Origin of the sequence: Pseudomonas sp. ML2-2023-6, assembly GCF_037055265.1 — a bacterium.
GTDB lineage: Bacteria > Pseudomonadota > Gammaproteobacteria > Pseudomonadales > Pseudomonadaceae > Aquipseudomonas > Aquipseudomonas kulmbachensis.
Genome location: NZ_CP146347.1, coordinates 2,817,130 through 2,874,800, shown reverse-complemented (window position 1 = coordinate 2,874,800; position 57,671 = coordinate 2,817,130). Strand labels below are relative to the sequence as shown.

The following is a 57,671-nucleotide window of genomic DNA, read 5'->3' as shown; positions in this document are numbered from 1 at the left end:
TTGGGGCGTTTGTCCAGCAATCGCTTCCTGCGCAGCTTTACCGGCGCCTACGTGTACTTCTTCCGCGGCTCGCCGCTGCTGGCACAACTGTTTTTGCTGTATTACGGCCTCGGCTCGTTCAAGGGCTTCTGGCAAGACGTGGGCTTGTGGTGGTTTTTCCGTGATGCCTGGTTCTGCACCCTGCTGGCCTTCACCCTCAATACCGCGGCCTATCAGGCCGAAATCCTGCGCGGCAGCATCCTTTCCGTGGCCCAGGGCCAGCGTGAAGCTTGCAAGGCGCTGAACCTGTCGCGCTGGACGGCCTTTCGCAAGATCATCCTGCCGCAATCGCTGCTGGTGGCTATCGGCCCGCTGGGCAATGAACTGATCCTGATGATCAAGGCCAGCGCCATCGCCTCGCTGGTGACCATTTACGACCTGATGGGCGTGACCAAGATGGCGTTCTCGCGCAGCTTCGATTTCCAGATCTACCTGTGGGCTGCCGTGCTGTACCTGCTGATCGTGGAAATCGTACGACGCAGCCTGAAGCTGATCGAAGGCCGCCTCGGCCGCCATTTGCAGTAAGCCCATTGTTCGGGCTGCGAACACGGCCCCCGATTTAAGGATTTGTTTATGCACTGCGACATCATCGTTCTGGGAGCCGGCATCGTCGGCGTCAGTACCGCGTTGCAACTCCAGGCCCACGGGCGCAACGTCGTGCTGCTCGACCGCGCCCAGCCGGGCAGCGGCACCAGTCACGGCAATGCCGGGCTGATCGAGCGCGCCAGCGTTATCCCCTATTCGTTCCCGCGTGAAATCTCGCGCCTGCTGCGCTATGGCCTCAATCAGCAATCAGATGTGCGCTACAGCCTCAAGCATCTGCCAAAGGCCGGGCCGTGGTTGTTGAAATACTGGCAGCAGTCCGGCCCCAAGGAACTGGCCAAAGCCACCCGGGCCATGCTGCCGTTGATTGAAAAGTGCGTCAGCGAGCACGACCTGCTGGCCGAGCCTGCGGGCGTCACTTCGCTGATTGACGACAGTGGCTGGATCGAGGTCTACCGCACCCAGGCCGACTTCGACAAAGCCCAGCGCGACGCCGCGTCCCTGAGCGAGTTCAAGCTCAACTATCGGGTGCTCGGTGAGCAGCAAGTCCACGCCCTGGAGCCGGGCCTGCACACCGATGTGATCGGCGGCATTCACTGGCTCGACCCCAAGACCGTCAGTGACCCGGGCGGCCTGACCCGCGGCTATGCCGAGCTGTTTATCAAGCGCGGCGGCACCTTTGTCACCGGCGACGCCGCCAGCCTGCGGGCAACCGCCGGGCAATGGCAGGTCGAAAGCCAGAAAGGGCTGATTGTCGGTAACGAAGTGGTGATCGCCCTTGGACCGCAAGCACGGGAGATTTTCGAACCGCTGGGCTATCGCATTCCGCTGGCGATCAAGCGCGGCTACCACATGCATTACGCCGCCAAGGATGGCCATACCATGCACCATCCGATTCTCGATTCGGTGGGTGGTTATGTCTTGGCGCCGATGGTTGGCGGTATTCGTCTGACCACCGGGATCGAATTTGCTGACAGCGATGACCCAATCAATGAAATCCAGCTGCGCCGTTGCGAAGCACGCGCCCAGCGCTTGTACCCGCTGGGTGAGCGTCTCGATGACGAGCCTTGGCTTGGACGCCGCCCGTGCCTGCCGGACATGTGCCCGGTGATTGGCCCAGGCAGTCGCCACAAGGGCCTGTGGTTCAACTTTGGGCATGCTCACCACGGTCTGACCCTGGGCCCCGTCAGCGGGCGCCTGCTGGCCGAAATGATGACCGGCGAAAAACCTTTCACCGACCCTGCGCCCTACAGCGCCGAGCGCTTTCACTGACACCTGGAGACACAACATGCACGCACAATCTGCTTACGTTCACTCTGTGTCACCCGTAACCGACACGCGCAAGGTGGTGGTGGATATTGCTGGGCTGAACAAGTACTACAGCGCCTTTCACGTACTCAAAGGCATCGACCTGAAAGTGCGTGAAGGTGAACGCATCGTGCTGTGCGGCCCTTCCGGCTCAGGCAAATCGACGCTGATCCGCTGTATCAACCGCCTGGAAATCGCCGAGCAGGGTCGCATCCTGATCAACGACACTGACCTGTCACTGCCAACTCGCGAAGCCGCTAAAGTGCGCAGCGAAATTGGAATGGTGTTTCAGCATTTCAACCTGTTCCCGCATATGAGCGTGATCGACAACTGCATCCTGGCGCCGATGTCGGTGCGCGGCCTGTCACGCAAAAAGGCGATTGAACTGGCGCAACATTTTCTAACCAAGGTCGGGATTGCCAGCCAAGCCGACAAGTACCCGAGCCAACTGTCCGGCGGGCAGCAGCAACGCGTGGCCATCGCCCGTGCGCTGTGCATGGAACCGAAAATCATGCTGTTTGATGAGCCGACCTCGGCGTTGGACCCGGAAATGGTCAGCGAAGTGCTGGACGTGATGGTCAACCTGGCGGGCAGTGGCATGACCATGCTCTGCGTAACCCACGAAATGGGCTTCGCCCGCCAGGTGGCCGAGCGGGTGCTGTTCCTTGATGGCGGGATGGTGATCGAGGACTCGCCACCGGAACAGTTCTTCAACGCCCCAAAAAGCCCGCGAGCCAAGGCGTTTTTAGCGCAGATCGTGCATTAAAAGCCCACTTTGTGTGGGCTGCAAAGGCAAATGCAGACCTGCGAAACGCCACGAATCAGCCCCCTCTCCCTCCGGGAGAGGGTTGGGGTGAGAGTTAAAGTTGCGCCGCCAGTCTCGACCCTTGATTAATCGCACGCTTGGCATCCAGCTCCGCTGCCACATCCGCACCACCGATCAAATGCACGCTCTGCCCCGCCGCGACCAGGCCATCGTGCAGCTCGCGCAACGGGTCTTGCCCGGCGCAAATCACGATATTGTCCACCGGCAACAATTGCGGCTCGCCTTCACCAATGCGGATATGCAACCCGGCATCATCAATGCTCAGGTAGTCCACGCTATTGAGCATCTGCACTTGCTTGTTTTTCAGGCCCGCGCGATGAATCCAGCCAGTGGTTTTGCCCAGACCGTCACCAACCTTGGTTTTTTTGCGTTGCAGCAGGAACACCTGACGCGCCGGGGCATGCACCTCGGGCTTGATCCCGGCAACACCGCCGCGGGCTTCAAGCGCGGTGTCGATGCCCCACTCTTTCCAGAACGCGTCCCGGTCCTGGCTGGTGGAAACGCCCTGATGCACAAGGAACTCGGATACATCAAAACCAATCCCGCCCGCACCAATCACTGCCACCTTGGCACCTACCGGCTTGCGCTCCAGGATCACGTCCAGGTAGCTCAGCACCTTGGGATTGTCGATGCCCGGAATCGCCGGGGTACGCGGTGCGATACCAGTAGCCAGGATGATTTCGTCAAAGCCGCCATCCACCAGCTGCTGCACATCCACCCGGGTATTGAGGCACAGCTCGACACCGGTGGTTTGCAGCTTGCGCTTGAAGTAACGCAGGGTTTCAAAGAACTCTTCCTTGCCCGGTACGCGCTTGGCCACGTTGAACTGACCGCCAATCTCGCTGGCCGAGTCAAACAGCGTCACCGCATGCCCGCGCTCGGCCGCTACGGTAGCGGCTGACAACCCGGCAGGGCCAGCACCGACCACGGCGATTTTTTTCACCGCAATGGTCGGCAGGTAGTTAAGTTCCGTTTCGTGGCAGGCACGAGGGTTGACCAGACAGCTGGTCAGCTTGCCGCCGAAGGTGTGGTCCAGGCAGGCCTGGTTGCAGCCGATGCAGGTATTGATCTCATCACTGCGCCCGGCCGCTGCCTTGTTGACGAACTCCGGGTCGGCCAGAAACGGACGGGCCATGGACACCATGTCCGCATCGCCTTCGGCCAGGATCTGCTCGGCAATTTCCGGAGTATTAATACGGTTGGTGGTGATCAACGGCACATTGACCGAGCCACGCAGCTTGGCCGTCACCTTGCTGAACGCGCCGCGCGGCACCTTGGTGGCAATGGTCGGGATGCGTGCTTCGTGCCAGCCAATCCCGGTGTTGATCAGGGTCGCACCGGCCGACTCGACGGCCTTGGCCAGTTGCACCACTTCTTCCCAGATACTGCCGCCGGCTACCAGATCGAGCATCGACAGGCGATAAATGATGATGAAGTTCGGACCTGCGGCTTCACGCACGCGGCGCACGATTTCCACGGGCAGGCGCATGCGATTTTCGTAACTACCACCCCAGCGATCAGTGCGCTGGTTGGTGTGCGCAGCGAGAAACTGGTTAATCAGATAGCCTTCGGAACCCATGATCTCGACACCGTCATAACCGGCGCTCTGGGCCAGTTTGGCGCAGGTCACGAAGTCGCTGATTTGTTTCTCGATGCCCTCTTCATCCAGCTCCTTGGGCGTGAACGGGTTGATCGGTGCCTGAATCGCACTCGGTGCCACCTGGCGCGGGCTGTAGGCATAACGCCCGGCGTGGAGGATCTGCAGGCAAATCTTGCCCCCGGCATCGTGCACCGCCCGAGTCACGACCACATGCTTTTCTGCTTCTTCGACCGTGCTCAGCTTGGCCGCGCCGCTGTACACCCCCCCTTCATCGTTGGGCGCAATGCCGCCGGTCACGATCAGGCCGACACCGCCTCTGGCACGCTCGGCAAAGTAGGCGGCCATACGCTCAAAACCACCGGGCTTTTCTTCAAGACCGGTGTGCATCGAGCCCATCAGGCTGCGGTTGCGCAAGGTGGTAAAGCCCAGATCCAGCGGGGCGAGTAAATGCGGGTAGTGAGTGGCGGTCATCAGAAAGCTCCACAACGGGCTAAATCACGGGACGCGGGATGCTCTGCGGCTCCCGTCGTTGATGTGAGGCACAGTAAAGACTCAGCAGACCCCACTCAATGACCCAAACTAACAAATTATTAACCCAAATGCGCAGCACCCCTTGGCAAGCCTGCAGGCGCCGCCTACCCTAGACGTCGAATTCCGCTGAAAGCTGTCTGTTCTATTTCTATGCGCAAACTAATTGGCTGCACCTTACTGATCGCTCTTGTCGCCGCAATCGGCGGCTATGCCTACTGGACCACGCAACGGGATGTTGGCCATTACCTTTCTGACCTGCGCATCGAGCTGGCCATTAACGAGGGCGTCAATAATGACCGTGGCAACCTGCTGGGTATCGAACCCGACCTGTCCCCCCGCGACTATCAGAGCCTGGAGCTGGTCCATCTAAAGCTGGCGGCTTACCTCAATACCGCCCGCGATGCAGGCTTGCTCAACGCTAAAACCGTGGTGGTATTACCGGAACACATCGGTTCCTGGCTGATGTTTCGCGGCGAGAAAAACCAGCTGTATCAAGCTGAAAACCTGAACCAAGCGATGCAATGGCTGGCCATGAGCAATCCCTTGGCCTTTGCCAATGCCTGGCTGCGTGCCGACGGTGAAAGCCGGGTCAACGATGCGCACTTGCGCATGAAAGCCGACAGCATGGCGGCTGACTACCAGACGCTGTTCGGCGGCCTGGCCAAAGAGTTCGGCGTGACTTTGGTGGCCGGTAGCATTGCGCTGCCTGCACCGCGTATCGAGAACGGCAAGCTGCTGCCCGGCACTGGCCCGCTGTACAACAGCAGTGTTGTGTTTGATAGAGACGGTGCAGCGCTGGGCACTCCCCAACGCCAGTTGTTGCCGACCTATGAAGAGCAAAGCTATATCCAGCCGAGCCCCGACCATGAGCTGAACGTGGTGGATACCCCGGCCGGGCGCCTGGGCATCCTGATCGGCAGCGACAGCTGGTACCCCGAGAACTACCGCACACTGAACGAGAAAGGTGTGCAACTGATTGCCGTACCCGCGTTTATCGTAGGCAAAACCACTTGGGATAAACCTTGGGGTGGCTACAAAAGCGTATCGACGCCCAGCGAAATCAGCCTCAAGCCCGGCGAAGTCACCGAGGGCGATGCCTGGCACCGCCTGACTCTGATCAGCAGCCTGCCCATCAGCACCGCCGAAGCGGGCGTGACCGTGTTTTTACGCGGCAAGTTCTGGGACAAGCACAGCACCGGCCTGGGCTTTATCAGCCGCAATGGCCAGACCAGCCCGGATCAGCCCGGCACTGGCGCCCGCCTGCTGAACCTCTGGCTATAGAGCGATGAAACCGCTGCCAATGCGCTTGGGGGATCTTTCGGTCGGGTTTGTTCAATCGCTGGCCGACGCCGTTCGCAGTTGTGGTCAAGACCCTGCGCCCTTGCTCGAACAGTTCGGGCTTGACCCGGCCCGACTGGCCCAGCCACTGGCGCGCTTGTCGATCCCGCGCTACATGCGCCTGGGGCACGCGGCGATTACCCTGACTGGCGACCCGGCGTTAGGCTTGCGCATGGGCCAGCTCAGCCGCTTGAGCCAGGTCGGGCTGGCCGGTGTCACCGCGGCCCAGGCACCCACGGTGCGGGAGGCGGCACGCACCCTGATTCGCTTTGAGCCCCTTTACGGCTCCAACTACCGCGGCCAGTCAAGCCTGCACGAAGACGCCCAAGGCGCTTGGCTGCGTTTTTACTCCATCAGTCCGTACAACGCCTATAACCGCTTTGTGGTGGACTCGATCATTTGCGGCTGGTTGCAACACCTGTCATCGGTCGCGGCCAGGCCTTTGAGCTGCGAACAGATCGACATTGAATTCAGCGAGCCGGAGTACGCACATCGTTACAGCGTGCTCTGCAGCCCGGCGATCCACTTTCGGGCCGAGACCAACCAGTTGCGGCTGAACCATGCCACCCTCGACCTGCGCAACCCGCAGCACTGCCCGAGCACCTGGGCCTACTTGCTGCAATTGTGCGAACGCGAACTGGAACAACTGACCCGCACCCGCAGCCTGCGTGAGCGCATCACACAACTGCTGGGACCGTTGCTCAATGGCGGCCGGGAGCCCGACCTGGAAGAAGTGGCGGCACGCCTCAAGCTGCCAACCTGGACCCTGCGCCGCAAGCTTGCCGAGGAAGGTACGCAGTTTCGCGCCATTCTCAATGACACGCGGCGCGACCTCGCCATGACCTATATCCGTGACACGGAATTGGCCTTCGGTGAAATCGCTTATTTGTTGGGGTTTGCCTCAGCCGAGGCGTTTCAAAGGGCTTTCAAGCGCTGGAACGCGCAGACGCCGGGTGAATACCGGCGGCGTCAGCGCCAATCGGCATGAAGCGGTGCCGGGCTCAAAGCTCGGTCGCGTCGTCAGCCGGGTCCAGCGGGTCAAGTTCAAAAGCCTGATACTCAAGCAGCTCTTCCTGATAGTCGTCCATTGCAGCATCCCTTTTCAGTCTGTTTGTTTAATTACTGCCTGAGCATAAAGTGCCCACGTGAAGGAAAAATGACACCTTCGCGGGCCCTGTCACAACTCATTTATAAACGTAGCAGAGCTTTTGAGATTTACTGCACATTTATTGGCCGGTAGAAGGCTCTACGGCGGCAGGCGCAGGGGTAGACGCAGGCTCGGCCGCGGGCGTTACCGGCTTGGCCGGCTCAGGCAGCTCGGCTGCCGGCTTGACCTCCGGGGTAACCGTCACTGGCGCTGGCGCAGGCACAACCGGAGCCACAGGCGTCACAGGCGTCACAGCTGGAGCTGGAGCTGGAGCTGGCAGCACAGGCTCACTCACAGGCGCCACTACTGGCACTGACGGAGTGGCTGGCTCTGCAGCAGGAGCAGGCGCTGCTGTTTCGGCCTTGGCGGGCGCAGGCTCGGGCACTCCCAGTTCAGGCTTGGGCTTTTCAGGAACATGCGGTGCTTTTTCCACTTCCTTGGGCTTGGGCAGGAACACTTCAACCAGGCCAAAAAAGCGGTCATAGAACTGAGGTGAAGACACGGTCTCGCTGGCGACTTTAACCATTGAGTCATCCGTGGAGCCAATCGGCATCGACACCGACCCCAGCACGCCGACTCCCAGGCTGGCCGAGTTGTTGACCTTTTTCAGCGCATAACGATCCTGCAGCGCGTTGGCAAACATGGTGGCGTGATGCTGCGAACCACCATCGTCGGCGCACACCACGTTAAAGCTGATCTCCAGGTGGCTTTCGCCGGTTTGCTGGAAACTCTTGTGGCCGCTGATAATTTTCGGGTCGCTGCTGGTGATGATGTAACCCTGACTCAACAAGGCACGGCGTGCCGCCTCACAAGAAGCTTTGTCGGTCACCGGGTAGTTACGCGAAAACGTCCCTGAGTCATCAAAGCTTTCATGCTCATAGATTGCAGTTTTCTTCGTTGAACAACCTGCGAGTCCAGCCAGCACGAGGGCGACTACCACGGCACGCACGGGGAATGACATAAGCATTAAAGATCCTGAAGAGAACGGTACGGGCCGTATTGTGCATCAGTTCACGACAAGCGCGCAGTTTGATTGCGTGAGTTGTGGCTACAGGTTGTTACAAAAAACCCGGACACAAAAAAAGCGACCCGAAGGTCGCTTTCTTTGCAGCTTCAGAGAGTTCAAGGGCTCTGAAGCAAATATGGCGCAGCGGACGGGACTCGAACCCGCGACCCCCGGCGTGACAGGCCGGTATTCTAACCGACTGAACTACCGCTGCGTATCGCTCGGACTTGCGTCCGTTTGAAACTTTTAAAACCTGTGACTGAAGAGCTTCGGTGCTTTTCAATCGCAAACCAGGCGAACCTGATTTGTACAAATATGGCGCAGCGGACGGGACTCGAACCCGCGACCCCCGGCGTGACAGGCCGGTATTCTAACCGACTGAACTACCGCTGCGCGTCGGTGGTAGCTCCTTTCGGAACGACCTTTCTCTTGCGAGAATCTCAAGAAGTGGTGGGTGATGACGGGATCGAACCGCCGACCCTCTGCTTGTAAGGCAGATGCTCTCCCAGCTGAGCTAATCACCCTTTGCTTCGTTGAGGCCGCGAAATTTACGCATCTATCGAAGCTAAGTCAAGGACAAGATTGAGTTTTTTTTCAAAAAACGCAAAAATAGTGGCCAGCCCGCAACAAGGCTTACGCGCCGTAGATCATCTTTTTGCTCATACCACCATCAACCACAAACTCTTGACCCGTCACAAACCCGGCGTTACGTGACAGCAGCCAGGCAACCATCGCTGCAACGTCCTCCACGCCCCCTACCCGACCTGCCGGGTGCTGGTCGTGATCGGCGTCTGTCAGCGGCTCTGCACGCACCACAGAGGGGTCTCGGGCGTCAATCCAGCCCGGACTTACCGCGTTGACCCGAATCTGCGGCCCAAGGCTGATAGCCAGCGCATGGGTCAGCGCCAGCACTCCGCCCTTGCTCGCCACGTAAGCCTCGGTATCAGGCTCCGACTGGTGGGCACGGGTGGAGGCCAGATTGACGATCGAACCCGCATGCGCACGCAAGTACGGCGCGCAATGCTTGGCCAGCAACATCGGCCCGGTGAGATTAACCGCCAGCACGCGATTCCAGTGCTCCAGATCGAGGCTTTCCAGGGTCATGTTGTGCGGATCCGCAATCGCGGCGTTGCACACCAGCCCGTCCAGCCGTCCAAACTGACCCAGGATTTGCGCGACACACTGAATCACATCGGCTTCAACCGACACATCCATGGTCAAAAACCAGGCGCTTTCGCCCAGCGCCTTGGCCACTTTGGAGCCCCGGGCACGGTCAATATCGGTCAGAACCACTTGCCAGCCTTCAGTGACCAGCCAGGCGGCAATCCCCAGGCCAATGCCCCGTGCAGCGCCTGTTACCAGCGCTACACGGCCATTGGTAGTGGCCGGTGTTTCGAGCATGCGGTCGATCACAGCGCAGCCAGGCCTCGCGACAGGTCAGCTTGCAGGTCGCCGACATCTTCCAGGCCTACCGCGATGCGGATCAGGCTGTCACGAATACCCGCCGCCTCGCGCTCTTGCGGTGCGAGTCGACCATGGGAAGTGGTCGCCGGGTGGGTAATCGTGGTTTTGCTGTCACCCAGGTTGGCGGTGATCGAAATCAGGCGGGTGGCGTCGATAAAGCGCCAGGCACCCTCTTTGCCGCCCTTGACCTCAAAGCTGACCACTGCGCCAAAGCCGCGCTGCTGGCGCTGGGCCAACTCATACTGCGGATGACTCTTGAGGCCTGCGTAGTGCACTTTTTCTACCCCATCCTGATGCTCCAGCCACTCGGCCAGTGCCTGGGCACTCGCACAGTGGGCGCGCATGCGCAGATTCAGGGTCTCCAGACCCTTGAGGAAGATCCAGGCATTGAACGGGCTCAGGGTCGGCCCGGCAGTACGCAGGAAGCCGACGATTTCTTTCATCAACTCGCCACGACCGGCAACCACACCGCCCATGCAACGACCCTGGCCGTCGATAAATTTGGTGGCCGAATGCACCACGATGTCTGCGCCCAATTTCAGCGGCTGCTGCAAGGCAGGTGTACAGAAGCAGTTGTCGACGACCAGCAGCGCGCCCTTGGCGTGTGCTATCTCGGCCAGAGCGGCGATGTCCACCAACTCGGCCAGCGGGTTGGACGGCGACTCGACAAACAGCAGCTTGGTATTGGGCTTGATTGCAGCGTCCCAGCCAGCCAGTTCGGCCAACGGCACGTAGTCAACCTGTACGCCAAAGCGCTTGAAGTACTTCTCGAACAGACTGATGGTCGAACCGAATACGCTGCGCGACACCAGGATATGGTCTCCGGCACTGCACAGGCTCATGACCACCGACAAAATCGCCGCCATGCCGGTAGCGGTTGCCACGGCCTGCTCGGCACCTTCAAGGGCGGCAATGCGCTCTTCGAAGGCGCGCACGGTGGGGTTGGTGTAACGCGAGTAAACGTTGCCCGGCACTTCACCCGAGAACCGCGCTGCCGCGTCAGCCGCCGTGCGGAACACGTAGCTGGAGGTCAGGAACATTGCATCACCGTGCTCGCCTTCTGGCGTACGGTGCTGGCCAGCACGCACAGCCAAGGTGTCGAACGCTACGCCCTCAAGGTCGCTGTCCAGCCGACCCGCATCCCAATCCTGACTCATGCTGCCCACTCCTTGCGTTGTATTGATTGCTTTGTATTGGTTACTTTTTACTGGAAAAATGCAAACCGGCCCATCAGGGCCGGCTTGGTAAACACTTAGTTGTTGTAGATACCGATGGTGGCACCCACACCTTGCGAAATCACCTTGGAGGCGTCGTTGCGCGCACGCTCGATACGTTCCAGGTATTTGTCGTCGATGTCGCCGGTGACGTACTTGCCATCAAATACTGCACAGTCGAATGCGTCAATCTTGATCTTGCCGCCACCGACCGCTTCGATCAGGTCAGGCAGGTCCTGATAGATCAACCAGTCGGCACCGATCAGCTCGGCCACTTCCTGGGTGCTGCGATTGTGTGCGATCAGCTCATGCGCGCTTGGCATGTCGATGCCATAGACGTTCGGATAGCGAACAGCCGGGGCCGCCGAGCAGAAGTACACATTCTTGGCACCAGCTTCGCGGGCCATCTGAATGATCTGCTTGCACGTAGTACCGCGCACGATCGAGTCGTCCACCAGCATCACGTTCTTGCCTCGGAACTCAAGCTCAATGGCGTTGAGCTTCTGGCGCACGGATTTTTTACGTGCAGCCTGGCCTGGCATGATGAAGGTACGACCGATGTAACGGTTCTTGACGAAGCCTTCGCGGAACTTGACGCCCAAGTGGTTAGCCAGTTCCAAGGCAGCGCAACGGCTGGTGTCCGGAATCGGGATAACCACGTCGATGTCGTGATCCGGACGCTCGCGCAGGATCTTCTCGGCGAGCTTCTCGCCCATGCGCAGACGTGCCTTGTACACCGAAACACCGTCGATGATCGAATCCGGGCGCGCCAGATACACGTGCTCGAAGATGCACGGGGTCAGTTGCGGGTTTACCGCGCACTGACGGGTGTGCAGCTTGCCGTCTTCAGTGATGTACACCGCTTCGCCCGGCGCGAGATCGCGAATCAGGGTAAAGCCCAGGACATCCAGCGAAACGCTTTCGGAGGCGATCATGTACTCGACGCCTTCGTCGGTGTGACGCTGACCGAAGACAATCGGGCGAATGCCGTTCGGATCGCGGAAACCGACGATGCCGTAACCGGTGATCATCGCAACCACGGCGTAACCGCCACGGCAACGGTTGTGCACGTCAGTTACCGCTGCGAACACGTCCTCTTCGGTCGGCTGCAATTTGCCGCGCCGAGCCAGCTCATGGGCGAAAACGTTGAGCAAAACTTCAGAATCGGAATTGGTGTTGACGTGACGCAAGTCAGATTCGTAAATCTCCTTGGCCAGCTGTTCAACGTTGGTCAGGTTGCCGTTATGCGCCAAGGTGATGCCATAGGGCGAGTTGACATAAAACGGCTGAGCTTCAGCTGAAGTCGAGCTGCCAGCGGTTGGGTAGCGCACGTGACCAATGCCCACGTTGCCGACCAGACGCTGCATGTGACGCTGATGAAACACGTCACGAACCAGCCCGTTGTCCTTGCGCAAAAATAACCGGCCATTATGGCTGGTCACAATACCGGCAGCATCCTGGCCGCGGTGCTGGAGGACGGTTAGCGCGTCATACAGCGCCTGATTGACGTTCGACTTACCGACGATACCGACGATGCCACACATGCGACGCAACCCCTACTTAATGGATCTGAACTGAACACCACTCACTTGGGCTGGATAGCCGGCAAGAGATGCTCCTTGAACGGAATGTCAGCGGGTACGCTGATTCCGCTGGCCAGCCACTGACTGCTCCACCCCAGAATGAGGTTCTTGGACCAGTCGGCAACCAATAGAAATTGTGGCACGAGCCGTGACTCTTGCCACCATGAGTCTTGCTGTACCGGCCCCAGGCTTAAAAGCCCGACCGCCACAACCACCAGCAATGCACCACGCGCACCGCCGAAGACCATGCCGAGAAAACGATCGGTCCCGGATAACCCGGTGACGCGAATCAGTTCGCCGATAAGAAAATTGATCATTGCGCCTACCAGCAAGGTGGCGACAAACATGATGGTGCACCCGACGATGACGCGGGCGGAAGGCGTTTCGATGTATCCGGAGAGATATTGAGACAGTGAACCGCCGAACATCCAGGCTACGACCCCAGCAATGATCCAGGTGCACAGCGACAATGCTTCTTTGACGAAGCCGCGCTTCAAACTGATCAAAGCGGAGATGGCGATAATTGCAACGATCGCCCAGTCAACCCAGGTAAATGGCACAGTTCAGCCTACGGACAGATAAGGCGGCGCATTTTAGCAGAGCGCCGCCGCTCAGGTAAGGCGATTTATCCACGCCAGAGCAACAGATTGAACCTTTTTGCGCGATCAATCACGTTCCGGCTGGAAGCGCACCACAAAACCCTTGAGATTCTGCTGCTTGCCGAGCAAATCACGCAGACGGTCGGCCTCTGCACGCTCGAGCAACGGCCCGACAAAAACCCGATTCATTCCGCCAGAGGATCGCACGTATGCGTTATATCCTTGATTGCGAAGCGTTTTTTGCAAGTTATCAGCGCTTGCCCGATTGGACAGGCTGACCAATTGAACCGACCAACTGATAGGCAAACCGTTGGGATCAACACGCTTTTGCGTGGTATCCAGCTTGGCCGGTGCCTGCGCGACCGACTGCGCCGGAGTGACGACCGGCGGTTTTGGCGCAACCACTACAGGTTTGGCCACGACCGGTGCAACCGGCGCAGGCGCCTGCTGCTGGGCAACCGGCTGCTCGACCGCAGCCGGCTCTTGCGCAATAACCTGCGGCTCAGGCACTGCAACCGGCTCGACCTGAACTTGCGGCATCACTGGCATTTGAGGCGCACTTGGCGCATCAACCTGGATCTGACGCTGCTCGTCCTGGCGCGAGAACAGCATCGGCAGAAAAATCACGGCCAACGCCACCAATACCAGGGCGCCCACCATCCGCTGCTTGAATACCTTATCCAGCAAAGCCATTTGCAGCCTCCTCCGTGGCACGTCGCTCCAACCACTCGAGCGCTTCAGCGACACAATAAAATGATCCGAACAGCAAAATTTCGTCTTCGGGGGTAGCTCGTTCGCACTGCGCTTCGAGCGCAGCTGCAACACTGGCATAGGCCGAAACCGAAGCACCAAGATTTTGCAGCGCAGCCTGAACATCAGCTACCGGCCGTGTACGCCCGGAATGCAAAGGCGCAACCGCCCAATGTTCAACCGACGAGGTGAGCTGTGACACTACGCCATCGAGGTCCTTGTCTGCCAGCAAACCGAACACCGCCAAGCGCTTGCCAACCACCGGACGCTGCGCCAAACGCCGCTCAAGGTATTGGGCAGCATGCGGGTTGTGCCCCACATCCAGCAGCAGATTCAGGGTTTTGCCTTGCCAGTTGAACTGGCGACGATCCAGACGACCGGTGATACGAGTACCTGCCAGCACACTGATGATACGCGCAGGCTGCCAAGGCAAATCGGTCAACGCATAGGCCTGCACGGCCAATGCTGCGTTTTCCATGGGCAAATCCAGCAACGGGATGTCCCGCAGCTCTACAACCTGGCCCTTGGCATCAAGGCCACGCCAATGCCAGGCCGTGTCGGTGGTAGCCAGGTCAAAGTCACGACCGCGCAAAAACAGCGGGCAACCCAGCTCCTTGGCCTTGTCGAGCAACGTGTGCGGAGGGTTCAGATCGCCACAAAGGGCAGGCTTGCCCGCACGGAAGATCCCGGCCTTTTCATAGGCTACGGATTCGCGGGTATTACCCAGGTACTCGACATGATCGACACCGATGCTGGTCACCAGCGCCAGGTCGGCATCCACCAGATTGACCGCATCCAGACGTCCGCCAAGGCCAACTTCCAGTACAACGGCATCCAGCTGGGCACGCTCAAACAGCCAGAAGGCAGCCAGCGTACCCATTTCAAAATAAGTCAGGGAAGTCTCGCCCCGCCCTGCTTCCAAAGCCACAAAGGCTTCGCAGAGCTGTTCATCAGAGACTTCAGCACCATCAATTTGTACGCGCTCGTTATAGCGCAGCAGATGGGGCGAATTGTAAACGCCCACCTTGAGCCCTTGCGCCTGCAGCAACGCTGCCACAAACGCACAGGTCGAGCCCTTGCCATTGGTGCCCGTAACCGTCACCACCCGAGGCGCAGGCTTTTGCAGCCCCATGCGGTTCGTTACCTCGCGTGCGCGATCCAACCCCATATCAATGGCAGATGGATGCAGCTGTTCAAGATAGGCGAGCCACTCGCCAAGGGTGCGCTGGGTCATATGTTTGCAGGAGCCGGCGGCACAACGATCGCTTCAACAGGCGCAGCCACAAACACCGGCGTCGGCAGACCCATCATTTGTGCCAACAAGTTGCCCAGACGCGGACGCAGCTCCTGACGCGCAACGATCAAGTCGATTGCACCGTGCTCCAACAGGAACTCGCTGCGCTGGAAGCCTTCTGGCAGTTTTTCGCGAACGGTCTGCTCGATAACACGCGGGCCAGCAAAGCCGATCAGCGCTTTGGGCTCAGCCACGATCACATCACCCAGCATTGCCAGGCTGGCCGAAACGCCGCCATAGACCGGATCGGTCAGTACCGAGATAAACGGAATGCCTTCTTCACGCAGACGCGCCAGTACCGCAGAGGTCTTGGCCATTTGCATCAGGGAGATCAGGGCTTCCTGCATCCGCGCACCGCCGGAGGCAGCGAAGCAAATCATCGGGCAGCGGTTTTCCAGTGCGTAGTTGGCAGCACGAACAAAACGCTCGCCAACGATGGCACCCATCGAGCCACCCATAAAGGAGAACTCAAATGCCGACACTACAACCGGCATGCCCAGCAACGTACCGCTCATGGAGATCAGCGCGTCTTTTTCGCCAGTCTGCTTTTGTGCGCCGACCAGACGATCCTTGTACTTTTTGCTGTCACGGAACTTGAGACGGTCTACCGGCTCCAGGTCTGCACCCAGCTCGGAACGGCCGTCAGTATCCAGGAAGATATTGATGCGGGCGCGGGCGCCGATGCGCATGTGGTGATTGCACTTGGGGCAAACATCCAGGGTTTTTTCCAGCTCCGGACGATAAAGTACAGCGTCGCAAGACGGGCATTTGTGCCACAGGCCTTCAGGTACCGAGCTCTTTTTGACCTCGGAACGCATGATCGAAGGAATCAGCTTGTCTACCAACCAGTTGCTCATGCTTTTTTTCTCCAGTACCGGTGGCCTGAACCGTTGAGTCCAGACCCCGTGTATGCCCTTGAGCTAAATTCAATAGGTGTGTGGCGATGATTGCGCAGGCGGCGGTCAGCACACGGCAAACCAGCCAAACCTCGCAACCCTCAGCCGTCCCGACAACACGCCCCAGAGCGGCTGCCACTTTAATTTCTGCCCGTCAAACCTGCGGGCCAACTTGCTTTTTACGACGCTTTTTATAGCGGTATTGATGGACGGCGGCAGACTGCCAGCCGTCACATCGGCATCAATTTGTTGTGCGGACTGCCCGCATAAAGGCACGAATCTTGTCGTGATCCTTGATGCCCTTGCCCTTTTCTACCCCGCCACTCACATCCACGGCATAGGGTCGAACCCGGGCAATGGCGTCTGCGACGTTCTCGACAGTCAAGCCACCGGCCAAAATAATCGGTTTGCTCAAATCCTGTGGAATCAAAGACCAGTCAAATGCCTGACCAGTTCCACCGGGTACGCCTTCAACATAGGCATCGAGCAAAATACCACTGGCCCCTGCATACGCTTTGCAGGCACCGGCGATGTCATCCCCGGCCTTCACGCGCAATGCCTTGATATAAGGACGGTGATAACCCTGACACTGCTCCGGGGTTTCATCGCCGTGAAACTGCAATAAATCCAGCGGTACGGCATCGAGTGTTTCGTTCAGCTCACAAGCGCTGGCATTGACGAACAGCCCGACCGTGGTCACAAAAGGTGGCAGCGCCGCAATGATCGCTCGCGCTTGCAATGCCGTGACGGCGCGTGGGCTTTTTGCGTAAAACACAAAGCCGATAGCGTCGGCACCGGCTTCGACCGCAGCCAGTGCATCTTCTATGCGGGTAATACCGCAGATCTTGCTGCGAACAACGGACATCTCGATAACACCCCGAACGCGAAAGTCCCGGATGGTAACAAATGCTTATCCGGGCGTCAGCCGTCCAGTTCGGTAAAACCAGTCAAGAAATGAGGCCCAATGTAACGTTCCGGCAACTGGAACTCATCGCGATATTCAACTTGCACCAGATACAAACCATAAGGATGCGCCGTCACACCACCAGAGCGGCGGGTACGGCTCTCCAATACTTCCTTGATCCACTCCACTGGCCGCTCACCCGTCCCGATGGTCATCAGCACCCCGGCGATGTTGCGCACCATGTGATGCAAAAATGCGCTGGCACGAATATCCAGCACGATCATCCGACCGTGACGGGTCACCCGAAGATGGTGCATTTCCTTGATTGGGGACTTGGCCTGGCATTGACCCGCACGAAAGGCGCTGAAGTCATGCACACCCAGCAAGTACTGGGCAGCCTCGGCCATGCGCTCGACATCCAGCGGACGGTGGTTCCAGGTGATTTCCTGATTCAGGTGCGCAGGCCGGATCTGATCGTTATAGATCACATAGCGGTAGCGACGGGCGATAGCCTTGAAGCGCGCATGAAAGTCTGCAGGCATGACTTTGGCCCAGCTGACGCTGATGTCGTGGGGCAAGTTGATGTTGGCGCCCATCACCCAGGCTTTTAAGGAGCGGTCAGCCTGAGTGTCGAAGTGCACGACTTGTCCGCAGGCATGCACACCGGCATCCGTACGCCCGGCGCACATCAATGAAACCGGCGAGGCAGCGACTTTTGACAAGGCATTTTCCAGGGTTTCCTGGACGGTCAGCACACCATTGGCCTGACGCTGCCAGCCGCTATAGCGCGAGCCTTTGTATTCCACGCCGAGCGCGATTCGGAAAAAACCTTCCTCAGCCATTTCAGCGGCTGGGTTATCTATATTTGCCAAGGACTTACAGCCTGCTCATAAACGCAAAGGCAGCCATTATAAGGCCCACCCGGCAAGACGCCATGAAACATTTCACGGCGGGGCACGCAAAACCGCGTAGCAGCTGCCGAAGGAACGAGGCTGCGTTCGAGTGCGAAGCGCTCGTAAATCCTGAATGCACGATCTTCCTGTAAGGCCGGGCATTCAGATTTTACGGCGACTTCGTCGCCGGACGCAGCCTCGTTCCTACGGCAGCTGCTACAAGTGCTGCATCAGGTCAACCGCGACAGCATTTCCAGCGCTTCAGCCTGCTGCTGGGCATTACCCTCCTCCATGACTTCGGTCAGGATATCCCGCGCGCCTTCGTCATCGCCCATGTCGATATAGGCCTGTGCCAGATCCAGCTTGGTGGCTGTTTCATCGGCACCCGACAGGAAGTCGAATTCAGGCTCATCATCGGCAAAAGGCTCAGCCAGCGACGGCTGCTCAAGGCTTTGCGACAAGCGCTGCAGCTCGGCATTGACCTTGTCCAGCTCCAGCGAAAAGCTGTCCGGCGCCGCACTCACAGGGGCGCTCTCGTCAGCCAGGGACAAATCGAAGTCCGCAGGCAGGTCCAGATCGAAGTCCGTCACTTCTTCGCGAGCGGCCTGAACCTCGGCCTGTTGTTCAAGCACGGCCTCAAAGCTGTCGGCGGCCGGCTTGCCGAGATTCAAGTCCGCGGACAACACGGCAGGTGAAGCCTCTTCAAGCTCATCGAGACTCAGATCAAAATCGTGATCAAATTCTTCAACCGGTACCACCCGCTCAGGTTCTGCTTCGACCTCGCGATCGTCACGCATCATTTCCTGAACGAACTGTGCTTGCAGCTGTGTAGCAACTGCCGCCGTGGCAATGCCCGCTGCCGCAGCCACAACCATGCCCGGGTAGCGCTTTTTGAGCTGCTCGACCTGCGCGTGATTTTTGCCATTGGCAACCAGTTGACGCTCCTGCGCGACAAACGCATCACGCTCGCCCTGCTCGCCATAGACCTGCATCAGCTTGAGGCGCAAATCACTGCGCTGCGGCGCTTGCTCCAACGCCGCTTCAAGCAGCGCTGCGGCCTCAGGCAACTGGCGCTGTTCGATCAGCTTCTCGGCCTGCTCCAACACCTCGGCAGCAGGTTTGGTCAATGATACCGCCGCGACAACGGGCGCTACGGGTTCAACCACAGGCACTGGCACTGGAGCCGGAGCCGGAGCCGGAGCCGACTCAAGCTTGACGTTGCGCGCCGGCGTTTCCAACCCTTCAAAACTGCTTTGCGGCATGTCCAGATCAACCGCAAAGTCGGACTCATCTTCGAGTTCACGGGCCATTCGCGCATGCTTTAGCGCTGCCTGCTGAGCTTTGCGACGACGGGCCAACAACAGCAACAAGAGCAGCAGCAAGACTGCCCCGCCACCGACCAGTCCGAGCAATAGCGGGCTACCCAGCAGATCCTGAATTTTTCGTTCGGAGCTTGGCGTCACGTCATTTTCGACTGGGCTTGGCGCTACAGCGGTAGCAGGCGCGCCCTCGACTGCCGGGGCAATATCGGCTTCAGGCGAATCTGCAGGCTGTATGCCAGGCGCCGCTATCGCAGGCACTGCACTTTCGGCCTCAAGCTTGGCCAACCGATCGTTTTTCAATTCGATCAGGCGCTGCAATTTGTCCAATTGGCTTTGCAAATCTTTCATCCGGCTTTGCAGCTCGGCATTTTCACGGCGACTGGTATCCAGGCCCTCCTGGGCCATTGCCAGTTTGTCGCTGACACTTTTGGCGTCCCCGGCAGCACCTTTGCCAGCCTGGCCCGAAACCAGACTCAAGCCATCCTGAGTCGTGGTTTTGGCAGCAGGCGGCAACGCGGACTTGCGACCGGTTGCATCCAGCTGTTGAGCCAGCGGTACGGTACGACGCCCACTGCGCCAGTCGGCATTCTGTGATGCGACTTCGCTAACGGCCTTGGCCTGAGGCAATTGGGCGCTTTGCGAAGCATCCGGCAGGCGCAGCACCTGGCCGGTTTTAAGACGGTTGATATTGCCGTTGATAAAGGCGTCGGGGTTCAGGGCCTGGATCGCCAGCATGGTCTGCTGCACCGAGCCGCCATTGCGGGCCTTCGCTGCAATTTCCCATAGGGTGTCACGGGACGAAGTGGTGTATTGCGCAGGCTCGGCAGATGCCGATGTTGCCGCAGCGGCCGTCTGGGGCGAGAACTTTGCAGGATCGAACAACACGCTGTAGTCGCGCATCAAGCGGCCGTTTGGCCACATCACCTGCACCAGGAATTTCACGAAAGGTTCGGACAGCGGCTGACTGGAAGTAACGCGCAGCACGCTCTTGCCGTTGGCATTGATCACCGGAGTGAAATGCAGATCATCCAGAAATGCCGGACGCGGCACGCCTGCCTTGCTGAATTCCTGTGGCGCGGCCAGGCTCGGCACAACTTGCGCGGCAGTCAGATCCTTGACGTCGAGCAACTCGATTTCCGCCAGCAGCGGCTGGTTGCGAGTCGACTTAAGGGTCAGCTCCCCGAGCTCAAGCGCCTGCGCCATGCCGGATGACAGCGCCGAAGCGGCGGCGATTGCTAACACTAATTTGCGAACCTGAACCATAGCCTCTTCCTTTTTGGTACAGACCTCGTCCCACGAGACCTGCATAGCTGCTGCCTGAAGGCATGGTCCGGGGCTTTGCCGCCAGACACATCACCCCTTTAAACCTGCAAGCCCTGACAGCAGCTTAACTGCGATGACCGGCACTGGAACCCTGTGACAACCTGCTACAAATTGGCGCCAAGTATCTTTTACAGCTGGTCTTTTATCAACAACTCAGCCAACTGCACTGCGTTCAGCGCAGCACCTTTACGCACGTTATCCGAGGTCAGCCACAGGTTGAGTTGCGACGTGTCGTCCACACCATGGCGCACCCGCCCGACGTACACCACGTCTTGGCCGACCGCATCTCCAACCGCAGTAGGGTAATCTCCGTCTTCAACCAGCTCGATACCGTCGCCCGCTTCAAGTGCGGCATTGACCGCATCCAGATCCACCGGCCCGGCCAACTGCACAGACACACTAAAGCTATCGCCAAAAAACACCGGTGCTTGAATGCAAGTGGCCGATATTTTCAGCGCTGGCATGCCCAGCACTTCGCGCAGCTCAGTCACCAGGCGTTTTTCCAGCGGCACATGGCCTTGAGCGTCTGGCTTGCCAACTTGTGCCAACAGGTTAAAAGCCATCTGGCGATCAAAAAAGTGGGTCTCCAGCGGATGCAAATTCAACAACGCAGTGGTTTGACGCGCCAGTTCTGAAACCGCTTCACGGCCTTGAGCAGATACCGCGAGGCACGCGGTCACATTGACATATTGCATATCCAGCAAGCCGCGCAAAGGGGCCAGCGCCACTGCCAGGGCTGTGGCTGAAGGGCTTGGGCTGCTGACTTGTAGCGGTTTTTTCAAACCTTCCAGTACTTGCGAATTGGCCTCGGGCACCACCTGCGGCGCCTGGGCCGAAGGCAATGCTCCGGACAAGTCGATAACGATGCAGCCAGCTGCGCTGGCCTTGGCGGCAAAGCTCAAGGTCACGGCGGGGCCTGCGGCAAAGAACACCAGCTGCACTTTGCTGAAGTCAAATGCATCGACTTCACGCACTCTTACGTTTTTGCCGCGAAAAGGCACCGAATGTCCAGCTGACTCGCTGCTGGCCAACAAGTGCAAATCCGCTGTCGGAAAATTGCGCTCTTCCAGTATTTGTACGATGGTTTCGCCGACAGTGCCGGTGGCGCCAACGACGGCGATATCAAAGGACTGGCTCATGTGTCTACCTCAGGCGAAACGTGGGGAGCGGCACTGTACCGGGCACAACCTCGGTAGGCAACGCAACCGGCATATTTGATGACTGATGACGACTCGTAGCAGCTGCCGAGGAACGATGGCTGCGTCCGATTGCGAAGCAATCGTAAAACCTGTGTACGCGGTTTAACAGGTAGACCGTAGGCTCAGGCTTTACGACGACTGCGTCGCCGGACGCAGCCTTCGTTCCTCGGCAGCTGCTACGGTTAATTGCCACCTGATAATCCAATAAAAAGCCCGCCTCTCTTGCGAGAGGCGGGCCTTGGGCTGCCGGGGGCGGGTTAACGCTCCAGCAAGATCCGCAGCATGCGGCGCAACGGCTCTGCCGCGCCCCACAGCAACTGGTCGCCCACGGTGAAGGCACCGAGGAACTGCGAACCCATGTTCAGCTTGCGCAGACGGCCGACCGGCACATTCAGGGTGCCAGTCACTTTAGTCGGGCTCAGCTCCTGGATGCTGGCTTCACGCTGATTCGGCACCAGCTTGACCCAAGGATTGTGCTGGCTGATCAAGTCTTCGATATCAGCGATTGGCACATCCTTGTTCAGCTTGATGGTCAATGCCTGGCTGTGGCAACGCATCGCGCCGATACGTACGCAGATACCATCCACCGGAACCGGGTTTTTGAAACGACCCAGGATCTTGTTGGTTTCTGCTTGCGCCTTCCACTCTTCGCGGCTCTGACCGTTTGGCAGCTCTTTGTCGATCCACGGGATCAAGCTGCCAGCCAGTGGCACGCCGAAGTTCTCGGTCGGGTACGCATCGCTGCGCATGGCTTCAGCCACACGACGGTCGATGTCGAGGATGGCGCTGGCAGGGTCAGCCAGTTGATCTGCAACGGCTGCATGGGTAGCACCCATTTGCTTGATCAGTTCACGCATGTTCTGCGCGCCGGCACCCGAGGCCGCCTGATAGGTCATGGCACTCATCCATTCCACCAGACCGGCTTCAAACAGACCGCCCAGGCCCATCAGCATCAGGCTGACCGTGCAGTTGCCGCCGATGTAGTTCTTGGTGCCCGCATCCAGCTGTTGGTCAATCACCTTACGGTTGACCGGGTCCAGAACAATGACCGCGTCATCCTGCATCCGCAGGGTCGACGCCGCATCGATCCAGTAACCTTGCCAGCCTGCTTCACGCAGCTTCGGGAACACCTCAGAGGTGTAGTCGCCGCCCTGGCAGGTCAGGATCACATCAAGGGTTTTCAGCTCTTCAATGTTGTAAGCGTCCTTGAGCGGGGCAATATCCTTACCCACGGACGGACCTTGTCCACCGACATTGGAAGTAGTGAAAAACACCGGCTCAATAAGATCGAAATCCTGCTCTTCCAGCATCCGCTGCATGAGCACGGAACCAACCATACCGCGCCAACCGACCAGACCTACACGTTTCATCGCAACGACACCTTTAACAAAAAGTGGGGTCGTTACTTCCACCAACAGGAAGTAACGGGCCCGAGAGATTACAGATTCTGCAGCGCCGCGACTACTGCGTTGCCCATTTCCTGTGTTCCGACCTTGGTGCAACCGGTCGACCAGATGTCACCCGTACGCAAGCCTTGGTCCAGAACCAGACTCACTGCCTGCTCAATGGCATCGGCAGCGGCGGTCTGGTTGAAGCTGTAACGCAGCATCATCGACACCGACAGAATGGTCGCCAGCGGGTTGGCAATGCCCTGCCCTGCGATATCCGGCGCCGAACCGTGGCACGGCTCGTACATACCCTTGTTGTTGGTGTCCAGCGACGCCGACGGCAGCATGCCGATGGAGCCGGTGAGCATCGAAGCCTGGTCGGACAGGATGTCACCGAACATGTTCTCGGTCACGATCACGTCGAATTGTTTCGGTGCACGCACCAGTTGCATGGCGGCGTTGTCGACGTACATGTGGCTCAGTTCGACGTCCGGGTAGTCCTTGGCCACTTGTTCGACCACTTCACGCCACAGTTGGCTGGACGCCAGTACGTTGGCCTTGTCTACCGAGCACAGCTTTTTGCCTCGTACACGGGCCATGTCGAAACCGACGCGGGCGATGCGACGGATCTCGCTTTCGCTGTACGGCAGGGTGTCATAGGCCTGACGCTCACCGTTTTCCAATTCGCGGGTGCCGCGTGGAGCGCCGAAATAGATGCCGCCAGTCAATTCACGGACGATCAGGATATCCAGGCCCGCGACGATTTCAGGCTTGAGGCTCGACGCGTCGGCCAGTTGCGGATACAAAATCGCCGGACGCAAGTTGCCGAACAGGCCCAATTGCGCACGAATTTTCAGCAGGCCGCGCTCAGGACGGATATCACGATCGATCTTGTCCCATTTCGGACCACCCACAGCACCCAGCAAGACAGCGTCGGCAGCGCGGGCGCGCTCCAGGGTTTCGTCAGCCAGGGGTACACCATGCTTGTCGATGGCCGCGCCGCCGATCAGATCATGGGTCAGTTCGAAGTTCAGCTTGAACTTGTCGTTGGCCAACGCCAGCACCTTGACCGCTTCGGCCATGATTTCCGGACCAATACCGTCGCCTGGGAGAATCAGAATCTGCTTGCTCATGGGTTCCTCTTTCTTGTCTTTTGATGCCCCCGCAGGCGCATCCTGAAATTTTTAGGGTTACTTCTCAGCCCAAAGCACCAGCACATCGGTGCTGAACGAGCCATCGGCTTCAACTTCAAAATAATCGCGAACTTCCGCGCCCATCGACTGTTGCAACTGGCGAATGGCGGCACTCATGACCTGCGGCGTACGCATACGCTCGATCCAGGAGCTGAACTCTAAACGCAAACGCTGACGCTGTGTGCTGCGCGTATGCAAACCGGCCTCACTCACCTGGCGCAGCCACTCGGCGGTCGAATAATCACGCACATGGCTGGTGTCGCGCAGCACCTCGACACTTTGCAGATAGGTGTCGAACAGCGGGCTGCCTGGAGAAATCACATCGATAAACGCCGCCACACCGCCCGGTTTAAGCACCCGGCGCACTTCACGCAGGGCCAGGCCCAGATCGCTCCAGTGGTGCGCCGAATAGCGGCTCAGCACGTAATCGAACTCACCATCGGCGAACGGCAGGCGCTCGGCGGCACCGCAGACGGTGCTGATATTGCCCAGCTCACGATCGATTGCCGCTGCGCTCACGACATCGAGCATCTGCTGCGACAGGTCGTAGGCCACCACGTCTTTAACCAGCGCGGCAACGTGAAAGCTCACATGACCCGCGCCACACCCCAGATCAAGAACGCGCGCCTGGGACTTGCCGGTCAATTCGGCCTTTAGCAGCCCGAACTCAGTGCCTTGCGCATGCACGGCACTACTCAGATAGGCCGCAGCCTGCTCGCCGAACTGCTTTTGTACAACCTGACTGTGCTGGGCGGTGCTGGTCATGATGATGTCCTTTCCAAGAGTGGCGCCATACCTGTAGCAGTTGCCGCAGGCTACGTCCGGTTGCGAAGCAATCGTAAAGCCTGAAAAAACGCATTCTCTGACTTCACGACGACTGCGTCGCCGGACGCAGCCTGCGGCAGCTGCTACGAAGATCTAATGCAATCACGCGTCGCGAAACAACCACGGCTGGCTTGCACGGTGCTTGCTTTCAAAGGCGGCAATCGCCACATCGTCCTGCAAGGTCAGGCCAATATCGTCCAGACCATTGAGCAGGCAGTGCTTGCGAAACGCATCGATCTCGAAGCTCAGCACCTTGCCATCCGGGCGGGTCACTGTCTGCGCTTCAAGGTCGATACTGAGCTGGTAACCCGGCTCGGCTTCTACCTGGGCGAACAACTCATCTAGTTCCGAGTCACTCAAGATGATCGGCAACAGACCGTTTTTAAAACTGTTATTGAAGAAGATGTCGGCATAACTCGGCGCGATGATGCTGCGAAAGCCGTACTCTTCCAACGCCCAGGGCGCGTGCTCACGGCTGGAACCACAACCGAAGTTTTCACGGGCCAGCAACACGCTGGCGCCCTGATAACGCTCGGCGTTGAGCACGAAATCCTTGTTCAACGGGCGCTTGGAGTTGTCCTGATACGGCTGCCCCACATCCAGATAGCGCCATTCATCAAACAGGTTAGGGCCAAAGCCGGTGCGCTTGATCGACTTCAAAAACTGCTTGGGAATGATTTGGTCAGTGTCGACGTTGGCGCGATCCAAAGGAGCGACCAAACCCGTGTGCTGAGTAAAAGCTTTCATGCTGCGCTCCTTAGATCAATTCGCGGACGTCGATAAAACGACCGTTCACAGCTGCGGCGGCGGCCATTGCCGGGCTCACCAGGTGAGTACGGCCACCGGCGCCCTGACGGCCTTCGAAGTTGCGGTTGGAGGTCGATGCACAATGCTCGCCGGACTCCAGACGGTCCGGGTTCATCGCCAAACACATCGAGCAACCTGGCTCGCGCCATTCAAAACCGGCCTCGAGGAAAATCTTGTCCAGCCCTTCCGCTTCGGCCTGGGCTTTAACCAGCCCCGAACCCGGCACCACAATCGCCTGCTTGATGGTGGAGGCTACTTTGCGGCCCTTGGCAATTACCGCTGCAGCGCGCAGATCTTCGATCCGCGAGTTGGTGCACGAGCCGATAAACACGCGATCCAGCTGGATATCGGTAATTGCCTGGTTGGCAGTCAACCCCATGTACTTCAACGCACGCTCAATCGAACCGCGCTTGACCAGATCAGCTTCCTGCGCCGGGTCCGGCACGTTCTGATCAACCGCCAGGACCATCTCGGGCGAAGTGCCCCAGCTGACTTGCGGTTTGATCTGTGCGGCGTCGAGTTCAACTACGCTGTCAAACTTGGCGTCACTATCGGACACCAGGTCTTTCCAGGCTTCGACTGCCAAGTCCCATTCGGCGCCTTTTGGCGAAAATGGGCGACCCTTTACGTAGTCGACAGTCTTCTGATCCGCCGCCACCAGCCCCACACGGGCGCCCGCCTCGATGGACATGTTGCAAATAGTCATGCGGCCTTCAACCGACAACTCGCGAATCGCGCTGCCTGCGAATTCAATGGCGTGACCATTGCCACCTGCAGTGCCGATCTTGCCGATCACTGCCAGTACGATGTCCTTGGCGGTCACGCCGAACGGCAATTGTCCTTCAACCGACACCAGCATGTTCTTCATTTTTTTCGCCACCAGGCACTGCGTAGCGAGCACATGCTCAACCTCGGAAGTGCCGATGCCGTGGGCCAATGCGCCGAAAGCACCGTGGGTCGAGGTGTGCGAGTCGCCACACACCACGGTCATGCCCGGCAAGGTCGCGCCCTGCTCCGGGCCGATCACGTGAACGATGCCCTGACGCACGTCATTCATCTTGAATTCTGTGATGCCGTACTCGTCACAGTTATCGTCCAGGGTTTGCACCTGCAGACGGGAAACCTCGTCAGCAATCGCTTCGATCCCGCCCTTGCGCTCTGGCGTGGTCGGTACGTTGTGGTCCGGGGTCGCGATGTTGGCATCGATGCGCCAAGGCTTGCGCCCGGCCAGACGCAGGCCTTCAAAGGCTTGCGGCGACGTCACTTCGTGAATGATATGACGGTCGATGTAGATCAGCGCCGAGCCATCGTCGCGCTGCTTGACCAAATGCGAATCCCAGAGCTTGTCGTAGAGCGTTTTGCCGGCCATCAGACGGTTTCCTCATCAGCTACTTTTCTGTGCCAATAACCACTTGGCTTGTGAGGTCGATCCTATGGCGTTACAGTGAATAACTCAAATTCATAATTTTCATGCTTTGGATAACCAACAGGAATTCGAATAGATGGATCTCGCGAATCTCAATGCTTTTATCGCCATTGCTGAAACCGGAAGCTTCTCCGGGGCCGCCGAACGGCTGTTTTTGACCCAGCCCGCCATCAGTAAACGCATCGCCAGCATCGAGCAGCAACTCAAGCTCCGGCTGTTCGACCGGCTGGGGCGTGAGGTCAGCCTGACCGAGGCAGGCCGGGCCTTGCTGCCGCGGGCCTATCAGATTCTCAACGTTCTGGATGACACCCGCCGGGCGCTGAACAACCTCAATGGCGAGGTCAGCGGACGCCTGACTCTGGCCACCAGTCATCACATCGGCCTACACCGTTTGCCACCTTTACTGCGTGAATTCACCCGCACTTACCCCAAGGTCGCGCTGGATATCCAGTTTCTCGATTCAGAAGTAGCCTACGACGAAATTCTGCATGGCCGCGCCGAACTGGCTGTGATCACCCTGGCGCCTGAACCTCACTCGCTGATCCGTGCCGTGCCGGTATGGGACGACCCGCTGGATTTCGTGGTCGCCCCGGAGCACAGCCTGACCCGGCAAAAGGCCGTCAGCATGGCCGATATTGCGCGCCATCCGGCAGTGTTCCCCGGCGGCAACACCTTTACCCACCATATTGTCCATCGCCTGTTTGAAGCCCAGGGCCTGACGCCCAATATCGCCATGAGCACCAACTACCTGGAGACCATCAAGATGATGGTCTCCATCGGCCTGGCCTGGAGCGTGCTGCCGCGCACCATGCTTGACGAACAAGTGGCCTCGATCACCTTGCCCGGTATCCAGTTGACCCGGCAGTTGGGTTACATCGTGCATACCGAACGCACCTTGTCCAATGCCGCCCATGCTTTCATGACACTGCTCGATAGCCAGGTCGATACGCTTGCACCTCAAACGGACGACTCACAACCCCGTATTCTGGTGAAATAATCCCGCTCATTTGGCCCAATAAAACAATAAGGACCCGCCATGCAAGCTTCTGAAATATTCATCCTCAGCGCCCAGCGCACGGCCATCGGCACCTTTGGTGGTGCACTCAGGGACGTACCCTTGGCCGATCTGGCTACCACCGCGCTAAAAGCTGCGCTGCTGACAAGCAAGGTCGACCCGGAGCGCATCGGCCACGTGGTAATGGGCAACGTGATCCCGACCGAGCCCCAGGACGCCTATCTGGCGCGAGTCGCCGCGATCAACGCCGCAATTCCCAAGGAAACCCCGGCCTACAATGTCAATCGCCTGTGCGGTTCGGGCTTGCAGGCGATTATTTCGGCCGCCCATACGCTAATGCTCGGCGACGCCGAGTTCGCCATTGGCGCCGGTGCCGAAGCCATGAGCCGCGGCCCATACCTGCTGCCAGCAGCCCGCTGGGGTGCGCGCATGGGTGATGCGCAGATGCTCGATTACATGCTTGGCATTCTGCACGACCCGTTCCACGGCATTCATATGGGCATCACCGCCGAGAACATCGCCGAGCGCAACAGCATCAGCCGTCAGACCCAGGATGCCTTGGCGTTTGAAGATCAGCAGCGTGCAGCCCGGGCCATCGCCCAGGGCTACTTCAACAGCCAGATCGCCGCAGTCGAGGTACGCAGCCGTAAAGGCAGCGTGCAGTTCAGTCAGGACGAACACCCACGGGCCACCACCCTGGAACAGCTGGCGCAGATGAAACCGGCGTTCAAAAAGGACGGCAGCGTGACCGCAGGCAATGCCTCGGGGCTCAATGACGGTGCAGCGGCGCTGGTATTGGCCAGTGGCGCTGCGGTTCAAGCTGGCAACCTTGCGCCCATGGCGCGGCTCGTGGCCTATGCCCATGCCCATGCCGGGGTAGAGCCTGAACTGATGGGTTTGGGGCCAATACCAGCGACGCGGCTGGCACTGAAACGGGCGGGATTGAAGATCGAGGACATGGACGTTATCGAAGCCAATATCGCCTTCGCCGCCCAAGCGTGCGCTGTAATGCAGGAACTGGACATGGACCCGGCCAAGGTCAACCCCAACGGATCGGGGATTGCCCTGGGCCATCCGGTAGGCGCCACGGGTGCGATCATCGCCACCAAGGCCATCCACGAACTGCACCGCATACAGGGCCGCTACGCCCTGGCGACCATGTGCATCGGCGGCGGTCAGGGCATAGCGGTGATTTTCGAGCGGGTGTGAGCATCGCTCAAAACCTGTAGCGACTCTGTTACAGGCCAAGCCACATATGGGAACGAGCAGGCTCGTTCCCACGGTTGAAGTATCTCTGTAGCCGCTTGCGGCCCTCGGCAACTGCTCCGAGTTCGCGTGCACCTATCGTTTATTTGCCAGCGGTCAAGGTGCTGTAGCTGGTGATCAGGTTGCGGTAATCCGGGATGTGGTTGGAGAACAACGCACCCAGGCCTTCAACGTCATTGCGCCAGTCGCGATGCAGCTCACAGGCCAGGCCGAACCAGGTCATCAATTGCGCCCCTGAAGACGACATCCGTTCCCAGGCCGAATTCCGGGTGATCTCGTTAAACGTACCGGAAGCATCCGTCACCACAAACACCTCAAAGCCTTCAGCCAATGCGGACAGTGCCGGGAACGCCACACACACTTCCGTCACGACTCCAGCAATGATCAGTTGTTTCTTGCCGGTGGCCTTGACCGCCTTGACGAAGTCTTCGTTATCCCAGGCATTGATCTGACCGGGACGAGCGATATACGGCGCCTCCGGGAACAAGGCCTTCAGCTCGGGCACCAGTGGGCCATTGGGGCCGGTTTCGAAACTGGTGGTCAAAATGGTTGGCAAGTTGAAGTACTTGGCCAGATCGGCCAGCGCCAGCACGTTATTTTTGAACTTGTCCGGATCTATATCCCTTACCAGCGACAGCAAGCCCGCCTGGTGATCCACCAACAAAACGGCGGCATTGTCCTTGTCCAAACGTTTGTAAGAAGTTGTCATGGGATTTCACTCTCTGGAAGAAGATACAAATGGCCAGGCCATGAACATTCATGACCTGGAGCTACGGTTTAGTGCGTTATGTCTACGCGGGCATCCGGCCAAATTTGCCCGACTGGAAGTCCACAAATGCCTGCTGGATTTCGGCGTCTGTATTCATCACAAACGGTCCGTGCCCCACGATTGGCTCGTCGATCGGCTCGCCGCTCAAAATCAACAGCACCGCATCGTTATTGGCCTCAAGACGGATTTGTGTACCGTCGCGTTCAAACAGCGCCAACTGCCCTTCACGCACCACTTCCTGACCATTGACCTCAACTGCGCCATGCAGCACCACCAACGCGGTGTTGCGGCCTTGGTGCAAATCGAGCGTAGTCGACTTGCCTGCATTCAAGCGGATATCCCACACGTCTATCGGCGTAAAGGTATGCGCCGGACCGCGCTTGCCGTCGAACTCACCGGCAATCAGCCGCAAACGCCCGGAATGGTCTTTCAGCGCGAGATCAGGAATTTCCTGATCCACAATTGCCTGATACCCCGGCGCGGACATTTTGTCCCGAGCTGGCAGGTTGACCCACAACTGAACCATTTCCAGCGCGCCGCCACTGCGGGCAAACGCCTCGGAATGGAACTCCTCATGCAGGATCCCCGACGCGGCGGTCATCCACTGCACATCACCTGGCCCGATCACCCCGCCGTTACCGGTGGAATCGCGATGCTCGACTTCGCCCTTGTAGACGATAGTTACGGTTTCAAACCCGCGATGCGGATGCTGACCTACACCACGACGTTCTGTGGTTGGCGAAAACTCTGCGGGGCCGGCGTAATCGAGTAACAGGAACGGGCTGATGTGTTTGCCCATGCTGTCGTACGAAAACATCGTGCGAACCGGAAAACCATCGCCTACCCAATGAGGGCGGGGGGCTGCGTAAACACCAAGAATCTTTTTCATGTTGCACCTCCTGTAAATCATGGTCACAAGCTTAGATTCGATTCGTGGATATGAGTAGTCTGCTTTTTTGACATTCATCGTTCTACCCATAGAACGACTCACCATTCCAGACTGCCGATTAAATTCCGGGCCTTGCTCCTCGTTCTTTTCTGATAGCAAAGGCCCTGCGCCTGCGGATTCCTACAGAGAAGGCAATGACTAAACCACGTGCAAAAAAAGCCCTGTTGATCGGACTTCCTCTAGTGCTGGCCGCTGCCATCGGTGGCGGATTTGTGGTCTGGGACAGCTTCTACAAAGGCAATGCAGGATACCCGCTGAACATCATCAAACAAGCAGATGAGCTGCAAACGCGGGTCCTGTCCTTCGACAGCCATATCACTGTGCCAATGGAGTTTGGTACAGCAGGCAATGAAGCCGACAAGGATGGCCCTGGCCAGTTCGATCTGGTGAAGACGGCCAAGGGGCGCTTGTCGGGTGCTGCGTTGACGATCTTTGCCTGGCCGGAAATCTGGAACGGGCCCAACGCCCCGCATCGACCAACTGACGGGTTTGTCGCAGCGGCGCGCAATGAACAGGAGGCGCGCTACCAAATCATCAGTGCAATGGTCCGTGACTTCCCCAATCAAGTGGCAATTGCCTACACCCCGGATGACTTCAGGCGACTGCACGGCGAGGGCAAATTTGCGATTTTCATCAGCATGCTTAACGCCTATCCACTGGGTAACGACCTCAACCAGCTCGACCAATGGGCCGCGCGCGGCATGCGCATGTTTGGCTTCAGCTATGTGGGCAATAACCAGTGGGCCGACTCCTCACGCCCCTTGCCGTTTTTCAATGACACCCCGGATGCGCTCAACGGCCTTTCCGCGACCGGCAAACAGGCCGTGCAGCGGCTAAACGACCTGGGCGTGATCATTGACGTGTCGCAAATGTCGAGCAAAGCCCTGGAGCAAGTCAGCCAGCTCAGCCGCACCCCAATGGTGGCCTCGCACTCAGCGCCACGGGCCCTGGTGGACATCCCGCGCAACCTCAGTGACAAGGAAATGCAACTGATCAAAGACAGTGGCGGGGTCGTGCAGATTGTGGGTTTCGGCACCTATCTGCGCCCGCTCAGCCAGGACAGCCAGGACAAACTCAATACCCTGCGCCGCCAGTTCGATTTACCGCCGCTGCGCAATCTGGAAATGGCCCTGATGCCCGGCGACGCGATCATTACCGTGTGGCCCGAACAGCGCTTCGGCCAATACGCCAGCGGCCTGTACAGCATCGTCGAACAAGAACCCAAAGCCACGCTCAAGGATTACGGCGATGCGATCGACTATGCGGTGAAAAAGATCGGCATCGACCATGTCGGTATCAGTTCCGACTTCAACGACGGCGGCGGCCTGGATGGCTGGAAGGATGTCAGCGAGGCCCGCAACGTCACCGCCGAGCTGCTGCAGCGCGGCTACTCGGAGGCGGACATAGCCAAACTCTGGGGCGGCAACTTTTTGCGCGTCTGGGACACCGTGCAAAAAGCCGCCAGGCCAGCACCCACTCACTAAAGTGAAACCACAGCCCATGTTTAAGTTGAAGCCACTGTATTACTTGCCCCTCACCGCCCTGTTTGCCAGTGCCATACCCGCATTGGCCCAGGCCAACCCGCCCACACCACCGGGCACGGTCTTCAAGGACTGCAAGCATTGCCCTGAAATGGTGGTACTGCCCGTTGGCAGTTTCGTCATGGGCACACCGCAAGATGAAGTCGGGCGCGAACCTGATGAAGGCCCGATGCACACCGTGACCTTCAGCAAACCGATTGCCATCAGCCGCTTCCAGATCACAGCAGGCGAGTTCGATGCGTATATCAAGGAGACCGGAGTCACGATTGCCGATGGCGACGACCGCCCGGGGCGTGCCTGCATCGCCAGCAAACCGCGCTATCCCCAAGGGCCGCGCCAACCAGCGGTGTGCATGGACTTTAACGACGTCAAAAACTACGTCAGCTGGATTTCCAAAAAAACCGCCAAACCGTATCGCATGGTCAGCGAGGCCACCCGTGAATACGCTGCACGGGCCGGGTCTACCGGGCCTTTCCCGTTCCCGATGGATGAAGGCAAGGCATACAGCATTGCCAAACATGCCAACACCTACGGCCCCGCCGATGGCTACAGCTACACCTCACCGGCGGGCAGCTACCCGGCCAACGCATTTGGCGTATACGACATGCACGGCAACGTTTATGAGTGGCTGGCGGACTGCAAGCACAACGACTACATCGGTGCGCCCGCCGACGGCAGCGCCTGGGTCACTGACAGCACCTGCGAACTGCACCAGATTCGCGGCAACGACTGGGGTGAGGCGCCGGTGTTCTCTCGCTCGGGCAACCGCAACGATATTTACCCGCAAACCCGTGGCGACTGGATCGGGTTCCGGGTAGAGCGCGATCTGTAACCACTCAGTCGCTAAATCCGCGACCCAATCACTCGTTCACAAGAGACTGCCCTCCCCTTGATCCAAGGAACTCTTGTTTATGAGCCAGCCCGCTACACCCCGGACCTCGCCCGGGGTTCTGAGAGAACTGTTGACCCTGCTCAAGCCGTTTCGCCTGATCGTCAGCCTGTCCGTATTGCTGGGGATGGTCGGCGGGTTAAGCGTCACGGTATTGCTGGCAACCATCAATAACGCACTGCATGCCGAAGGCGGCCTCACACAGCAGGTGGTCGCCCTGTTCGCCGGGCTCTGCGTGCTGGCACTGGCCAGTAGCATCTGCTCGGATATTGGCAGCAACTACGTCGGCCAGCACATCATTGCCAGGTTGCGCAAAGAGCTGGGCGAAAAAGTACTCTCGGCGCCGATTTCGCAAATCGAACGCTACCGCAGCCACCGCCTGATCCCGGTGCTGACCCACGATGTCGACACCATCAGTGATTTTGCCTTTGCCTTTGCGCCGCTGGCCATTTCCCTGACCGTGACCCTGGGCTGCATGGGCTATCTGGCGATGCTGTCGTGGCCCATGTTCTTGATGATGCTGGTGGCAATCGTGATCGGCACCGTCATTCAATACATTGCCCGTGGCTACGGCCTCAACGGCTTCAGCGAAGCCCGCGAAGCCGAGGACGAACTGCAAAAGCATTACAACGCAATTGCCGAGGGCGCCAAGGAACTGCGCATCCATCGCCCACGCCGTCAGCGTATGTTCGTCAGCGGCATTGCGCGCACGGCGCAAAAAATCTGCGACATCCAAGTACGCTCGATCAATACCTTTGTGATCGCCAAAAGCCTGGGCTCGATGCTGTTCTTCGTGGTCATTGGCCTGGCCTTGGCCATGCAGTCCTGGTGGCCCAGCAATAATCCTGGCGTTATCAGTGGTTTTGTCCTGGTGCTGCTGTATATGAAAGGCCCGCTGGAGCATCTGATCAGCACCCTGCCGATCATCAGCCGTGCGCAAATCGCATTCCGGCGCATCGCCGACTTGTCCGAGCAATTCAACTCACCCGAACCGCACTTGCTGCTCAGCGAGCCGGGGGAACAGGACAAGACGGTAAATAGCCTGGAACTGCTGGACGTCAATTACACTTTTCCAGCCGTGGATGGCAGTGCCCCGTTCCACTTGGGGCCGGTCAACCTGCAGATCAAGCAGGGCGATATTGTGTTTATCGTCGGTGAAAACGGTTGCGGCAAAACTACCCTGATCAAACTGCTGCTAGGCCTGTACGCACCGCAGCAAGGTGAAATCCGCCTGAACGGCAACCCCGTCACGGCCCAAAGCCGCGATGATTACCGCCAGTTGTTCACCACCATTTTTGCCGACTACTACCTGTTCGACGACGTGGTGCAAGGCGACATGAAAATCCCCCAGGACGCCGAGCAATACCTCAAGCGCCTGGAAATTTCGCACAAGGTCAGTATCACCGACGGTCAGTTCAGCACCACCGACCTCTCGACCGGCCAACGCAAGCGCCTGGCGCTGGTCAATGCTTGGCTCGAAGAACGCCCGGTGCTGGTATTTGACGAATGGGCCGCCGACCAGGACCCCACCTTCCGCCGCATTTTCTACACCGAGCTGTTGCCGGACCTTAAGCGCCTGGGCAAAACCATCATCGTGATTTCCCACGACGACCGTTACTTCGACGTTGCCGACCAACTGGTACGCATGGACAGCGGCAAAGTCAGCACCGCGCTGGATGTCGCCTGACACAACTCACCGCGACTCCCGCAACAGCTGAAAAAAATAATCCGAATTAATTGCGGAACTTGTTTCTGGTTTCCTGATCGTGCTGCGTCTAATAACTATTCCCATTAACAAGAAAGATTTTTCCTTCTCTGGAGCCTAGGCACGCAATGCAACGACCAAACTTGAGCCGGACCCCTCTTTCGATCGCTACCCAGCGCCAGACTGTTCGCCGCACCCTGTTGTCCAGCGCCTTTGTGGCCTCGGTATTACTGGGTTCATCCATTGCTCAGGCGGCTCCAGTGGCCCTGAATATTCCGGCGCAGTCACTGGCCAGCGCGCTGAATGAACTGGGCAAGCAAGCCAACCTGCAAATCCTGTACAGCCCGGATCAGGTTCAAGGCATCAAGTCGCATTCCGTGTCCGGTTCGCTGGAACCGGTCAAGGCACTGGAATCCCTGCTGCAAGGCAGCGGCATTTCGTATCAGCTCAATGGCGATACGGTGATTCTCAGTGCACCTCAAGGCAAAGGCCTGGAGCTTGGCGCGACCAATATTTCCGGCGAGGGCATGGGCCGTTCACTGACCACCGAAGACACACACTCCTACACCACCGGTGCCACAAACAGCTCGACCAAACTGCCGTTGTCGATCCGCGAAACCCCGCAAACCGTTACCGTGATCACCCGTCAGCTAATGGACGACCAGGCTGCCCAAAGCATCGGCGATGTGCTGCGCAACGCGCCGGGGATTTCCACCCAGGCCTACGACAGCGACCGCATGGAATACTCGGCCCGTGGCTATGCCATCACCAACTTCCAGTACGATGGCGTCAACACGCAGTATGACGGTGTGTTCGATGAAGGCGCGACCAAGGTCGACATGGCTCTGTATGACCGCGTCGATATCATCAAAGGCGCCACTGGTCTGTTGTCAGGCTCCGGCGAGCCATCGGCTACGGTGAACCTGATCCGTAAAAAACCGACCCGCGAATTCAAGGCCTCAGTCACTGCCAGCGCCGGTTCCTGGGACAACTACCGCACCGAAGGTGATATTTCCGGGCCGTTGAATGAAGACGGCAGCGTGCGTGGACGCTTTGTCGGGGTCTATCAGGATGCCGACTCATACCGCGATCACGCCTCGAAAAAGAATGATGTGTTCTACGGCATCATCGAGGCCGACCTGACCCCGGACACCCTGTTCACCTTCGGCATGGACTACCAGAACATCAAGCCACGCGGCTCGTCATGGACCGGTAACCCGTACTACTTCTCCAACTACACCAAGACCGATTTCAGTCGCTCATTCAACCCGGCCACTGACTGGAGCCGTCGTGACGTTCAGGCACAGTCGACCTTCGCCTCCCTTGAACACCGCTTTGCCAACGACTGGAAAGTCAAAGGCACCTTGACCCAGCAAACCAATGATCACGACACCCAACTGGCATCGGCCAGCGGTGGCATGCCTGATCCGGTCACCGGTAAAGGTATGTTCTTCTACTGGGGCAAGTGGGAAGGCCATCGCGTACAGAACACTGCTGATATCAACGCTACCGGCCCGTTCAGCCTGTTTGGCCGCGAACATGAGTTGGTGGTAGGCGCCACTTCACAGTCGTCCAGACAAACCGGTGCGACCTTTGACGCCTCCCAGGTCGGCGCGGTCCCGGGCAGCATCTTTGACTGGTCCGGCGATTACCCGAAACCGTACTTCCCGAAAAACGGCAAGTACGAAAAGAATCAAAACCAGAACAGCGCCTATATCGCTGCGCGCTTCAAACCGACCGACGATTTGGCGCTGATCCTTGGCAGTCGCCTGAGCGACTACCAGTACAACGACACCTATAAATACTACGTGCAGTCCGCTAGATTTTCAGACAACAAAACCACCTCCAAGCAGCACGGCAAAGTCACGCCGTATGCCGGTGTGGTGTATGACCTGAACGAGACCTACTCGGCGTACGCCAGTTACACCTCGATCTACAAACCGGTCACCGAGAGGAGCAAATCCGGAACCACCCTGGCCCCCACCGAAGGCAACAGCTACGAAATCGGTTTGAAGGGTGAATACTTCGACGGTCGCCTGAATGCCACCGCAGCGATTTTTCGCACCGAGCAGAAAAATCTGGCCGTCGTTGATGGTATCGATGCAGCCAACGAGACCTACTACAAGTCGGTTGATGGTGCGACCACCAAAGGCATCGAACTTGAACTGGCCGGTGAGCTGATGCCCGACTGGAACGTGATGGCCGGTTACACTTACGCCCAGACCAAAACCGAAGATGGCGGCCGTTTGTATGGCTACCCGCTGGAAACTACCAAGCCTGAAAACGTGGCACGGCTGTTCACCAGCTACCGCCTGCCGGGAGTGATGAACAAGGTTACCGTGGGCGGTGGCGTAAACTGGCAGAGCCCGTTTTACGGCAGGATCTACAACGAATCCAAATCTGACTACGACATCATCGAGCAGCAGAGCTATGCGCTGGTCAACCTGATGACCCGCTACGAGTACAACGAACACCTGACATTCAACCTCAACGCCAACAACGTATTCGACAAAAAATACCTGTCAGGCCTGGGCAACTTCAGCACCACTTACTACGGCGAACCGCGCAACCTGATGCTGACCACCAAATACACCTTCTAAAACATCAGTGGGAGCGAGCCTGCTCGCGAAGGCCTCAAAAACATCGCGAGCAGGCTCGCTCCCACAGCCTTCAGAGGCGTTTATGCGCCCATGACTTTTTTCCGCATCACCGGTTGCAAGTCAAAACGATCTGCCAGAAACGGCGTGACATCCAGCGGTAGCGGCTCATCTCGTACCAGCGCATCGAGCATCACACCGGTTATCGCAGAGGTCAGGATGCCGGTACGGAAGTGACCGCATGCATTCAAATACCCCTCGACCCCCTTCATTGGTCCAAGAATCGGCAACTCATCGGGCGAGCCCGGACGCAGCCCGGCCCAGGTACGCTTGAGGTTCACGTCCTTGAGTTCAGGAATACACCGCATCGCGCCCTGCACCAGCCCCGTGATTTCAGGAAAGGTGGTGCTCACGTCAAACCCTTTGTCTTCCGTGGTACTACCAATCAGGATTTCGCCGTTGTCCTTTTGCGCCAGGTAACAATCACTGGTGGTCAGGCAGCCGTTGAGTAACTTGGGCATGCGTTCAGTCAGCACAATCTGACCTTTGACCGGCGCCACAGGGATGCTCAGGTCGGTGGCCATTACGCTGAGGTCTGCCGCCCAGGCGCCAGCAGCGTTGATCAGGGTTTTGCTGTGGAATGCACCATGGTTATCCGTGCGCACGCCGATCACCTTGCTGCCCTGACGCAACACCTCAGTGACGTTGGTATTGAAGTACAGGTCGACGCCATTTTGCCGCGCCCCTTCGGTGTAAGCATCGGTCAGACGGAACGGGCTCACCTGGTGATCGCACAGAAATTCCAGTGCACCTTGCGCGTCGTGGCTGACACTCGGCTCCGACTCGCGCAGGGCCGCCTGATCGAGCCAGCGGACCTCATCGGCCAAGTGTGGAATGTTGGCGACGATATGCTCGGCATACTGTCGGTCTTCATCGTCATAAATCACGTACTTGAGCCCGGTGCGCTCGAACTTGAAATCCATGCCGTGCTTTTTCAGCAGCTCCTGGTGCAAGCCGGGGTACAGCGCATTGGATTGCAGGGCAAAGTCGAAAAAACAATCAGGCAGGATATGTGGCGTGGTGGAATCGACAATTACTGCCGAACCCTGTGCTTCGCGCTTGCGTTCGGCAGACATCATGCGGAAAAAAATCACCCCGCAACCCAGCCCTACAGACTCGCCGATAGCCCACAAACCACCTGCCGAAGCGCGGCTGGCATTGCCGGGGCGCTTGCAGTCGATCATGGCGATTTTCAGATCCTGGCGACGAGACAAGTGGTAGGCACAGGACGCGCCAATAACACCACCACCGGCAATCACCACATCATAAGTCTTGATCATGTCAGGCATCCTTGCACGCATTGGTAAAAGCCGAAAACGGTACGGGTTCCAGCGGAAAGCGCGGACGCAACCAGCCCACATCCTTGCGCCCGGTGGCTTCACGCAGGCGATCGCTGCAATAGCCGACGCACATCCGGCCCTGGCAGTCGCCCATGCTGATTCGGGTGCGCATTTTCAGGCTGGCCATGTCTTGCACGCCCTGGCTCAGGGCCAGGTCGATGTCCGCACGGGTCACATTTTCACAACGACACACCACCGTGTCCGCCTGCGGCAATTCGATCTGACGCGTGCCGCGCTGGGTGTAGCGGTCAATGCCGCCACGAAAGCGCACGATAGTGTTGAGCCTGGACTGGTACACGCGGCGCTGCTCAAGCGCCTGTTTTTCACTCAAAACCCCGCGTTGCAGCAAAATCGACAACGCTGCAATGCGCCCGGTGAGCATCGCCGCTTCACCGCCGCGCATGCCGGTGACATCCCCGGCCAGGTGGATTGACCGCTGATTGCTCTGCTGCCAGTTGTTGGCTTTGACCGCCAGATAACCATCGACGTTATAAGCGTGCTCAAGGCCCATCTGCTGGCTGAGTTGAGTCCGCGGAATAAACCCGTAGCCCACCGCCAGGGTGCGAGCTGGCACCGCCTGCGCCTTGTTCATATCGGCCAGCCAGGTGCTGGAGTACGGGGCCACGATCACTTCGCTCAGTTCACCCTCGCCCCTTGCTTGCACTACACCCCAACCGTAATGCACGGCCACGCCATGGCGCTTGAGGTAAACCAGCATGCTCAAACCGTCGAGAAACAGCTGCGGCTGATTGAGCAGTGCCAGGCTTTGCTTGGCAATCCGGCCAAACTCGCACGCCTCATATACCCCGGCCACTTCCACACCCGCCGCGTGCAACTGGCAGGCCACCAGCATCAGCAAAGGTCCTGTACCGGCGATCAGCGCCGGCCCCTTGGGCTTGACCACGCCACTTTTGATCTGCAGTTGCAGACCACCGAGCATGATTACACCCGCAGTAGTCCAGCCAGGGAACGGCACGCTGCGTTCATGGCAGCCAGCGGACAACACCAGTTGTTCGAAGCCGATTTGCTGCAACTGCTCACTGTCGTCCAGCACTTGCAGAGATTGTTCACCTTGCCCGCCAACCACGCGATGGTTGAGACGCACATCGACAAAATGGGCAATGGCCGAAAATTCGCGGTGCAGCTTTTGCCGTGCGTCCTTGTAGCGCTCGCCCAGGTAGTCAAGTTCGACACCGTCGCGCAAAGGTCCGCGATAGACCACGCCGCCCAGGCGTGAAGCTTCTTCGAGCAACGTGCTGTGCACCCCGTGTTCTGCCAGCTCTATCGCAGCCGACATACCCGCCGGGCCGCCGCCGACAATCACCGGTTTGGCATTCATAGCGCGAGCTCCTGCTCGGCGATCCGGTTTGTTCCGGTCTCGACCTGCATTCCGGGCTGCACCACCGTCTGGCAGGCGCGACGCTTGTGTCGGCCATCGATATTCACCAGGCAGCAGTAGCACACACCCATACCGCAATAAGCGCCATTTATCTGGCCGTGATCATTGGGCGACAATTGCCGTATGCCGACTGAGTTCAATACGCTGAGTACGGTCTCTCCTCGAGCTGCGTCAACCGTTTGGCCATTGATGAGAATGGACATATCGGTCTGCATCAAAGGTTGAATGTCGTACTGTCGCTTCAAGTCATCCATGTCTGTAATCCCTTTTTTTATGTATCGTTGCTCAGCACATCACTGCCACCCTGTGCCAAGGGGAGAGACGTTAGCCTGATGCAGGAAATAAACATTGATGCGTGCCAATAAAGGTCGTTGTTTCATGTGTTTTTGACGCATTAGCCTTACACTGCTGGCCTCTTGCACACTGGCGTGTTTATGGACCTCGACCTGGCTCGCACCTTCCTTGAAATAGTTCGCTATGGCAGCCTGGTTGGCGCAGCTGAAAAACTGCATGTCACCCAGACCGCCGTAACTGCTCGGGTGCACAAGCTCGAAAGCCTGCTCGGCGTCACGCTGTTTATCCGTAACCGCGCAGGCGCCCGGCTTACCCCCGAGGGCGAAGCCTTTGTGGTATACGCCAATCAACTGCTGCAAACCTGGGAGGCCGCCCGTCGCGACCTGCCGCGCCCTGAAGGTCTGGATCAGTTGCTGCACATCGGCGGCGAAGTCAGCCTGTGCAACCCACTGATCCTGAGCTGGGCCAAGGCCTTGCGCCAACACCTCACCACCCATGCCCTGCGCATCCAGATCAGCGATGCCGAGCAGTTGTTGCGCCAGGTTGAAATGGGCTTGCTGGACGCTGCACTGGTCTATCAACCGGCCTATTGGCCCGGGGTCCAGGTGGAGCAGTTGCTCGAAGAAAAACTGATCCAGATTCGTCGGCCGGGGCAACCCGATCCTTATGTGTACATCGAGTGGGGCGAGGACTTTCGCCGCCAGCATGACGCCGCCCTTCCCGACAAGTCGCGGGCAGCCATCAGTTTCAATCTGGGGCCGGTAGCCCTGCATTACATTCTGGAAAACGGCGGTAGCGGCTACTTCCGCACTCGCGTGGTGCAGAGCTACCTGGACAGCGGGGCCCTTGAGCGTGTACCCAAGGCCCCCGAATTCAGCTACCCGACCTATCTGGTGTACTCGCGCGAACGAGACAGTGCGGCCTTGCAACAAGGCATCGAACTGCTGCGCGAAATCGTCAAGCAGGACAGCGACTGGTCGCAGCGCTGGGTGCCGGAAATTTAAGCTATACCCAGAGATGAAAGCTTTCAGCCGGGCGGCCAATCCCTTAGTCTGCGAGCGCTGAATAACGACAAAAACAATACAGGTGGCACATGACCGACCTCACCCGGACCAACGAAAGCTGGCTGACATCCGCCCCCCATCAGCAGTGGTTGCACGAACAGGGCCGGGCACTGGTGGATTTCGCCAAAGCGGCCCGCGTACCGCTCGGTTTCGCCCAGCTGGATCGATTTGGCCAACGCCCGGATGATGCCACGGCTGACACCGTTACCACTGCACGCATGGTGCACAGCTTTTCTCTGGCCCACATTCAAGGCCTGCCGGGATGCGCTCCGCTGATCGACCTCGGCTTGGCCGCATTGGCGGGCCCGTTGCGTGACGCCGAGCATGGCGGCTGGTTTTCCAGCCCCGCTGCGCAAGATGGCAACACCCGCAAAGCAGCCTATTTGCATGCGTTTGTAGCGCTGGCCGCCAGCTCGGCAGTGGTGGCCGGGCGTCAGGGCGCAGCAGAGTTGCTGGCCGAAGCTGTTGGCGTACTTGAAGAGCGTTTTTGGTCCGAAGCCGAGGGGGCTCTGCTGGAATCCTTTGCCCGCGACTGGAGTGACTGCGAGGCGTATCGCGGAGCCAACAGCAATATGCATGGCACCGAAACCTTTCTGGCCCTGGCCGATGTGCTCGACGAAGACCTGTGGCTGGACCGCGCCTTGCGCATTGCCGAGCGGGTTATTCACCAGCATGCGGCGCAGTCCGACTACCTGCCCGTCGAGCATTTCGATGCCCACTGGCAGCCGTTGCCCGACTACAACCGGGACAACCCGGCGGATGGCTTTCGCCCCTTCGGCAAAACCCCGGGGCACGCCTTCGAATGGGCGCGTTTGTTGCTGCACCTTGAAGCCGCCCGCAAACAGCGCGGTTTGTCGGCGCCAGCGTGGCTGCTGGAAGACGCTCGCCAACTGTTCAGCAGTGCGTGCCTGCATGGCTGGAATGTCGATGGCGGCAGCGGAATTGTCTACACCCTGGACTGGAACAATCAGCCGGTGGTGCGCGAGCGCCTGCACTGGGCCCTGGCCGAAGCATCAGCGGCGGCCGCTGCGTTGTTGCAACGCACCGACGAGCACCCATACGAGGTCTGGTATCAACAGTTTTGGGACTATATCGACCTGCATATGATCGACCGCCAGCACGGCAGTTGGCATCACGAACTGGGGATCGATAACCTGCCTTCGGAGAACATCTGGCCCGGCAAACCGGATCTTTACCATGCTTACCAGGCCACGCTGTTGCCACGCCTACCACTGGCCATCAGCCTGGCCAGTGCACTCAAATTGCGTCGTTGAACCCGCACCAAAAAACCGACAGAGACCTGTGGGAGCAGGCTTGCTCGCGATGCAAACGGCGCGACCAATCAGGCCAACCGTGGTGATGCAATCGCGAGCAAGCTCGCTCCCACAAGAGTGAAAGTGTCATCACCAATCGTATTTGACTTCCAGCGCCGCCGTGCGCTGCTGCCCGTAATAACAGCCAAAGCTGTAGTTGCACGAGGACACATACTCGCGATCAAACAGGTTCTGCACGTTAAGGCTGGTGCTGACGCCCTTGAAGCTCGGATCAAGGGCCGCCAGGTCATAGCTGAGCGTGGCGTCGTAGATCACAAATGACGGGGTCTTGAAGGTGTTGGCCGAGTCGCCGAAGTTTTTTCCGGTGTAACGCGCACCGCCGCCCAGGGTCACACCCGCAAGCGCCTGCCCGGTGAAGTGATAGTCGGCCCAGACGCTCGCCGCCCACGGCGATTGCGCTTCACTTCGGTTACCTTGGTTGTTGTAGTTGGACTTGCTGTAGAACACATCCAGATACGACAGCGAGGCGATTAGGTCGACGTTGTTAAAGCGGCTTTTACCTTCCAGTTCAATGCCCCTCGATCTGACTTCACCTTCCTGGACCTGGTACTCCAGATACTGCAAATCGCCGGTCAGGACATTTTGCTGGGTGATCTCGAACACCGAGGCCGTGAGCAGACTGGTGTCATTGGGCTGGTACTTGACCCCCACTTCATACTGCTTGCCCGTCATTGGTTTGAACGCCTTGGCGCCACGTGCCGGGGCCGAGGTGCCCACTGACGGCAGGAACGATTCGGTGTAGCTGATGTACGGCGCCAGACCGAACGAGGTGACATAGGTCAGGCCCACGCGAGCGGTGAACTTGTTGTCGTTTTGCTGCTCCCGCGTGTTGGCCAGCAGGTCATTGTTTTCAACCTTAGCCCAGTCCTGGCGCCCGCCAATGGTCAGGATAAAGTTGTCCAGCTTGATCTGGTCCTGCACATACAGGCCGGTTTGTTTGACCCGGTTGTCCCACTGGGTGGTCAGGGTCGGCACGCCATCGGTGCGGTAGTTTCCCGGACCGTAAAGGTCGAGAATCTCACTGCCGGACAGGTTGTAGCCCTGATATTTGCGAATGAAACTTCTGTAGTCCAGCCCCACCAGCAAGGTGTGCTGCAAAGGCCCGGTGACAAAGTCGCTCTGCAGATGGTTGTCGAAGGTGTAAGAGCTGTTCTGCTGACGCCAGTCGAGCTTGGTGCGGCTGGCATGGGTGTCTGTCGCGCCATCCGGGGCGGTGACAAAACGGTTCAGGTAAAACCCCTTGTACCGGTCGTCGACGTCGATATAACTCAGGCTCTGGCGATAAGTCATAGCCTCGTTGAAGGCATGGGAAAACTGATAGCCGAGCACATACTGGTCGCGCTTGTAATCGTTCCACTTTGAGTCGCCCAAAAACTTGTCGCGATCAATCTTGTTGCCTTGCGAGTTGCGGTACAGGCTGCCCACCGCAGGCAAGGCCTGGTAATCGGCCAGGGCATCATCACGCTGCACCTGCGCGTATAGCGTCAGCTCAGTGTTGTCGTTGGGCGTCCAGGTAAAACTTGGCGCCAGCAACTGGCGTGAATCTTCAGTGTGGTCCACCTGCTCGCTGCCGGTGTTGCCGACACCGATCAGCCGATAGCTAAGGGTTTTTGCATCATCCAGCGGGCCGGTGAAATCAAAGGCCAGGTTGTAGCGATCAAAACTGCCAGTGCCGACCTTTATCTGATGTTTGGCCTCAGTGCTCGGGCGCTTGGACACCATATTGATCATGCCGCCTGGCTGGTTCTGCCCATACAACACCGAGGACGGCCCCTTGAGCACTTCGATACGCTCCAGGGTGTATGGATCGATTTGCGGAGTGCCGCCCAGACTGCCCGCCGACGGTAAATACGCGCCATCGAGGTAAAGCAAGGTCGGGGCAAAGCCGCGGCTGGTGATTTCGTCCGCGATGGTGTTGCGGTCGGTGTAGCCATTAGTGCTCAGGCCCGGGGTGTAACGCAGCGCTTGCGTCAGGTCGCGGGCGCCCTGCACCTGCACTTGATCAGCCGTGACCACGTTGATGGTCTGCGGAATTTCCAGAATCGGCGTGTCGGTTTTGGTGGCCGTCGCCGAACGAGTGGCGACAAAGCCGTCAACGTGACCACGACCGTCTTCGGCCAACAACGCCGAGACATTGGTTGCTCCCAGGTTCAACGCCCCCGCCTCGGCTTGCGGGTAAACACTCAACGCGCCGCTGTCGGTCACACTCAGGCCCAGGCCGCTGCCCACCAAGGCGTGTTCGGCAGCCTGTTGCGGGGTATACATGCCGTTCACCGGAGCGGATTTTTTGCCCTGCAGCAAGGCGGGTGCGACCGACAGAGTCAAGTCGCTGTCACGGGCTATCCGGCTCAGGGTCACACCCAAAGGCGCAGCAGGCAGATCAAAAAAACGAGTGGTACTTTGCTCATGGTGCATCGCCTCGGCCACCGCAGTCAGCGGGTGGCCAGCAAGGCACAGGGTGATGGTCAGGGCCAGCAGACAAGGTCTTAGCGGGGCGTACGGCATGGGGCGTCCTTTCTCGTTGCAAGGTAGGCAGTTGTAACCTTGACCAACGAGCAAGGGTTTCCCCTCACACTATTTGCAATTAATTCGCATTCGGTTGTTTTTATCGACTCACATCAATCAGGGTCAGCCATGGTCCGTAACGCGTGACCTTGATCGGTAAGGTTTGCGCCAGCGCGCTGAGGGTTTGCGCGGTGTTGTCCAGCGCAAAAACCCCAAACACCCGCACCCGTGCCGCTTCGGGGCTGATGCGCAGCACACCGGTCTGGTAGGGCCGCAGCGCCTCGACCAGTGCCGACAATGGCTCATCATGCAGTTCGACCCGGCCTTGGAGCCAATCGGCCTGGCTCCGTGATGTCGGGGTTTGCGGGTCTATCTGATTGGCCGTGAATGCCACCGCCTGACCGGTGTCGATACGTCGTTGCAGCCCCCCCAGCGTGTCCAGTTGCACGCTGTGCTGCTGCACGCTGGCCAGACTTTCGTCCGCGCCCTGGCGCACCATGAAACGCGTCCCCAGTGCCTGCACCTGGCCTTGGGCCGTGGCTACCACAAATGGTCGTCCGGCATCGGCGGCCACGTCCACCTGCAACTCCCCTTCGCGCAGCCGTACCCGCCGCTGGCCGTTACTGAACTCGATATCGACCGCGCTGCGGGCATTGAGTCTCAGAAGACTGCCATCCGCCAGTTCGATGGTTTTGCGCTCACCGGTGCCGGTGTGTTGATCGGCCATCAAGCCTGTCAATGGCGTTACACGATTCACCAAGCCTGCCGCACCCAAACCGAGCAGCAACAGTAGCAAGCTGCCCCGCAAGGCATTTTTGCCTGAGGGCGACGTGCCGCTCAGCAGAGCTCGGCGTGCAGCCTGCAATTGCCCGGGGCTGCGGCGTTCCACTGATTGCAAATCGGCCACCGGAGCTTTCAATACCCCGACTACCCGCTGCCACGCGGCCAGATGTTCTGGACTTTGCGCCAGCCAGGCCTTGAACACCTGACGCTCCGAAGGGCTGGCACTCCCGGACTCAAGGCGCAGCATCCAGTCAATGGCGGCACGGGTGGTCGAATCAACCTTGGCTGTACTCATTGGGATGGCGCCGTTTGCGAGAGGCAATGAATAAAGGCGCGGCGCAAGTCACGCTCAACCGTGGCCAACGAGACACCCAACTGGTCAGCGATGGCTTGCTGGGGCATACCTTCAAGCCGATTGAGCAAAAAGGCCCGTTTCACCCGCGACGGTAAACCTTCAAGCACGCGATCAATGGCTTCAATCGCCTCGCGCACCAGCGCTATATCTTCAGCGGACGGCGCATAGCCTTGGGGCAGATCGGCCAACTGCTCAAGATAGGATTGTTCAAGTTTGCGCCGCCGCCACAGCGAACAGAGCAAGCGGCGGGCAACTGTACTCAGATAAGCGCGGGGCTCCTGGATGCGCTCCAGTTGCTGAGCGTCGAAAACGCGCAGAAAAGTGTCCTGGGTCAGATCGGCCGCATCCTGCGGGCAACGCACCTGTCGCGATAGCCAGCCGCGCAACCAGGCATGATTGTCGAGATAGAGGCTGGCCAGCAGGGTTTTGGGGTCCACAGGAATAGGCACGATAGATAACCAGACTTAAATAGCAATAAGTCGCATTATCGTCGCAAAAGGTGAAATGGCAAGTCGTAAATCACTGTGTAGCCGCTGAGGAGCGCAGCGCCAGCACATGCTAAATCCCGTTCCGGCCTGACCATACGCGATGTCAGGTTTTACGATGGCAGCGGTAGAGATCCTTCAAGCGTGGGAGCGAGCCTGCTCGCGAAAATCATACGCGAGCAGGCTCGCTCCCACTAAAGGCTTGACCTGGAACAGAGTTTTTACATCTTACCGACCGCCGCCCAGATCCAGAAAGGTGCCGGTGGTGTAGGAAGCCTTGTCCGACAGCAGCCAGATAATCGCCTCGGCTACTTCTTCGGCACGCCCGCCCCGGCCCATGGGGATGATCGGTTCAAGTTTGCTGACCCGCCCGGGATCGCCACTCAAGGCGTGGAAGTCGGTGTAGATATAGCCTGGCCTCACCGCGTTGACCCGAATCCCCTCGCCCGCCAGTTCCTTGGACAAGCCCACGGTGAAAGTGTCCAGCGCGCCCTTGGAGGCAGCGTAGTCGACGTACTCGCCGGGCGAACCCAAGCGTGCCGCTACCGATGACACATTGACGATATTGCCGCCCTGCCCACCGTAGCGGGGCGACATGCGCAGCACGGCATGCTTGGCACACAAGATCGGGCCAAGCACGTTGGTTTTCAGGGTGTGCATGATGCGCAACTCGGACAGTTCGTCGACCCGTGACTTGAGCCCCACGGTGCCAGCGTTGTTGACCAGTGCCGTGACCGGCCCCAACCGCTCGTCAACCTCGATAAACAGACGAATGATTTCCTCTTCGTCGCTGACATCGGCGCGCACCGCAATAGCTTCTGCGCCCAAAGCCTGAACCTGGGCCAGCACTTCATGGGCAGCCGCAACATCAGCCAGATAGTTGATGCAAATTCGATAGCCCTGCTGCGCCGCCAGTACTGCTGTTGCGGCGCCTATGCCACGGCTGCCACCGGTGATCACGATAACTTTGTCCATAAAAGTACGCTCCCCACTCAACATTTCAAATCTGGCCGCCAGCATAACCGTCAAGGGTTTGATTTGTCAGGTCGCCGCCGGTTTACCAGCGCTCAGGTCCTCTGCGCGATGAATATCGACCATAAACTGATTGGCCGGAAGCGGCTGGCCCAGCAGATAACCCTGCAAGGCATCACAGCCCAGCGTGGTCAAAAAGCTTTGTTGGGTATCGGTTTCAACGCCCTCGGCCACAATTCGCAGGCCCAGTGCCTGGCCCAGTGCAACAATGGCCGAAACAATCGCAGCATCATCGCTGTCATGCTCCAGATCACGCACAAAACCACGGTCTATTTTCAATTCATTGGCGGGCAGACGTTTGAGGTACATCAGGCTGGAATAGCCGGTACCGAAATCATCAATAGACAGGTCAACACCCATCTGCGACAAGCGCTGCAACACCACCATGCTCGCATCGGCGTCGCTCATGGCGGTGGTTTCGGTGATTTCCAGGGTCAAGCTGTTGGCTGGCAACTGGTGCCGCTCCAGCGTTGCGACCACACTGTCGACCAGCCCCGAATGGCAGAACTGCAGCGCCGACAGGTTGACTGCGATACGCCAGTGGCTATAGCCCTGATCGAACCACACACGCATCTGGCGGCAGGCTTCGTTGAGCACCCAATCGCCAATGGGAATGATCAGGCCGGTTTTTTCCGCGAGGGCGATAAAGTGCTCTGGCAACAGCAATCCCTGCTGCGGATGCTCCCAGCGCAGCAGGGCTTCAGCCCCTACCGGCAGGCCATTGCTGGCGTCGAACTTGGGTTGGTAATGCAGGCAAAACTGTTGCAGCACCAGAGCCTGACGCAGGTCTTGCAGCAATTGCAGTTGCTTGCGGGCGTTGATGTTCATCGAGGCATCGAAAAAACTGTAGCCATTTTTGCCCGCGCCCTTGGCGTGATACATCGCCGCATCGGCGTTCATCAGCAACTCTTCGGCGGTCAGGCCGTTACCAGGGTACAGCGCAATACCGACACTCGCGGAAATCAGCAAGTCATGATCGTCGACCCGGAATGCCTTGGACAACAGCCCGACCTGCCGCGCAGCCACTTGCGGCGCATCATCGGGCTCAAGCAAACGCACCAGCAACACAAACTCGTCCCCGCCAATGCGTGCCAGGGTGTCCTGGCTGCGCAACTGCTCGCGCAAACGCATGGCCACCTCACGCAGCAAGCGGTCGCCCAGATGATGACCGAAGGCATCGTTCACCGGCTTAAAACCGTCGAGGTCGATAAACATCAGCGAGAAACACCCGCCCTGCTCCGTCACCTTGCTCATTGCCTGAGCGATACGGTCAGCCAACAGGATGCGATTGGGCAGTCCGGTCAGAGTGTCGTGCAGTGCCAATTGGGTCAGCTCTTCATTGGCCAGGGTCAATGAGTCCGCCAGAGCGGCAGTGCGGGAATCGAGCCGGGCGTCAAAAACCGAGGTCAGCAACGCAATCACTAACACGGCCAGGCTGGACACCAGCACCAGATTATCCAGCCCCTTGCCACTCAGACCGTCCACGGCGGCAGCGCAAAAACTGCCGGGGGGGAAACTCGCCGCAGCCATGCCGGTGTAATGCATACCGACAATCGCCAGGCCCATGATCACCGCCGCCCCGCCGCGTACCAGCCGCACGTAAGGGGTTTGCTTGCGCAGATGAAACGCAATCGACAACGCGGCGGCCGAAGCCCCCACTGCAATCAGCAGCGACAGGCCAAACAGCGTCGGGTCGTAATCAATCCCCGGCTGCATGCGCAACGCGGCCATACCGCTGTAGTGCATGGCGCTAATGCCCGAGCCCATGATCAAGGCACCGAACAACAGTTGCAGCGCGGGCAGTCGCGGCTGGCTGACCAGCCACAAGGCAAAGCCGGACGACAGAATAGCCACCAGTAATGACCACAGAGTAAGCCCCAGGTCGTAACCCAACTCCAGCGGCAACTCCAGCGCGAGCATCCCGATAAAGTGCATCGACCACACACCAAAGCCCATGGCCAGTGCGCCGCCACCGATCCACAGGTACACACTGCGGCCTCGCGCCGTGGCAATACGGCCGCTCAGATCAAGGGCTGTGTACGACGCCAGAATGGCGACACACAGGGAAATCAAAACCAGCGAGGGAGAGTAAGTTGCAGACACCATGGACCTTCTCGTGAACGTGTGCCGAACAGCATCCATGCTCGGTAAGGGGGCGCGATTGTACTGCTTCCAGGTTCTGACGCATCCATGTAAACGACAAAATCCTGCAGTTGGATTCGACCAATCAGAAGCGCTTGACCTGTTCGATATAACGCGTCACCACCGCCGACTTTTCGAACCGGCGGTGGATCAACGACAACCATGACTGCGCGTCACAGCCCTCGATCGGCCGGTAGAGTACATTCGGCAGGCTGATATGACCGACCACCGATGCCGGCACTACCGCCACCCCTTGGCGCAACGATACCAGCGCGATCACAGCCACCAGGCCACCCGGCTGGGCACCCAGCCTGGGCGCGTAACCTCCTTGGGCAGCCACGTGCAAGGTGCCGCTGATTTGCTCGGGCAAGATAAATGTCTCGTTTTGCAAATGCGCCGCGCTGACGCTTTTAAGGCGCGCCAGCCAGCTGTCAGCCGCCAGCGCCAAAACAAAGCCCTCAGCCTTGAGACGAATCGCTTCCAGACCTTGTGGCAAAGTCATGGGAGAGCGCACATAGCCCAGATCGAAGCGCCCTTCGGCAACCATCGAAGGCAAGCTGGCCATCGGTGCCTCTCGTACGCTCAGGCTAACCTCGGCACACGCACTCGAAAATGCCTGCACCTGTTGCTGCAACACCCCCGAATACACGGCCGATGCTACATATCCCAATTCGATATGGCCCGTCTCGCCGCGCCCGGCCCGCTGTGCATTGCGCTGGGCAAACTCGAACTGGCGCACGGTGGCCTCAGCCTCGGGCAATAACGCCTGGCCCGCTTCAGTCAGGCTGACCTGACGCTGCTGGCGCACAAACAGACGTACGCCCAAGGCGTGTTCAAGATCCTGGATTTGCCGCGTCAAGGTTGGCGGCGCAATTCCCAGTACTTCGGCAGCACGGGTGAAGTTGCGTTGCTGGGCAACGGCCAGGAAATAACGGAAATGGCGTATATCCATAGCAGCATTAGCTCAAAGGTAATGAAGTTCAGGCTGTCAGCTAACAAACCAGCCAACGCCCAGCCCTACACTGTGGCCATCGCCACACTGGAGGAACCGAGCATGCCCGTAAAATTAATTGCCTGCAAAGTAATGCCTGAGCTTGCCGGGGAGTTGCGTCCATGAAGACTGTAAGCCCACGCCTGACCCTGCTGACCGCCAGCGGGGTCTGTTCGCTGATCGTGCTCGACACCAATATTGTCGCGGTCACCCTGCCGAGCATCGCCCGGGATCTGGGGGCCAGCTTTGTCGATATCGAATGGGTGGTCAGCGCTTATATGCTGGCGTTTGCCGCCCTGTTACTGCCTGCCGGGAGCATTGCCGACCGCTTCGGGCGCAAGCGTACCCTGCTGTGGGGCTTGAGCATTTTCATCCTCGCGTCCCTCGGCTGTGGCGCGGCACCCAACAGCCTGTTACTGGAAATCGCCCGCGCCGTAAAAGGCGTGGGAGCAGCCTTGCTACTGACCTCGGCGCTGGCCTCAATCGGGCATGCCTTCCACGACGAAGTCGAACGAGCCAAAGCCTGGGCCTTTTGGGGGGCGTGCATGGGCGTGGCCATGACGGCGGCACCGACCCTCGGCGGGCTGATCACCGAGTACCTGGGCTGGCGCTGGATTTTCTATCTCAACCTGCCGGTTGGCTTGCTGCTGATGCTGCTGGTCAGGCATGCCATTGCCGAGTCTCGCGACCCGCAATCGGCCCGGCTCGACCCTTGGGGCAGCCTGGCCTTCAGCGCCAGCTTGCTATGCCTGATCTGGGGCTTGATCGAAGCCAACCGCATTGGCTGGAACCACCCGCTGACCTATGCCCGAATATGTGCCGGGGTGCTGCTGCTGGGCCTGTTTGTAATGATCGAAGCCATGCAGCGCCGCCCTATGATTGACCTGCAACTGTTCCGCCACCCGCGTTTTATCGGCGCTCTGCTGGGCATGTTTGCCTATGCGGGCTGTGCTCAGGTGATGATGACCTTGCTGCCGTTTTATTTGCAAAACGGCTTGGGGTTCAGTGCAGTCACGTCAGGCCTGGGTATGTTGCCGTTTGCCTTGACCATGTTGATTTGCCCACGTATCGGCGCTCGCCTGGCGTCGCGCTTCAGCCCGGCCAGTATGATGGCTGCCGGTTTGACCTTGGTCGGTTGCGGCAACTTGCTCAGCGCTTGGGCGGTAGACCATGGCGGTTACCTGAGTTTTGCCCTGACCACGGCGGTGACAGGTGCCGGGGCCGGCTTGCTCAATGGCGATACCCAGAAAAACATCATGGCCTGCGTTCCCCGCGACCGTGTGGGCATGGCCTCAGGCATGAGCACCACCATGCGCTTCAGCGCCATTGTGTTGGCGATTGGGGTGTTTGGCGCCTTGCTCGGCAGCCACACGGAGCAAAACCTGCAGACCAGCCTTCAGCAGGATGCCGGGCAATGGCTGGAGCAGAGTCACTTTATTGCTTCGCGGGTGGTGGCCGGGGATATGCAGGGAGCCTTGAGCCAATTGCCGCTGGCGGCACAAGCGCAGATTGAGCCACTGGCAACCCGGGCCTTTGTGGCCGGGTTCAGCCTGGTGTTGTGGGTCGCGGGGGTGCTGGGGCTGATCGGGGCTTTGGTGGTGGGGACGCTGATGCGCAAGCCGATACCGCAGATGGCGTCCGCGGTGGCGCATCCAAACGTGTAGCCGCTGCCGCAGGAACGAGGCTGCGTTCGGCGGCGAAGCCGTCGTAAACCCTGAGAGCAAGGTTTTTCTGGCAGACCGCAGTGCCTGATTCTGCGACGGCTTCGCCGCCGAACGCAGCCTCGTTCCTTCGGCAGCTGCTACGGGTTTTGCCTGGCTCCCACCAGTATCAAAAACTGTCAGTTCAGCTCAAACAGCCCCGCCGCGCCCATGCCGCCGCCGATACACATGGCAACCACAACAAAGCGGGCGCCACGGCGGCGGCCTTCGAGCAGGCTGTGGCCCACCATCCGCGCACCCGACATACCAAACGGATGACCAATGGAAATCGCCCCGCCGTTGACGTTCAGGCGGTCGTTGGGGATCTGCAGGAAGTCGCGGCAGTACACCACCTGGCAGGCGAATGCTTCGTTGATCTCCCACAGGTCAATGTCAGATACGGTCAGGCCAAACCGCTTGAGCAGCTTGGGAATCGCGAACACCGGGCCAATGCCCATTTCTTCCGGCGCACAACCGCTCACGGCAATCCCGCGATACACGCCCAACGCTTCGATCCCGCGCTGTTTGGCTTCGGCACGGCTCATCAGCAACACGGCAGAGGCGCCATCGGAAAATTGCGAAGCGTTGCCCGCGGTGATGAACTCACCCTGCTGCACCCATTTGCCATTTTTCCACACGGGTTTGAGTGCCGCCAAATCCTCAAGGGTGGTGGACGGGCGATTACACTCGTCGCGGTCCGCGATTACATCCTGATAGCCACTGGGTTTGCCTTCCTTGTCGAAGCACAGCTTGCGCGCAGCCAGCGGTACGATTTCATCCGCGAACAGGCCCGCGGCCTGGGCGGCGGCGGTACGTTGCTGGCTTTGCAGGGAATACTGGTCCTGCACTTCGCGGCTGATAGAGTAGCGGCGAGCGACGATTTCAGCGGTTTCGAGCATCGGGATGTAGGCCGTCGGCATGCATTCAAGCACCGCCTCGGATTGTGCCCGGTAAGTGTTTTTGTACTTGTTCTGGGTCAGCGACAACGACTCGACACCACCCGCCACGGCAATCGACATTTCCCCGGTCATGATGCCTTTCGCCGCCACGCCAATACTCATCAGGCCCGAGGCACACATGCGATCAATCGCCATGCCCGGCACGGTGTTGGGCAAACCGCCGGTGTTGGCGCACAACCGCCCGATGTTGTAACCCTGAGTGCCCTGCTGCGCAGCTGCCCCCATGATCACGTCTTCCACCGAACCCGGCTCGATACCCGCGCGCTCCACCACGGCACGTACCACATGGCCGCCCAGCACCGGGGCTTCGGTGTCGTTGAACGAGCCACGGAAGGATTTGGTCAGGGCGGTTCGGGCGGTGGAGACGATTACAACGTCATTCAAATTCATGCTCAGGCTCACTTCTCAAGAGGGTTGAAGGTGTAGCGGCTGATGGTGTCCACCACACAGCCGGGGCGCTCGCTGCCCTCGATTTCGACGCTGATCCGCACCACTACCTGCAAGGCCTGGCCGAGTGCCTCGACCTGCACAACCTGGCCATGCCCACGCACCCGCGAACCGACCTTGACCGCTGCTGGGAAACGCAACCGGTCACTGCCGTAGTTGACGCCCATGGCCAGATTTTCGAACTGCATCAGTTGCGGCATAAACAGATTGGCCAGGGACAGGGTCAGGTAGCCGTGGGCAATACAGGCACCGAACGGCCCCTTGGCCGCACGTTCCGGGTCGACATGAATCCACTGGTGATCGCCCGTGGCCTCGGCAAACAGGTTGATCCGCTCCTGGGTCAGCACCAGCCAGTCGGTGCGGCCAAGGTCTTGCCCCTGCGCTGCAAGCAACTGCTCGGCGCTGCTGAATAACGTACTCATGGGGTGGTCCTCAGGCTTGTTGCGAGCTGACAGGCAGCACTTCGCCGACCATGTATGAGGCGTAGTCGCTGGCCAGGAACACCATGACGTTAGCCACTTCCCAGACCTCAGCGGCGCGGCCAAAGGCTTCGCGGCTGGTGAGTTGTTCCAGCAGTTCGCTGCTGGAGGCTTTTTTCAGGAACTCGTGCAAGGCAATGGACGGTGCTACGGCGTTGATTCGTACCCCGCTTTCGGCCGCTTCCAGCGCACTGCAGCGGGTCAGGGCCATGACCCCGGCCTTGGCGGCGGCATAATGGGCCTGCTCTTTCTGCGCCCGCCAGCCCAGTACCGAGGCGTTGTTGACGATGGCCCCGGCACCACGGCGCTCCATGTGTGGAAGCATGGCGCGGGTCATGCGCATAGTGCCGGTGAGAGTGATATCCAACACCGAGGACCACTGTTGATCGGTCATTTCGGTAAGGCGTACCTGACCGCCAAGGCCTGCGTTATTGATCAGCACATCGACCCCGCCCAAGGCTTCTTCAGCCGCCGCGACCAGGGCTTGTACATCGGCTTCGACGGTGACATTGCACAGTTGCCCGTATACCGCCTGCAACCCGGTTTCAGCCTTGAGGCGTTCGACTGCCTCTTCGAGGCGACGCGGGTGGATATCGGAAATCATCAAGGCGCGGCAGCCTTCTTCGGCGCAGCGTTTGGCCGCGGCATAACCGATACCTGCGCCAGCCGCGGCGGTGATCAAAATCGACTTGCCGGCCAAGAGTTGGTGGCCGGGTACGTAAGGGGGCGCTTGTCTCATGGTTGAATTCTCTCTGTATAACAAACGGCTAAGTCCGCTTCTTGTAGATACTCTGTTCCGGGTCAAGCCCCTTGTGGGAGCGAGCCTGCTCGCGAATGACTTCGCGAGCAGGCTCGCTCCCACACTTGAAGTATCCCTGTGCTTTCAGCTACCCCACACCCTTTGCGGTGCAGGGGCTTCGGCGAGAATCTGGGCCATGGCCACACCCACTTCTTCGGGCTGCCATTGCGCGCCCTTGTCGCGGGTCACGCCGGTGCGCCAACCATCGCCAAGGGACAGTCGCCCGCCCTGGCTTTCGATGATTTGCCCGCTCACATGTCCCGACAAAGTGCTGCCCAGCCACACCACCAGCGGTGCGACGTTTTCCGGGGCCCAGGCATCGAAGCCTCCGTCTTCTGGCTTTTTCACCACGTCCGGCATCGCGCTTTCGGTCATCGAGGTACGCGCCGCCGGAGCCAAGGCATTGGCGGTCACGCCGTAACGCGCCAGCTCTGCCGCCTGCACCAGGGTCAACGCGGCAATTCCGCCTTTGGCGGCGCTGTAGTTGGACTGCCCCACCGAGCCCTGCAAGCCTGCACCGGAACTGGTGTTGATGATTCGCGCAGCCACCGGCTGACCGGCCTTGGCTAGATCGCGCCAGCGTTTGCCCAGGATATTGGCCAGACAAAAATGCCCCTTCAGGTGCACGCGCATCACGGCATCCCAGTCATCTTCGCCAAGGCTGATAAACATCCGGTCGCGCAGGATCCCGGCGTTGTTGACCAACACATGCACTTCGCCAAATGCCGCCAGGGCCGCATCGACGATGTTTTGCGCGGTGGCGATAGTGGTGATGTCATCGGCGTTGGCGATAGCCTGCCCGCCCGCCTCGCGAATTTCAGCCACCACTTCTTCAGCGGCTTCGCGGCGGATATCGTTGACCACCACATTGGCGCCCTGCCCGGCGAAAGCCAACGCATAGGCCCGACCCAGACCACCGCCTGCGCCCGTAATAATCACGGTACGTGCTGCACAAATTGCCATGTCAATGCTCCTAGAGGCGCTCAATAATCGTCACGTTGGCTTGCCCACCGCCTTCGCACATGGTCTGCAAGCCATAGCGGCCACCGCTTTGCTCAAGCTGGTTAAGCAGGCTGGTCATCAATCGTGCCCCGCTGGCACCCAGTGGATGGCCAAGGGCAATGGCGCCGCCGTTGGCATTGGTCCTGGCCGGGTCATAATCCAGCTCCTTGGCCCAGGCCATGACTACCGAGGCGAAGGCTTCGTTGATCTCGACCAGGTCGATATCCCGTATGCTCATGCCGGCTTTTTTCAGTGCGGCCCGGGTCGCGGCTATCGGTGCGGTGAGATGCCAGATCGGGTCGTCGCCCATTACCGAGAGGTGATGAATCCGCGCCCGTGGCGTCAGGTTGTA

The 57,671-nt window shown here is 59.0% G+C and carries 48 protein-coding genes and 3 tRNA genes (2 of these 51 only partly in view); 14 read left to right on the top strand and 37 right to left on the bottom strand.

What is annotated here, in order from left to right; all coding sequences use genetic code 11:
• The 3 genes in view from V6L79_RS13170 to V6L79_RS13160 are tightly spaced (at most 48 nt apart) and all read left to right on the top strand, a layout consistent with a single transcriptional unit that may run on beyond the window.
• On the top strand, window positions 1-564 hold the 3' portion of the coding sequence (locus V6L79_RS13170; RefSeq protein WP_261741934.1) for an ABC transporter permease. 147 nt of this gene lie to the left of the window's left edge; only the last 564 of its 711 coding nucleotides appear in the window; the start codon falls outside the window, past its left edge; the stop codon is at window positions 562-564.
• Between the two features lie 48 nt (window positions 565-612).
• Window positions 613-1,854, top strand: a complete 1,242-nt coding sequence (locus V6L79_RS13165) for an FAD-binding oxidoreductase (protein WP_261741933.1) — start codon at window positions 613-615, stop codon at window positions 1,852-1,854.
• A gap of 16 nt (window positions 1,855-1,870) precedes the next feature.
• Window positions 1,871-2,656: an amino acid ABC transporter ATP-binding protein gene (locus V6L79_RS13160; protein ID WP_315968154.1), complete on the top strand. Its 786-nt coding sequence runs from the start codon at window positions 1,871-1,873 to the stop codon at window positions 2,654-2,656.
• A gap of 94 nt (window positions 2,657-2,750) precedes the next feature.
• On the opposite strand, the gene V6L79_RS13155 is transcribed toward V6L79_RS13160, so the two are convergent.
• The gene (locus V6L79_RS13155) at window positions 2,751-4,787 is read right to left on the bottom strand and encodes an NADPH-dependent 2,4-dienoyl-CoA reductase (RefSeq protein ID WP_321836231.1); all 2,037 of its coding nucleotides are present in this window, start codon (window positions 4,785-4,787) and stop codon (window positions 2,751-2,753) included.
• A gap of 210 nt (window positions 4,788-4,997) precedes the next feature.
• Between V6L79_RS13155 and V6L79_RS13150 the strand changes: the two genes are divergently transcribed.
• Entirely contained in the window at window positions 4,998-6,128 is a 1,131-nt protein-coding gene (locus V6L79_RS13150; RefSeq protein ID WP_261741931.1) for a nitrilase-related carbon-nitrogen hydrolase, read from the top strand.
• Window positions 6,129-6,132: 4 nt separating this feature from the next.
• A complete protein-coding gene (locus V6L79_RS13145; protein ID WP_321836230.1) occupies window positions 6,133-7,173 on the top strand; it encodes an AraC family transcriptional regulator in 1,041 nt (346 codons plus the stop codon).
• 238 nt (window positions 7,174-7,411) lie between these two features.
• Here the strand turns inward: V6L79_RS13145 and V6L79_RS13140 are convergent, their stop codons facing one another.
• From V6L79_RS13140 to leuC, 20 genes are all read right to left on the bottom strand, one after another.
• The gene (locus V6L79_RS13140; RefSeq protein WP_338578905.1) at window positions 7,412-8,299 is read right to left on the bottom strand and encodes a DUF2242 domain-containing protein; all 888 of its coding nucleotides are present in this window, start codon (window positions 8,297-8,299) and stop codon (window positions 7,412-7,414) included.
• Window positions 8,300-8,475: 176 nt separating this feature from the next.
• Window positions 8,476-8,552: transfer RNA gene (locus V6L79_RS13135), tRNA-Asp, on the bottom strand.
• A 102-nt stretch (window positions 8,553-8,654) separates the two neighbouring features.
• A tRNA-Asp gene (locus V6L79_RS13130) sits at window positions 8,655-8,731 on the bottom strand.
• Window positions 8,732-8,786: 55 nt separating this feature from the next.
• A tRNA-Val gene (locus V6L79_RS13125) sits at window positions 8,787-8,862 on the bottom strand.
• A 109-nt stretch (window positions 8,863-8,971) separates the two neighbouring features.
• Window positions 8,972-9,739, bottom strand: coding sequence for an SDR family oxidoreductase (locus V6L79_RS13120; RefSeq protein WP_261741928.1), 768 nt, complete (start codon window positions 9,737-9,739; stop codon window positions 8,972-8,974).
• Window positions 9,740-9,747: 8 nt separating this feature from the next.
• Complete coding sequence (locus V6L79_RS13115) at window positions 9,748-10,959, bottom strand: O-succinylhomoserine sulfhydrylase (RefSeq protein ID WP_338578904.1); 1,212 nt, start codon at window positions 10,957-10,959, stop codon at window positions 9,748-9,750.
• A 95-nt stretch (window positions 10,960-11,054) separates the two neighbouring features.
• Window positions 11,055-12,560, bottom strand: a complete 1,506-nt coding sequence (purF, locus tag V6L79_RS13110; RefSeq protein ID WP_261741926.1) for an amidophosphoribosyltransferase — start codon at window positions 12,558-12,560, stop codon at window positions 11,055-11,057.
• Between the two features lie 41 nt (window positions 12,561-12,601).
• Complete coding sequence (locus V6L79_RS13105; protein ID WP_261741925.1) at window positions 12,602-13,159, bottom strand: CvpA family protein; 558 nt, start codon at window positions 13,157-13,159, stop codon at window positions 12,602-12,604.
• Window positions 13,160-13,264: 105 nt separating this feature from the next.
• Window positions 13,265-13,891, bottom strand: a complete 627-nt coding sequence (locus V6L79_RS13100) for an SPOR domain-containing protein (RefSeq protein WP_338578903.1) — start codon at window positions 13,889-13,891, stop codon at window positions 13,265-13,267.
• Window positions 13,875-15,182 (bottom strand): bifunctional tetrahydrofolate synthase/dihydrofolate synthase, encoded by a 1,308-nt coding sequence (gene folC, locus V6L79_RS13095; RefSeq protein ID WP_338578902.1) that lies wholly within the window; start codon window positions 15,180-15,182, stop codon window positions 13,875-13,877. The genes V6L79_RS13100 and folC overlap by 17 nt, the downstream gene beginning before the upstream one ends.
• Window positions 15,179-16,099 (bottom strand): acetyl-CoA carboxylase, carboxyltransferase subunit beta, encoded by a 921-nt coding sequence (gene accD / locus V6L79_RS13090; protein WP_261741922.1) that lies wholly within the window; start codon window positions 16,097-16,099, stop codon window positions 15,179-15,181. The genes folC and accD overlap by 4 nt, the downstream gene beginning before the upstream one ends.
• 280 nt (window positions 16,100-16,379) lie before the next feature.
• Window positions 16,380-17,003, bottom strand: a complete 624-nt coding sequence (locus V6L79_RS13085; RefSeq protein ID WP_321837658.1) for a phosphoribosylanthranilate isomerase — start codon at window positions 17,001-17,003, stop codon at window positions 16,380-16,382.
• A gap of 56 nt (window positions 17,004-17,059) precedes the next feature.
• Entirely contained in the window at window positions 17,060-17,884 is an 825-nt protein-coding gene (gene truA, locus V6L79_RS13080; RefSeq protein ID WP_261742412.1) for a tRNA pseudouridine(38-40) synthase TruA, read from the bottom strand.
• Between the two features lie 281 nt (window positions 17,885-18,165).
• Window positions 18,166-20,520 (bottom strand): FimV/HubP family polar landmark protein, encoded by a 2,355-nt coding sequence (locus V6L79_RS13075; protein WP_338578901.1) that lies wholly within the window; start codon window positions 20,518-20,520, stop codon window positions 18,166-18,168.
• A gap of 188 nt (window positions 20,521-20,708) precedes the next feature.
• Window positions 20,709-21,719, bottom strand: coding sequence for an aspartate-semialdehyde dehydrogenase (locus tag V6L79_RS13070; protein ID WP_321837657.1), 1,011 nt, complete (start codon window positions 21,717-21,719; stop codon window positions 20,709-20,711).
• Window positions 21,720-22,036: 317 nt separating this feature from the next.
• On the bottom strand, window positions 22,037-23,149 hold the full coding sequence (gene asd, locus V6L79_RS13065; RefSeq protein ID WP_261741918.1) for an aspartate-semialdehyde dehydrogenase: 1,113 nt from the start codon (window positions 23,147-23,149) through the stop codon (window positions 22,037-22,039).
• 68 nt (window positions 23,150-23,217) lie between these two features.
• Complete coding sequence (leuB, locus tag V6L79_RS13060; RefSeq protein ID WP_261741917.1) at window positions 23,218-24,300, bottom strand: 3-isopropylmalate dehydrogenase; 1,083 nt, start codon at window positions 24,298-24,300, stop codon at window positions 23,218-23,220.
• Between the two features lie 57 nt (window positions 24,301-24,357).
• Entirely contained in the window at window positions 24,358-25,125 is a 768-nt protein-coding gene (locus V6L79_RS13055) for a class I SAM-dependent methyltransferase (protein ID WP_261741916.1), read from the bottom strand.
• Window positions 25,126-25,287: 162 nt separating this feature from the next.
• Window positions 25,288-25,932, bottom strand: a complete 645-nt coding sequence (gene leuD / locus V6L79_RS13050; protein ID WP_261741915.1) for a 3-isopropylmalate dehydratase small subunit — start codon at window positions 25,930-25,932, stop codon at window positions 25,288-25,290.
• Between the two features lie 10 nt (window positions 25,933-25,942).
• Entirely contained in the window at window positions 25,943-27,361 is a 1,419-nt protein-coding gene (gene leuC, locus V6L79_RS13045; protein WP_261741914.1) for a 3-isopropylmalate dehydratase large subunit, read from the bottom strand.
• A 133-nt stretch (window positions 27,362-27,494) separates the two neighbouring features.
• Between leuC and V6L79_RS13040 the strand changes: the two genes are divergently transcribed.
• Both V6L79_RS13040 and V6L79_RS13035 read left to right on the top strand, forming a co-directional pair.
• Window positions 27,495-28,415 carry a LysR family transcriptional regulator gene (locus tag V6L79_RS13040; RefSeq protein ID WP_261741913.1) on the top strand — a complete coding sequence of 307 codons (921 nt, stop codon included), beginning with the start codon at window positions 27,495-27,497 and terminating at the stop codon, window positions 28,413-28,415.
• A 39-nt stretch (window positions 28,416-28,454) separates the two neighbouring features.
• Window positions 28,455-29,642 carry an acetyl-CoA C-acyltransferase family protein gene (locus tag V6L79_RS13035; RefSeq protein ID WP_338578900.1) on the top strand — a complete coding sequence of 396 codons (1,188 nt, stop codon included), beginning with the start codon at window positions 28,455-28,457 and terminating at the stop codon, window positions 29,640-29,642.
• 139 nt (window positions 29,643-29,781) lie between these two features.
• On the opposite strand, the gene ycaC is transcribed toward V6L79_RS13035, so the two are convergent.
• On the bottom strand, window positions 29,782-30,408 hold the full coding sequence (ycaC, locus tag V6L79_RS13030; RefSeq protein ID WP_338578899.1) for an isochorismate family cysteine hydrolase YcaC: 627 nt from the start codon (window positions 30,406-30,408) through the stop codon (window positions 29,782-29,784).
• A gap of 82 nt (window positions 30,409-30,490) precedes the next feature.
• Window positions 30,491-31,357, bottom strand: coding sequence for a pirin family protein (locus V6L79_RS13025; RefSeq protein WP_338578898.1), 867 nt, complete (start codon window positions 31,355-31,357; stop codon window positions 30,491-30,493).
• A 194-nt stretch (window positions 31,358-31,551) separates the two neighbouring features.
• Between V6L79_RS13025 and pvdM the strand changes: the two genes are divergently transcribed.
• The 4 genes from pvdM to V6L79_RS13005 all read left to right on the top strand — a co-directional run bounded on the left by pvdM (window position 31,552) and on the right by V6L79_RS13005 (window position 38,152).
• Window positions 31,552-32,901, top strand: a complete 1,350-nt coding sequence (pvdM, locus tag V6L79_RS13020; RefSeq protein WP_338578897.1) for a pyoverdine-tailoring dipeptidase-like protein PvdM — start codon at window positions 31,552-31,554, stop codon at window positions 32,899-32,901.
• Window positions 32,902-32,917: 16 nt separating this feature from the next.
• Complete coding sequence (locus V6L79_RS13015; RefSeq protein ID WP_338578896.1) at window positions 32,918-33,790, top strand: formylglycine-generating enzyme family protein; 873 nt, start codon at window positions 32,918-32,920, stop codon at window positions 33,788-33,790.
• A gap of 79 nt (window positions 33,791-33,869) precedes the next feature.
• Window positions 33,870-35,534, top strand: coding sequence for a cyclic peptide export ABC transporter (locus V6L79_RS13010; protein ID WP_338578895.1), 1,665 nt, complete (start codon window positions 33,870-33,872; stop codon window positions 35,532-35,534).
• Between the two features lie 146 nt (window positions 35,535-35,680).
• On the top strand, window positions 35,681-38,152 hold the full coding sequence (locus V6L79_RS13005) for a TonB-dependent siderophore receptor (protein WP_261741906.1): 2,472 nt from the start codon (window positions 35,681-35,683) through the stop codon (window positions 38,150-38,152).
• An 80-nt stretch (window positions 38,153-38,232) separates the two neighbouring features.
• On the opposite strand, the gene hcnC is transcribed toward V6L79_RS13005, so the two are convergent.
• From hcnC to V6L79_RS12990, 3 genes are read right to left on the bottom strand one after another with little or no spacing between them, the layout of a single operon-like run.
• A complete protein-coding gene (hcnC, locus tag V6L79_RS13000) occupies window positions 38,233-39,489 on the bottom strand; it encodes a cyanide-forming glycine dehydrogenase subunit HcnC (protein WP_261741905.1) in 1,257 nt (418 codons plus the stop codon).
• 1 nt (window position 39,490) lies between these two features.
• On the bottom strand, window positions 39,491-40,888 hold the full coding sequence (gene hcnB / locus V6L79_RS12995; protein WP_338578894.1) for a cyanide-forming glycine dehydrogenase subunit HcnB: 1,398 nt from the start codon (window positions 40,886-40,888) through the stop codon (window positions 39,491-39,493).
• Window positions 40,885-41,202, bottom strand: a complete 318-nt coding sequence (locus V6L79_RS12990) for a (2Fe-2S)-binding protein (protein ID WP_321836220.1) — start codon at window positions 41,200-41,202, stop codon at window positions 40,885-40,887. The genes hcnB and V6L79_RS12990 overlap by 4 nt, the downstream gene beginning before the upstream one ends.
• A gap of 180 nt (window positions 41,203-41,382) precedes the next feature.
• Here V6L79_RS12990 and V6L79_RS12985 point away from each other — a divergent pair, with 180 nt between their 5' ends.
• Together V6L79_RS12985 and V6L79_RS12980 are read left to right on the top strand one after the other, a co-directional pair.
• Complete coding sequence (locus V6L79_RS12985) at window positions 41,383-42,246, top strand: LysR family transcriptional regulator (protein ID WP_261741902.1); 864 nt, start codon at window positions 41,383-41,385, stop codon at window positions 42,244-42,246.
• 89 nt (window positions 42,247-42,335) lie between these two features.
• Window positions 42,336-43,580, top strand: coding sequence for an AGE family epimerase/isomerase (locus V6L79_RS12980; protein WP_338578893.1), 1,245 nt, complete (start codon window positions 42,336-42,338; stop codon window positions 43,578-43,580).
• A 129-nt stretch (window positions 43,581-43,709) separates the two neighbouring features.
• Here V6L79_RS12980 and V6L79_RS12975 read toward each other — a convergent pair whose 3' ends face one another.
• From V6L79_RS12975 to V6L79_RS12950, 6 genes are all read right to left on the bottom strand, one after another.
• On the bottom strand, window positions 43,710-46,145 hold the full coding sequence (locus tag V6L79_RS12975) for a TonB-dependent siderophore receptor (protein WP_338578892.1): 2,436 nt from the start codon (window positions 46,143-46,145) through the stop codon (window positions 43,710-43,712).
• A 100-nt stretch (window positions 46,146-46,245) separates the two neighbouring features.
• Window positions 46,246-47,223: a FecR family protein gene (locus V6L79_RS12970; protein WP_338578891.1), complete on the bottom strand. Its 978-nt coding sequence runs from the start codon at window positions 47,221-47,223 to the stop codon at window positions 46,246-46,248.
• Window positions 47,220-47,720 (bottom strand): sigma-70 family RNA polymerase sigma factor, encoded by a 501-nt coding sequence (locus V6L79_RS12965; RefSeq protein ID WP_261742411.1) that lies wholly within the window; start codon window positions 47,718-47,720, stop codon window positions 47,220-47,222. The genes V6L79_RS12970 and V6L79_RS12965 overlap by 4 nt, the downstream gene beginning before the upstream one ends.
• Before the next feature lie 276 nt (window positions 47,721-47,996).
• Complete coding sequence (locus tag V6L79_RS12960; protein WP_261741898.1) at window positions 47,997-48,743, bottom strand: SDR family oxidoreductase; 747 nt, start codon at window positions 48,741-48,743, stop codon at window positions 47,997-47,999.
• A gap of 66 nt (window positions 48,744-48,809) precedes the next feature.
• Window positions 48,810-50,906, bottom strand: a complete 2,097-nt coding sequence (locus V6L79_RS12955; RefSeq protein ID WP_338578890.1) for an EAL domain-containing protein — start codon at window positions 50,904-50,906, stop codon at window positions 48,810-48,812.
• Window positions 50,907-51,027: 121 nt separating this feature from the next.
• Complete coding sequence (locus tag V6L79_RS12950) at window positions 51,028-51,894, bottom strand: LysR substrate-binding domain-containing protein (RefSeq protein ID WP_321837651.1); 867 nt, start codon at window positions 51,892-51,894, stop codon at window positions 51,028-51,030.
• Between the two features lie 161 nt (window positions 51,895-52,055).
• Here V6L79_RS12950 and V6L79_RS12945 point away from each other — a divergent pair, with 161 nt between their 5' ends.
• Window positions 52,056-53,597, top strand: a complete 1,542-nt coding sequence (locus V6L79_RS12945; protein ID WP_338578889.1) for an MFS transporter — start codon at window positions 52,056-52,058, stop codon at window positions 53,595-53,597.
• Between the two features lie 176 nt (window positions 53,598-53,773).
• Here the strand turns inward: V6L79_RS12945 and V6L79_RS12940 are convergent, their stop codons facing one another.
• The 5 genes from V6L79_RS12940 to V6L79_RS12920 all read right to left on the bottom strand — a co-directional run.
• Window positions 53,774-54,982 carry an acetyl-CoA C-acyltransferase gene (locus tag V6L79_RS12940; RefSeq protein WP_338578887.1) on the bottom strand — a complete coding sequence of 403 codons (1,209 nt, stop codon included), beginning with the start codon at window positions 54,980-54,982 and terminating at the stop codon, window positions 53,774-53,776.
• An 8-nt stretch (window positions 54,983-54,990) separates the two neighbouring features.
• Window positions 54,991-55,461, bottom strand: coding sequence for a MaoC family dehydratase (locus V6L79_RS12935; protein WP_261741893.1), 471 nt, complete (start codon window positions 55,459-55,461; stop codon window positions 54,991-54,993).
• Between the two features lie 10 nt (window positions 55,462-55,471).
• Window positions 55,472-56,257: an SDR family oxidoreductase gene (locus tag V6L79_RS12930; protein ID WP_261741892.1), complete on the bottom strand. Its 786-nt coding sequence runs from the start codon at window positions 56,255-56,257 to the stop codon at window positions 55,472-55,474.
• A 144-nt stretch (window positions 56,258-56,401) separates the two neighbouring features.
• The gene (locus V6L79_RS12925; protein WP_261741891.1) at window positions 56,402-57,280 is read right to left on the bottom strand and encodes an SDR family oxidoreductase; all 879 of its coding nucleotides are present in this window, start codon (window positions 57,278-57,280) and stop codon (window positions 56,402-56,404) included.
• 10 nt (window positions 57,281-57,290) lie between these two features.
• Window positions 57,291-57,671, bottom strand: the 3' end of a protein-coding gene (locus tag V6L79_RS12920; RefSeq protein ID WP_338578886.1) for an acetyl-CoA C-acetyltransferase. It continues 771 nt past the right edge of the window; only the last 381 of its 1,152 coding nucleotides appear in the window; its start codon lies beyond the right edge, outside the window; its stop codon occupies window positions 57,291-57,293.

What these genes read in the sequence shown, in the direction of transcription:
- V6L79_RS12950 (WP_321837651.1), bottom strand. Translation starts at nt 51,894, where the DNA reads ATGGATATACGCCATTTCCGTTATTTCCTGGCCGTTGCCCAGCAACGC.
- V6L79_RS13165 (WP_261741933.1), top strand. Translation starts at nt 613, where the DNA reads ATGCACTGCGACATCATCGTTCTGGGAGCCGGCATCGTCGGCGTCAGT.
- V6L79_RS13010 (WP_338578895.1), top strand. Translation starts at nt 33,870, where the DNA reads ATGAGCCAGCCCGCTACACCCCGGACCTCGCCCGGGGTTCTGAGAGAA.
- V6L79_RS13025 (WP_338578898.1), bottom strand. Translation starts at nt 31,357, where the DNA reads ATGAAAAAGATTCTTGGTGTTTACGCAGCCCCCCGCCCTCATTGGGTA.
- pvdM (WP_338578897.1), top strand. Translation starts at nt 31,552, where the DNA reads ATGACTAAACCACGTGCAAAAAAAGCCCTGTTGATCGGACTTCCTCTA.
- V6L79_RS13015 (WP_338578896.1), top strand. Translation starts at nt 32,918, where the DNA reads ATGTTTAAGTTGAAGCCACTGTATTACTTGCCCCTCACCGCCCTGTTT.
- hcnB (WP_338578894.1), bottom strand. Translation starts at nt 40,888, where the DNA reads ATGAATGCCAAACCGGTGATTGTCGGCGGCGGCCCGGCGGGTATGTCG.
- V6L79_RS13120 (WP_261741928.1), bottom strand. Translation starts at nt 9,739, where the DNA reads ATGCTCGAAACACCGGCCACTACCAATGGCCGTGTAGCGCTGGTAACA.
- V6L79_RS13040 (WP_261741913.1), top strand. Translation starts at nt 27,495, where the DNA reads ATGGATCTCGCGAATCTCAATGCTTTTATCGCCATTGCTGAAACCGGA.
- leuC (WP_261741914.1), bottom strand. Translation starts at nt 27,361, where the DNA reads ATGGCCGGCAAAACGCTCTACGACAAGCTCTGGGATTCGCATTTGGTC.
- V6L79_RS13005 (WP_261741906.1), top strand. Translation starts at nt 35,681, where the DNA reads ATGCAACGACCAAACTTGAGCCGGACCCCTCTTTCGATCGCTACCCAG.
- V6L79_RS13035 (WP_338578900.1), top strand. Translation starts at nt 28,455, where the DNA reads ATGCAAGCTTCTGAAATATTCATCCTCAGCGCCCAGCGCACGGCCATC.
- V6L79_RS12945 (WP_338578889.1), top strand. Translation starts at nt 52,056, where the DNA reads ATGAAGACTGTAAGCCCACGCCTGACCCTGCTGACCGCCAGCGGGGTC.
- V6L79_RS12990 (WP_321836220.1), bottom strand. Translation starts at nt 41,202, where the DNA reads ATGGATGACTTGAAGCGACAGTACGACATTCAACCTTTGATGCAGACC.
- V6L79_RS13100 (WP_338578903.1), bottom strand. Translation starts at nt 13,891, where the DNA reads ATGGCTTTGCTGGATAAGGTATTCAAGCAGCGGATGGTGGGCGCCCTG.
- leuB (WP_261741917.1), bottom strand. Translation starts at nt 24,300, where the DNA reads ATGAGCAAGCAGATTCTGATTCTCCCAGGCGACGGTATTGGTCCGGAA.
- V6L79_RS12970 (WP_338578891.1), bottom strand. Translation starts at nt 47,223, where the DNA reads ATGAGTACAGCCAAGGTTGATTCGACCACCCGTGCCGCCATTGACTGG.
- V6L79_RS13070 (WP_321837657.1), bottom strand. Translation starts at nt 21,719, where the DNA reads ATGAGCCAGTCCTTTGATATCGCCGTCGTTGGCGCCACCGGCACTGTC.
- hcnC (WP_261741905.1), bottom strand. Translation starts at nt 39,489, where the DNA reads ATGATCAAGACTTATGATGTGGTGATTGCCGGTGGTGGTGTTATTGGC.
- V6L79_RS12935 (WP_261741893.1), bottom strand. Translation starts at nt 55,461, where the DNA reads ATGAGTACGTTATTCAGCAGCGCCGAGCAGTTGCTTGCAGCGCAGGGG.
- truA (WP_261742412.1), bottom strand. Translation starts at nt 17,884, where the DNA reads ATGGCTGAGGAAGGTTTTTTCCGAATCGCGCTCGGCGTGGAATACAAA.
- V6L79_RS13055 (WP_261741916.1), bottom strand. Translation starts at nt 25,125, where the DNA reads ATGACCAGCACCGCCCAGCACAGTCAGGTTGTACAAAAGCAGTTCGGC.
- V6L79_RS12960 (WP_261741898.1), bottom strand. Translation starts at nt 48,743, where the DNA reads ATGGACAAAGTTATCGTGATCACCGGTGGCAGCCGTGGCATAGGCGCC.
- V6L79_RS13145 (WP_321836230.1), top strand. Translation starts at nt 6,133, where the DNA reads ATGAAACCGCTGCCAATGCGCTTGGGGGATCTTTCGGTCGGGTTTGTT.
- asd (WP_261741918.1), bottom strand. Translation starts at nt 23,149, where the DNA reads ATGAAACGTGTAGGTCTGGTCGGTTGGCGCGGTATGGTTGGTTCCGTG.
- V6L79_RS12925 (WP_261741891.1), bottom strand. Translation starts at nt 57,280, where the DNA reads ATGGCAATTTGTGCAGCACGTACCGTGATTATTACGGGCGCAGGCGGT.
- V6L79_RS12930 (WP_261741892.1), bottom strand. Translation starts at nt 56,257, where the DNA reads ATGAGACAAGCGCCCCCTTACGTACCCGGCCACCAACTCTTGGCCGGC.
- V6L79_RS12985 (WP_261741902.1), top strand. Translation starts at nt 41,383, where the DNA reads ATGGACCTCGACCTGGCTCGCACCTTCCTTGAAATAGTTCGCTATGGC.
- accD (WP_261741922.1), bottom strand. Translation starts at nt 16,099, where the DNA reads ATGAGCAACTGGTTGGTAGACAAGCTGATTCCTTCGATCATGCGTTCC.
- ycaC (WP_338578899.1), bottom strand. Translation starts at nt 30,408, where the DNA reads ATGACAACTTCTTACAAACGTTTGGACAAGGACAATGCCGCCGTTTTG.
- leuD (WP_261741915.1), bottom strand. Translation starts at nt 25,932, where the DNA reads ATGAAAGCTTTTACTCAGCACACGGGTTTGGTCGCTCCTTTGGATCGC.
- V6L79_RS13155 (WP_321836231.1), bottom strand. Translation starts at nt 4,787, where the DNA reads ATGACCGCCACTCACTACCCGCATTTACTCGCCCCGCTGGATCTGGGC.
- V6L79_RS13115 (WP_338578904.1), bottom strand. Translation starts at nt 10,959, where the DNA reads ATGAGTCAGGATTGGGATGCGGGTCGGCTGGACAGCGACCTTGAGGGC.
- V6L79_RS12940 (WP_338578887.1), bottom strand. Translation starts at nt 54,982, where the DNA reads ATGAATTTGAATGACGTTGTAATCGTCTCCACCGCCCGAACCGCCCTG.
- V6L79_RS13075 (WP_338578901.1), bottom strand. Translation starts at nt 20,520, where the DNA reads ATGGTTCAGGTTCGCAAATTAGTGTTAGCAATCGCCGCCGCTTCGGCG.
- V6L79_RS13150 (WP_261741931.1), top strand. Translation starts at nt 4,998, where the DNA reads ATGCGCAAACTAATTGGCTGCACCTTACTGATCGCTCTTGTCGCCGCA.
- V6L79_RS13160 (WP_315968154.1), top strand. Translation starts at nt 1,871, where the DNA reads ATGCACGCACAATCTGCTTACGTTCACTCTGTGTCACCCGTAACCGAC.
- V6L79_RS12980 (WP_338578893.1), top strand. Translation starts at nt 42,336, where the DNA reads ATGACCGACCTCACCCGGACCAACGAAAGCTGGCTGACATCCGCCCCC.
- V6L79_RS13085 (WP_321837658.1), bottom strand. Translation starts at nt 17,003, where the DNA reads ATGTCCGTTGTTCGCAGCAAGATCTGCGGTATTACCCGCATAGAAGAT.
- V6L79_RS13140 (WP_338578905.1), bottom strand. Translation starts at nt 8,299, where the DNA reads ATGCTTATGTCATTCCCCGTGCGTGCCGTGGTAGTCGCCCTCGTGCTG.
- folC (WP_338578902.1), bottom strand. Translation starts at nt 15,182, where the DNA reads ATGACCCAGCGCACCCTTGGCGAGTGGCTCGCCTATCTTGAACAGCTG.
- V6L79_RS12955 (WP_338578890.1), bottom strand. Translation starts at nt 50,906, where the DNA reads ATGGTGTCTGCAACTTACTCTCCCTCGCTGGTTTTGATTTCCCTGTGT.
- purF (WP_261741926.1), bottom strand. Translation starts at nt 12,560, where the DNA reads ATGTGTGGCATCGTCGGTATCGTCGGTAAGTCGAACGTCAATCAGGCG.
- V6L79_RS12975 (WP_338578892.1), bottom strand. Translation starts at nt 46,145, where the DNA reads ATGCCGTACGCCCCGCTAAGACCTTGTCTGCTGGCCCTGACCATCACC.